The organism is Pseudoalteromonas sp. SiA1 (assembly GCF_018732205.1).
Taxonomy (GTDB): Bacteria; Pseudomonadota; Gammaproteobacteria; order Enterobacterales; family Alteromonadaceae; genus Pseudoalteromonas; species Pseudoalteromonas tetraodonis.
Genome location: NZ_CP076084.1, coordinates 57,672 through 115,342, shown reverse-complemented (window position 1 = coordinate 115,342; position 57,671 = coordinate 57,672). Strand labels below are relative to the sequence as shown.

Sequence of the window (57,671 nt, the reverse complement as noted above, 5' to 3'; positions counted from 1 at the left end):
AACTCAACGACGCCATTGCTTTTAATGCCGGCGCTTTTTATGAAGGTGAACGTTTTGCCGATAATGCCAATACAGTAACAAAACAGGGATATACCCGTGTTGATGTTGGCGCAACATACGCACTTAAGGTAAGTAATACAGATATTAACCTGCGTTTAAACATTGAAAACTTATTCGATAAAAACTACCTAGCCGGTGGTGGATTAAATAACGTGACGGTAGGTGAAGGCACAAACGTGCGTTTAGCAGCGCAATTTAGCTTTTAAATACAAACTTTAAAAACCCATAGCCCACCTCAATTTGAGGTGGGCTTTTTTTTGAACTGACTTTTGAACCCACTGAATAGCCTACTCATCTCATCTATTTTTTATCCTGTTTGTTACATGCTTTAATGGTGTTAATCATTACAAAGGCTCTCTGAATATGAAACAATTGCTCACAGCACTCCTATTTACCACCAGCATGACGGTAAGCGCCAACAACAGTGAATTCACTACAAAACAGCTACAACAAGTAGATGAGGTGCGCACCACCGCCCTTAAAAGTGATTTAAGCTATCAATTACTAGAATCACTCACCACTGAAATAGGCCCGCGCCTACCAGGCACCGAAAACGATAAGAAAGCCGTTGCTTGGGCAAAAGCAAAGTTTGATGAATTGGGCTTTGATAAAGTCTGGTTAGAAGAAGCAACCTTCCCTGAATGGCGTCGCTATAGCGAAAGCGGAAAAATACTCACTCCAAGCGAGCAACCTCTGCATTTAACAGCACTGGGTAACAGCATTAGTACACCCAAAGAGGGGATCAGTGCACCTGTCGTCTTATTCGAAACCCTTGACGAATTAAAAGCTGCACCGGCGAATAGCTTAAAAGGTAAAATTGCTTATATTAATTACCGTATGAACCGTGATATTGACGGCAATGGTTATGGCCCCGCGGTAAAAGCCCGTGCTACCGGAGCAATTGAAGCAGCTAAAAAAGGCGCCGTTGCCTATATGATGCGCTCAGTTAGCACTGGCCACCATCGCTTTGCACATACCGGCGGTAGCTATTATAAAGAAGGGGTAACTAAAATACCTAACGTGACTATTGCCAATCCTGATGCTGACCAAATAGCACGATTAGTCACATTAAACAAAGACGTGTCGGTTAATATTAATGTACAAACCGAAAACCTAGGCGAGGGCACTGGTTATAACGTCATTGGCCAATTTAATGGTACTGAAAACCCTGAGCAATATGTACTTATTGGTGGGCACTTAGATTCGTGGGATTTAGGTACTGGCGCTCTGGATGATGGCGCTGGCGTTGCCTTAACCATGGCAGCAGCAAAGCATATTAGTGATGTAAAACGTCCTAAGCGCAGTATTCGCGTTGTGCTTTTTGCAGCTGAAGAACTCGGCCTTTGGGGCGCAAAAGCGTATTTTGCAAAGCATAAAAATGAGCTTAATAACATTGTGGCTGCTGCAGAGTCTGACTTTGGTGCTGATGTAGTTTATGGCTTTGAATCAAATGTAAACGCAGCTTCACTGCCAGTAGTGCGCGCGATTGCCAAAGAGCTTGCGCCATTAAATATTGAATACATTGGCCAAAATGAAGCTAAAGGCGGCCCCGATCTCATCCCATTTAAAAATGCAGTTTCTGCGCCTATTTTTGAACTGGCACAAGATGGTACTGACTACTTTGATTACCACCATACAGCGGATGACACCCTTGATAAAGTAACCCCCGCTAAACTTCGTCAAAACACCGCTGCTTATGCTGTATTTGCGTTAATGGCCGCCGACGCTAAAACGACCATTAAGCCAAAAGCACGCACTAAAGAGTAACTGACATAATTACTTACAGTTTGCTGCTTTAACTAATACGCTCATTGTTTTAACTTAAAGAGAATTAAAACAGGGAGCGTATTTTCATGCTGCTTTTCAATACCAGTCAGTCTTTTCCTCATTTTACACAAGTACAGTGTTGCCCTAATTGCAAAAGTAACAGCTATCACTTAGTTAACCAAAGCCGCTTTTTGCGCTTTACTATTCTTCCTATATTTCCGATAAAGTTGAGCTATAAACGCGAGTGCTATCAATGTGGACATTGTGAGCCTACAAGCATTAAAAAGTTACCCCTGTTCGAAAAGCTAAGCCTACCCAAATACTGTATTGGGTTAGTTTTATTGCTGTGGGTATTGTTATTTTTTTACCAAAAACACCTTAATGCTGAGGCGCTAAAACAAAGTTATTTAACCAACCCCAAAGCCTACGATACCTATTTAGTAAAGGCCGATAAATTCACTCATGAACCGTGGACACTGACTAATTTAAAAGTAGCGCAAGTGCTGAGCTTTGATCAGCAATTTATAACGTTTCAGGTGAGTAATTACAGCTATAAGCGCAGCAGTGCTATAACCACAGCAATGCGTGCAAGTTTATTAGTGCAAAGAGATTACTTTTCGTCTAAAACCATCACCCTACCTCGTAATGAAATAAAACGCTTATACAAGGATGACATTATATTCGACGTGCTGCGCCCCTATGCAAATAGTTTATATGGGGGGTTTGTGATGTTTCCGCCACAGCCAAAACCTTTATATAAAGGAGTAAAGCTCGATAAAAATAATCAACAAGGAATTATGTACCACAAAGATGAGCAATACGATGAGGCGCTAGAAAGCTTTGCTCTTGCAGCGCAAACAGGTTCTCAATGGGGGCAACTAAATCTGGCGCAAATGTATCGCGACGGGCAAGGCACAGAGAAAAACGCCCCACAAGCTATTTATTGGTACAAAAAAGCCATTGCTCAAGGTAATAGCAAAGCTAAACACGAGCTTGAGCAATTATGTAAAAGTGCACAATGTGAATAATGTAAAGTAGCGCGATTACGCCGCGCTATTATGGGTTTTAAAGAGCTTAGTATAGGTTACATGCATAATAACAATAACCAAACCCGCAACCACACCAAGTAAGCCATCAAATACTAAAGGGGCTAGCATCTCACCTACCCCACCTAAAGTTGACTGGGCGTAATGTGTGATATCAATCTGCGTATGATGCAGTAACTCAACACCATGCACTAAAATTCCACCCCCCACTAAAAACATGGCGATTGTACCTGCAAAGGCTAAAAACTGCATAAGTCGGGGAGCTGCTGCAAGTAGGCCTTTACCCAGTAATTCTTTAAATTTATTCGCAGAGAGTTTTGATTGGTTAAGTAAATACAATCCTGCATCATCAAGTTTTACAATTCCAGCTACCAGCCCATAAACACCAATTGTCATGATGATGGCAATAACACTTAGCACCAGTGCTTGATTCATTAACGTAGCCCCAGCCACAGTCCCTAAGGTAATTACAATAATTTCAGCAGACAGAATAAAGTCAGTACGAATAGCACCTTTTACTTTTTGCCTTTCATATTCAACTAAATCTAACTTTTCATCATCATCTATCGTTTCCTCATGGTGAGGTAAAAAGCGAGCAAATACTTTTTCAGCGCCTTCAAAACATAAAAATAAACCACCCATCATCAAAAGTGGCGTAATTAGCCAAGGCAACCACACACTAATTAATAACGCAGCAGGGACTAATATCGCTTTATTTAAAAACGACCCTTTTGCCACCGCCCATACTACCGGCAGCTCTCTATCGGCAGTGACCCCTGTAACTTGCTGCGCATTGAGCGCCAAGTCATCTCCTAGTACGCCTGCCGTTTTTTTAGTCGCAACTTTACTCATGGTCGCAATATCATCAAGTAAGGTCGTTATATCATCAAGTAATGTTAAGAGGTTAGTGCCAGCCATGATATTCCCTAGCTAAAAATAAGAGCTTAAACATAACGTAAAGCCTTATTTTCACCAACGGTTAATTTAGCTTTGCTAAGCTCTTAATTAACCAAGCGACTAAATAAGTAAAACACAGCCTAATGAAACACTACGCCATTACTATTGCTTTAATAGCCCTGGTTGCATGCAATGAGCAACCCATTACAACAAACTACATGTGCGATAACACCGCTGCACAGCTAGATATTATTAGCAACAAACAGGCGACGCTCCGCTTTAATAAGCATGATTATTTATTAACTCATGAGGTGAGTGCCTCTGGTAGCAAATATATTAATACCAAGGTACTGTTTTGGAGTAAGGGCGAGCAAGCTATGCTAATAATTAACGGTAAAAAATATCAATGCACAAGCAATTAACCACTAACTAACAACATATTAAAAAACTTGCTACACTAACAAAAGTCTTAATACTGTTGATAAAGTTATGCATTCTATCGCTATAAAACATAAAATAATTTTAGCCTTTTCAGCTATTGGCCTGTTAATGCTCACCAGCTGCATATTTTTTTACTGGTCACTCCATCAAATCAGTACCACTAACTCGCGCATAGAAACGTTAGCGGTTCCGGTACAGCAAGCGAGTAAAGACCTGCGTTTATCGCTACTTTCAATTACTAAATTTAACGCCATTGCTTACAGCCAAACTAAACTTGATTTACTACTGCAAAATAAAAAGCAAGCACACGCAGAGCAAACACAGTTTTTTAATAAATTAGAGACGCTAAAAGCACAAGTTGCAAAGCAACAAAGTATGCAAACATTACTTGTTACTATTCATAATGACTTCACTAAACTAAACACTATAAGCAACGACATGCTTGCAGCAAAAGAGCAACGCTTTAAGGCGCAAAGTACCGCCGCAGCACTGACAGTTACCTTTAATGAACAGCTTCGCGATCTGAGTAACCAATTACTTGATATAGAGCTTATAAACGTAGCGGGCAACCAGCAATCGCTTTTAAATGCAGTTTTTGGCACAGCGACTCGAATTGATGATTTATTATTTACTCTAAACAATAATGTCAAAGGCATTGGGCAAGTAACCACCTCTGAAGATATCAATGCCCACCAACAGGACACTTCTTTTTTACTCGATAATATTCAATCTAATCTTAGTTATTTAGAGCAACAAGCCTCTCCTATTGCAAATAAGCTCAACGCCAATGAGTTAATAGCGGCGTTTAACGATTTAAGCAGCCTATTAAATAATCCTGATGGGCTGTATGCATTGCAGAACACTGTACTCAATAGCAAAGACAAGGTTGATCAGCGGTTTGAAAGTTTTCAACATGCCTTTATCATTATAGAAAATCAGCTAATTGAGCTTAATAAACTTGCAGACACGCGCTTTGACTCCCTGCAAGAGAGCGCTAAGTCAGCAATCAATACCGGCTCTAGCTTAGCTATTATTATTGCTTTTGTTTTAATTGTTTTGCTGGTTATTATTTCAGTGTTTACTACTAACGCCATGCTAAAACCACTTAAAAAGGTGAATAAAGAACTCGCACGTATAGCCTCAGGTGACTTTTCACAGCGTAGTAATCCTCTAAGTAAAGACGAATTTGGTACCCTACTGCATAATACCAATAAGCTTTGTGATGATTTAACTCACCTAATAAAAGGGATCAGTAACGACGCCTACGAACTCGATAATTCAGCCATTCAAACCAGTGAAAAAGGGCAACAAATGACCATCGTTGCTAAGCAACAGCTGGAACGCAGCGCACAAGCAACCTCATTAGCGCAACGTATGCTACAAAGCTCACAAGCCGTTTACGAACAAGCGCAGAGTACCTCAAATGAAATAACGAATGCCTCGCAGTTTGCAAATGATGTCAATGACATTGCAAACAACAATAGCCAAAGTATTGAATCTCTTTTAAGCCGCCTAGATAAAGCAGTTAGCAGCACCGAAGAGCTTGCACAATACACCAAACTGATTGGCGCTATTGTTGATACGATTAGCAGTATTGCAGAGCAAACCAATTTGCTAGCGCTTAATGCGGCCATTGAAGCAGCAAGAGCCGGTGAACATGGTCGAGGATTTGCCGTAGTGGCCGATGAAGTGCGTTCGCTCGCAGCACGAACACAAAGCTCCACTAGCGAAATAACCACCATGATCAACACACTACAACAACATACTCAGTCTACCCAAGCTGAAATAAATGATGGTCAACAACAAGCCAAACATTGTGTTGAAAACAGTACTGAACTAAATGCAGCCGTTGAGCGTATCAAAAGCACGTTAGTATCGGTCAATGCAATGAGCAAAGACATTGCCCATGCATCGCATGAACAACTTGCAAACAGCACTGATATCCAACAAATAATGGCTAAGGTAACCGATCATGCCACCTTAAATGCCGACAATGCGACGACCCTAGCAAGCGAAAGTGAAGATGTTAACCAACTTGCACACTCTTTAAAAGGTGCGGTAGAGCGCTTTAAGTTTTAAGTGCAAGTAATGACTTGGCTTGCATGAACTGGGTATAATACTTTTAACTTTTTGCTAAGTAACGGCCCACAATGAAATACAAAGATCTACGCGATTTTATCGATTTACTTGAAAAACGAGGCGAATTAAAACGCATCAGCCAAGAAATCGACCCGTATCTTGAGATGACCGAAATTGCCGATCGCACACTGCGTGCTAAAGGCCCCGCTTTATTATTTGAAAACCCGAAAGGGTATGACATGCCTGTTCTAGCTAACTTATTTGGTACACCTAAGCGTGTAGCAATGGGCATGGGCCAAGAAGATGTCAGTGAATTACGTGAAGTTGGTAAGTTATTGGCATTTTTAAAAGAGCCAGAGCCACCAAAAGGCATTAAAGAAGCCCTTGGACAAATTCCGGTATTTAAGCAAGTCCTTAATATGCCAGCCAAAGAAGTAAAAAAAGCGCCTTGCCAACAAGTTATTTTACAAGGTGACGATGTTGATTTAACCAAGCTTCCTATTCAGCATTGCTGGCCTGGTGATGCTGCGCCTTTAATTACTTGGGGTTTAACCGTTACCAAAGGGCCTTATAAAAAGCGTCAAAATTTAGGGATTTATCGTCAGCAGTTACTTGGCAAAAATAAAATTATTATGCGTTGGTTATCTCATCGTGGTGGCGCGCTTGATTTTCAAGAGTGGTGCAAAGAACACCCTGGTGAGCCGTATCCGGTATCAGTGGCATTAGGGGCTGATCCTGCCACAATTTTAGGGGCGGTTACACCGGTCCCCGATACATTAAGCGAATATGCTTTTGCCGGTTTATTGCGTGGCAGTAAAACGGAAGTGGTTAAGTCTATTTCGAATGATTTACAAGTACCGGCCAGCGCAGAAATCGTGCTTGAAGGGCATATTATGCCAGGTGAAATGGCACCTGAAGGCCCTTATGGCGACCATACGGGTTACTATAATGAAGTCGATGACTTTCCCGTTATGACAGTCACTCATATTACTCATCGTAAAGACCCTATTTATCACAGTACCTTTACGGGTCGTCCGCCTGATGAGCCAGCTATTTTAGGGGTGGCTTTAAACGAAGTATTTGTGCCAATTTTACAAAAACAGTTTCCAGAAATCGTTGATTTTTATTTACCGCCAGAGGGCTGCTCGTACCGTATGGCCGTGGTTACGATGAAAAAACAATACCCCGGGCACGCCAAGCGCGTAATGATGGGGGTTTGGTCATTCCTAAGACAGTTTATGTACACTAAATTTGTTATTGTCTGCGATGATGACATTAACGCCCGAGATTGGAACGATGTAATATGGGCTATTACCACCCGTATGGATCCTGCACGCGACACCACGTTAATTGAAAACACGCCAATAGACTATTTAGACTTTGCATCGCCTGTCTCTGGCCTTGGTTCAAAAATGGGCATGGATGCAACCAACAAATGGCCTGGCGAAACAACCCGTGAGTGGGGCGAACCTATTGTTATGGATCAAGCCACTAAAGATCGCGTTGATGAACTTTGGGATAGCCTAGGTATTCTTTAACGACTTTGGTCTAGGCTATAAACTCACCCTGCGGATATGCTACTATTGCTCAAATAAAGTGCGTATCCGCTAATTTAAGGTAAAACATGCAAACATTACACGCTGACGTTGTTTCTATCAGTCCACTAACAGAATTTGTTCATAAAGTTATTTTAAAGCCGCAGCAACCCGTCACATTTGAAGCTGGCCAATATTTACAATTGGTTTTAGGTGAAAAAGATAAACGTGCGTTTTCAATTGCAAGCCGTCCTTCACAAACGGATGCTTTAGAATTACATATTGGTGCTTCAGTTGCTGACTCATATGCTATGCAATCGCTAGAGCACCTTCGTAGTGCCCACAATAATAATCAAACAGTGACTATTGAAGCGGGCTTAGGTGTTTCTCAACTACGTTTGCAGTGCGAGCGCCCCATTATTTTACTTGCTGGCGGCACAGGCTTCTCTTACGCAAAATCAATGGCCGATCACCTTGCTGAAATAAATTGTCAGCGCCCAGTGCTATTTTATTGGGGTGTTAAAGAAGAGTCTGCGCTGTATGCACACAGCGAAATGAAAGCTTGGGCAGATAGTCATAAGCACTTCGAATTTATTCCTGTGGTAGAAAATCCTACTGACAGCTGGACTGGCCATACTGGTTATGTGCATAAAGCGGTAATGGACGATATCATCTCGCTTGAACCTTACGATATTTACATGGCAGGTCGTTTTGACATGATAGGCATAGTGCGCGATGACTTTATTAGCCACGGTGCCATTCGCGAAAACATGTACGCGGATGCATTTGCTTTTATAAAATAACAGAAAATGCATAAGGCACCTTAGGGTGCCTTAATTGTTTTTATTGCCCGCCATTACCGCTGCGATGATTGTTATTACCTATTAAACTCATCAACATAAACAATTTCCTAAAATCCAATCTATAAACCATACTTTGTATAGAACATTCAGCGGGAGAAACCTAAATGCTAAATACAAAAGTAAAAGATTTTATGCAACACAAGTTGCCTCATATCACCCCTAATACAGAAATGACGACCGCCATTGCAGAACTACAAAAATTTAAATTGCTTGGTGCCCCAGTATTTGACGATAACAAGTTGCTAGTAGGTTTTATTTCTGAGCAAGAGCTTCTTAAACCCCTAATGCAAAGCAGTTATTTTTGTGACGGTATGGTAAAAGTATCGCAGTTGATGCAAACAGAAGTTGTGACGGTCAGCGGTGATACCAATATCATGGAATTAGCAGAACAAATGCAACCCGGTAAGCCAAAGAATTACCCTGTGGTTGATGGTGACGTTGTAGTTGGCATGATCAGCCGTGCCGATATTTTAAAAGCACTTTATGATAATTACGTTAGCTGTCAAACTCACATATAAACAAAAATGCCACTGTAAACAGTGGCATTTTTTTATAGTACAGGTGATTAACGCTGTGCGACTTTGGTTTTGAGTGCCTGTTTATCTGCATCACTTAAATACGCAATCTCAAGTGCATTGGCTTGCGCTTTTTCCATATCAGCTTGCGATAAACCAGCTTGTGGCGCTGCAGTTGTGTATTCGTACTCAATTTCAATCCCTTCAACAGCCGGATCATCGGTATTAATGCTGGCCAAAATGCCATGATCTAAAAACTGTTTAAGCGGATGCTTAGTTAAATCATTCACTGTGCTGGTTTGAATATTACTGGTTAAGCACGATTCAATACCAATACGGTTATCACGTAAATAATCCATTAGCGTTGAGTCTTCAATCGCTTTAACGCCATGCCCTATTCTGCTTGCGCCAAGCTCGTTTAATGCTTGCCAAATACTTGCAGCACCCAATGCTTCGCCAGCATGCACAGTAACCGCTAAATATGCATCGCGTACTTGTTTAAAGTGATCAACAAACAGTTCACCAGGGTAACCAATTTCGTCACCCGCTAAATCAACCGCGACCAAATCATTTTTAAAAGCAAGTAAAGCATCCAGCTCGTGTTGACAGGTTTTAACACCATAAGTACGAGACAAAATACCAATTAAGTTTGCTTTAATATCAGCATCTTTTGTTGCACTCTTAATACCATCGACCACGGCTTCAACAACGCCCTGAGGATGTAAACCTTGGCTTTGTGCCATGTAGTAAGGGCTAAAACGTAGCTCTACGTAATCAAGGCCTTGCGCTTGTGCATCTTCAATGTTTTCTATTGCAATTCGTCTACAGGCATCGTAATCACCCAGTACCGTGACCCCCCAATCAAGCTTTTGTAAAAAAGCCATTAGGTTTGGCTCAGGATCAATAACTTGAACATGAGGAATAAGTGCCTCAACATTATCTGCTGGTAAAGCTATATTAAACTGACGACCAAGTTCTAGTATGGTTTGCGCGCGTACATTCCCATCTAAGTGACGGTGAATATCTAGCAAAGGTATTTTTCTATTAATCATAGTAGCTACTCGGTTGAGTTAAAATTGCGCGAATGATACGCAGGTACAGTAATATTTCAAGTGTAGAATATTTAAAATGGCGCTTGGAGGTCTTATGTCTGCCTTTTGTACAAAAATACGTGTTACTTATCTAAGCGAGATAAATAATACCAAAGCGTTTTAAATAGCTCATCAGCTTCAATAGGCTTGGTCATGTAGCTATCCATTCCAGAGGCAATCGCTTTTTGAGCGTCTTGTTCGTGAGCGTTGGCGGATAAACCAATAATAGGTAAATCAAAAAAACCTAACTCATTACGAATCACTTTTGTTGCTTGTAAACCATCCATATTAGGCATTTGAATATCCATTAATACTAGGTCGTAGTTTTTTTCGCTAAGCATCGCAATCGCTTCTAAGCCATCATTTGCGATATCAGCAATACCGTGTTTAGTTTCTAAAATAGCACTTACAACATGTTGGTTTAATGGGTTGTCTTCCACTATAAGTAATTGATATTTTTCTAAAGAAATATTACTCACATCAATTTTTGATAAAGCATCAGCACTGTATTTGGCTTTTGGCAGCGATGAATGAACTGGTAAGCTAAAAGTAAACGTAGATCCATGCCCCTCACTGCTTTTTAAATCAATAGCCCCTCCCATCAATTCGACCAATTTTTTACAAATACTCAAACCTAAACCAGTACCACCGTACTGACGTGACGTTGAGCTATCTGCTTGAGAAAAGGGTTTAAAAAGCTGTTTTTGAGCTGCAGAGCTAATGCCAATCCCGGTATCGTTAACACTAAAATATGTCATTTTTGATGATTGCCAAATCTTTAACGTAATACAGCCCTTTGCGGTAAATTTTACTGCATTATTTAATAAATTAAGCAGAATTTGCTTTAAACGAATAGGATCGGTATTGAGAATTAAATGCGCATCGCTGTCATACTCTAATTTTAAAGAAAGCGATTTACTCTCCACCTCAAATTGCATTAAACCGACGATGTCCTCGGCTAATTGCTTGAGGTTCACAGGCTCTTGCATTAACTCAAGTTTACCGGCTTCCATTTTAGAAAAGTCGAGTACATCGTTTAACACTCTTAATAATACACTTAGAGCACCATCAGCTTGCTCTATATAGCCTTTTGCTTGCTGCCAATCCTGTTGTTGTAGCGCTAGATAGTGCATACCCTTTATGCCATTTATTGGCGTGCGTATTTCATGACTCATGTTGGCTAAAAACTGACTTTTTATAGCACTGGCTTCATCGGCCTTTTGTTTTTCTTGGCGTAGCGTGAGTGTTTGCTTTGCCACTTGTTCGCGAATCCGAATATTGGTAGCCGTCACAGAGATCAAAAATATAATCAACAACCACACAAATAACATACCCACTATTTGCGCTAGCCAGTATATGAACCACGATGATTTTAAAACGGGTTGATGCAGCTCAACGCGCCACATTCGCTGACCAATTAACAACTGATATTTTTTTAGTAACACCATAGAATGATGCTCTGCAATATAAAGTGCCTGCTGTTTTTCAGCATTATTAATATCAAAAAAACTAATCGCAATACGCTCATTAGAGTCAAACGACAGCGACTTAGAAAGTTTAGCTAAGCTAACCACGGCAACAACAAATCCTTTAAAATCGCCTTCTGTTACCACATTTCCAAAAACGGGATACATAAAGAGTACACTTAATCCATCGTTATTCGGTATCAGTGCTGTCGGTTCACTGATCACCAATTCATTAAGTACTTTAGATTTAGTGAGTGCTGTGCGTACTTGCTCGTTTGAACCTAAATCAAACCCAACAATATCTTTCATTCCCCTAAGTGGGTTTATATATTTTACGGGGTAATAGAGCTCTCGATAGGGGGCTTTTTGCCATTGCCCATTCGCTGATTTTTGTTTGATAAACGGGTTTTCGCTATCAACTTGCTCAATCCATGATTGATACTCGGCACGAGAATCATCAGTAATCGCAGGAACCCATTTAAAAGCAAGTATTTCTTCACTGTAGCTTAATTGTTTAGCTGTAAACTGCGTAAACTCACTAAAACTAACGTCTTCACTATTTGCTAAAAAACCACTTAATAAAGATAGATGCGCAATGATCTCATCTAACTTTTGATTTATAGCGCTTTGAGTCGCAAGCACTTTCGTTTCTTGCTTTTGAGTGTCTTTTTGTTTTTTTACACTCGCTGCACCATAAAAACTAATACTAATAATCGCATAAATAAGTAATGCAGGAACAATAACTTGTAGTCGATGGCGCATTTCAGAATAGTGAAATACAGCTAATAGCAATGGGGTAAAAATTAATACGCCAATGCTGTCACCTATCCACCAAGTAGTAAAATTATCCAGCGCATTCGCAGCAGGGATGATCTGGTTAAATACTAATAAACTCGTGCCAGCAATAGCGCCTATAACACAGCAGACAGGACCTGCAATTACTAAGCTTTGAATACTTAATTTTAACGATGAAAGGTCTAGAGGGGCTTTTATTACTTTTGTAATTATTTGCGCGCCAAGCCATGCTTGCAAAAAAGCAGCGAAGCTGAGGCCCACTGCATGTAACAAAATTTGCCAGTTTAAAATATCTGTAACATGGTCTAAATGAATTAAATTAATCAGTAAAGAACCAGCAATAATGCCTAAGTAAGCGCGATGGCGCCATAATAAAAAACTGGCTAGTGCAATGCCTGCAGGTGGCCAAGAAGCCACGGCATAACCGTCAACTGCGAGTAATAAATTACTAAGATAACCAGTAAAAAAATAAGCGCATGCAAGACTAAAAGAGAGTGTAAACACATTTTTCATAGCCTTCGCTCCTGCGCTTTTAATTATTGATTTATAAAATATAATCCATTATTGATAGAGCACAAGCGCCTTATCTAATTGTGCGCTGTGTTTATAGCTTAGTATAGCTTGTTGTCGATACTGTGATTTGTTATCACTATTAAGCGCTTTGTCGAATACTCGTGCAGCTAAATCATAATCACCTTGGGCATTCGCTAAACACGCCAGCGCTAATAATAACGCGTTATTGTGCTCGTCTTTTTTCAACCGTTCTTGAATGCTTGATTGCAGCTTGTAAGCATTACTTGGCGCAGCTTCACGTAAAATGTCGGCAAGTTCAGTGTGGTGCTTAGCGTGTTTGAGCATTTTATTTAACTCGTTTTCAATACTCGCCAACTGCCCTGTTTTTGCCATTTGAGTTAAGTACGCAGTGTGCGCATGTGCTTGCAATTTCTTACCTAATTGCTGGTACTTACTGGTTAGCTCATCACTCGCTTGAGCAGCAAAATAAGCTAAAAACACCTGCTGCCACTGCTTATCGCTCAATGCATCTTTACGTAATAAGCGCGGTAAAAAGTCTTCTAATATTTTAAAGTGCTGCTGTTGCACCAACACTTCAGTGTACAGTTTAAGCTCAAGTACCGTGGCTTTTTTAGATTCAGCCGCCATCCGTATTTGCGGTTCAATAACACTGCTGTCGCCACTGGCTAACCATAGTTTAGCCACTTTTAGTTGCTGCTCAGGGCTTATTTCAAACAAGTATTCCAGCGCTTTATCGGGTTGATTATTTGCCAGTGCAGCTTTTGCTAGTAACGCCAAACGTATGTCTAAAAATTTAGCTGGCACACTGTTACTTGATAACGCGCTTTCCACTTGCGCGTAATCGTCATTAATCAAACTCCAAAGTGCTTGCTCTATAGCTGCATGCTTGCGCTCTTGGCTGCGAGCAAAAAATCCATGTTTGGTATTTCTGTAAATAGATAAACAGTAGCGTACGAGTTTGTAAGTTAAATACAAAGCTGCTGCGCTCAGTGCCGCCATAATACAAAACGAAACAATCGTACCTTCTATGGTGGTGTTATTAAATGAAATCAGTACATAGCCTTTTTCATCTAACACGAAAGGAGTGATCGCTAATACCAATACAATAGCGACAATAAAAATGATCAACCCTATCATTGTGCCCACTCCTTAACTTGCTGAGTACTTTGCAATGTCACCTCAGGGTTAAAGTTAAGCGGCTCTTTTTCAAGGTTTACTAAAGTTTGTAGTACCACTTTTGTGGCATTATCATCTTGCTTAAAGTATTCAGTAACTAAACGTTTTGTGTCGTTTAAGGCGCTAAAATAGATGCTGGCTTGCTTGCTCATTAGTGCATCTTGCGCCTGAGTAATATTGAGCTTTATGCGCTGATTAATCAGGTGGCGCTCTCTATCAGTTAATAGCGGCTCTATTAATACCCCTTCGTGATGGCGAATTGTAATAAAGCTATCAACTATTTTATTCCAGCTATTTCGGATATTTTGCTGCCAATCACTCATATTTTCAGAGAGCGCGTTTTCGTCAGTTACTGACGCTTCTTCTGGCAAATTAACCGCATTAAATACCAAGTTATCGATACGATCTCTAACACTATTTAACTGTAAGTAAATCGCCTCTGTCGCAACGGGTTTAATGCTATCGAGCGTTTGTATGTCTTGTATAATTGCTTGGCGCAATTCAAGCGTGCCTGGGTGGTCGCTTAAAAGTGAATCTAAACGTTTAAGCACTGCACTTGTGCCTTGATAATCTTGTTCAGCCCACAATTTAAATTCAGCCATGCGTTGTAAGCTGGTCACTTCTTGTGGGTTTAATGTGTTACCACTTTGCTGCACTTTTTGCAGTGCTGCTTTTAATGCTTGCTGATTTTTTACAGAGTTTTCATTAAGCGCCATAGCAGTTTGCTCTTCGCTCTTTTGTAACGCTTGCTGAAGACTGAGTTGCTCAGACTTAAGCGCTTGCAGCTCTTGCTGCAATATCTTATTTTGCTCTGATAATGCATTAACCGCTAAATTTTGCACTTTACCGGCATTGAGCTTTTGATAAAACTCATAACCCACGCCACTGGCAACAAGTAACGAAATCACCAACGCTAAACTCCCCACCTTACTCACTTTATGGGTATTATTTTGCGTTTGATTATTGGCTTTTGCAGTGTCGTTTTTAGCGGTATTAGACGTGTTATTGGCTATTGGTTGCGCTGCTGCTTTTTCTACTTTTGACGTCGCTGACTGTTCACTCATTTTGCTACCTTGCTGATTAATGCAGGCAAACATAGCGTGGTCGCTAGCCCCTGCCGCAGTATGTATATGTGTCGAATTTATTTTTTGCTGTTGTAAATAATCGCCAATACGCTCACTGGCAACATAAAATTCGCACTGTTGTAACCATGTTAGTTGCGCCGCGGTAAGGGTATTAAAAATGGCATCAACGGCGGCATTACTAGTAATGACTATACCGTGTACATTCTGGCTTTGCCAGTGGTCTATCCAGTCAGCGGATTGTTGCGCTACCGGCTCGCGCTGATACACCACACAATTATTTAAAAAAGCACCGCGTTGTTTTAAGGTTTTTGCTATCTCAGGCCGCCCACCAATGCCTTTAACCAACACGATATTACTGCCATCAACCTCAGCCAATGACTTAAGCGCCAGCAACCCCTCAGAATCATGTTGTTTTGGCAAAGCAGCACGTACACCAAATACTTCATAAATGGTGTCGGCAGTTTGTTGGCCAACACCATAAAACTGCGCTTTGGTGTTAATTGCAGGCTTAAGCGCACTCAGTGCATGTACTGCATCTTGCGAAACAAAAATAATTTTGTCGGCATTAACCAACGGGCTTAGCTCAACGCTGGTTGGGGTTAAATACGTTATTTTTAGAACAGGACATAAAGACGCTTGATAACCCGCTTGCTCAAGTTGCTGTGCAAGGGCTGCGCCTTTTCCTTCGGGCCGAGTTATCAAGATGTGTTTCATTATGCGTCTCGATATACGTCAGCAAGGATTTTATCTGCGCCTTGTGCTAAGAGTTTTTTAGCCAGCTCAACTCCTAATTTTTCCGCATCATCAACATGCCCACTAATTTCATCGCGTAAAATTTCGCTGCCATCAATCGCCCCAACTAAACCACGTAAATGCACTTGCTCACCATCAACCAATGCATAAGCACCAATCGGAACTTGGCAGCCCCCTTCTAAGTGGCGGTTCATTGCGCGCTCGGCATTAACACGAATACGAGTTTCACTGTGCTCCAGCGGAGCTAATAAGGCTTTAGTAACTTCATCATTTATACGGCATTCAATACCGACAGCACCTTGACCATTAGCAGGTAACGACACTTCTGGCTCAATAAAGTCACGAATACGTTCACCCATTTCTAAACGAATTAGCCCAGCCGCTGCGAGTATAATCGCATCGTATTGACCACTATCAAGCTTTGCTAAACGTGTATTTACATTGCCACGTAAGTCACGAATTTCTAAATCTGGACGCAACGCTCTGATTTGGCATTGGCGACGTAAACTTGAGGTGCCAACAATGGCGCCTTGCGGTAACGCATCAATATTGGCAAAATTATTTGAGACAAACGCGTCACGCGGGTCTTCACGCTCACAAATAACGTGTAACTCTAAATCATCTGGAAATTCGACTGGCACGTCTTTCATTGAATGCACTGCAATGTCTGCTCGCCCATCAAGCATGGCTTGTTCTAGTTCTTTTACAAATAAGCCTTTACCACCAATTTTAGCCAGTGGTGTATCTAAAATAATGTCACCTTGAGTCGACATAGGCACCAGCTCTACACGCACGTCATCGTGAAAATGCTCTAGCTGCGCTTTTACAAATTCAGCCTGCCACAGTGCCAATGCACTTTTACGAGTAGCAATGCGAACTAACTTTGTTTTTTCAGTCATAAAATATCCATCAATAATTACTGGGGTCTGTTGACCTTCCAGGATTAAAACCTGTTCTATCTGAGGGCGATTTAATCAGCTAAAATTCTAAATTCTTTTTGCGCAATGAGTAAACCTCGCTCATCAACCACATCAACGCGCCAATTCCCTAACTGGGAATCCATAATATTTTTAGTTGAGTAAGTTCGGTAGCGCGGAGAAGTAACTTTGAGCGACACTTCCGCCATCACTTCGCCTTCAAATAACCAAATATGCTTTACCTGCTGACCTTGTAAGTTTTTAAGCTCACTAAAAAATGACAATGATTCTTCAAATTGGCCTAAACGCACATCGGCGGCAAATACATTGGTTGGTTCACGATTACTCACACTGCGCGTCAATACGGCTCGGCTAATAGTAGCGGTATCTATTTTGGCACCAATGGCCACACTCGCAACTTGTGCTGATTCAGCAAATACTTTTTGCTCAGCCTGTTTTTCACTGGCCGTTTCGGTTTCAGGCGTTTGGTTATCTGTTGCAGCCATGGCTGCTTCTTCAGGCTCAGCAGTGAGCGTTGGCTCTACTTCTTGCTCAATAATACTTTGTTGAACTTCAGGCTCTGTTGTTACTTGTTCGGTAATAGGAGCTGGTTTTTGCTCATCTGGGGAAAGGATTTTAGGTGCTGCAATTGCGACACTGCTCAGCAGCTCCTCATCAGCATCTGTTGCGTTTTCACTCTCTGCTGATGCTGCAGTATCATCGCTTAACGACACAATTGCTATTTGTTGCTCAGTAGAATCGAACTGCTCATTAGGATGCGGCGCCCCTTGATCAGCATTCACAGCGCTAGACAGGCCGTAAATAACCGCTGCAGAGGTCATAATCACCAACATAGAAATACTCACAATCCGACGCCAATGCCACTCATAGCTCACGCTGGGTTCGCTAACCTGTGGTTCACGTTTTACATTTGCTGTTATTACTATTTTTTGACTCATTTTGACCCTCAGCGGCTCCTAAACTAACTTAAGCGAGAAATTAACCATTGGCGCACAGCTTGTAACTCTTGTGTACAAACCTGATGCCCCATAGGGTATTCTTGCCAACTCACATCCATGTTATGCGTTGATAATACTTCAAACGCACTTCTACCCGCGCTATGCGGTACAACGTCATCTTGGCTCCCATGAGCCATAAATATATTTAGCTGTGTTTGCTTTGCTTCATCAGCCAATTTATGTGGCACACACATATAGGTTGATAGTGCCATAACGCCAGCAAGCTTTTGCTCTAAACGCGGGGCTAAATGTAGCGATATGACGCCACCTTGTGAAAATCCCGCTAAAATAATTTTGTTCGCCGGTATGCCGTTAGCAATTTCTTGCGTTATTAATTGCTCAACTTTTGCTGCAGACTCCCTAACCCCTTGTTCATCTGCACGTTTGTCTAAATCCATCGATTTAATGTCATACCATGAGCGCATCTGCATACCGCCGTTAATAGTAACAGCCTGCATAGGCGCATGCGGAAATACAAAACGCACACCTAGTTCACTGGGTAAATCGAGCTGTGGCGCTACTGGGGCAAAACCATCACCTGAATCACCCAAACCATGTAACCAAATAACCGTGGCTTTATGCGTCCCCTGAGCTGGGTATTGAACAAACTCTAAACTCATAGCGATGATTGCCACTTAATTTCTTGACCCGCTTGACGTGTTGACGCTTCATTGATGAAACTCCAAAACTCTGCGCCTGAGCGGTTATCAATCCATTGACCATCACGCATTTCAAAATGGTGACCATTAAATTTTGTTGCCACCCACACTTGATGCAACGGTGCTTGCTTATTAATCACAATTTTACTGCGATCTGGAAAAATAATTTCTAAAATACCTTGAGCCGATTCATAATCTAAATCTGCTTCACAATCATCAACTTGTTCTTCAATTGTGAACATAAGAGCTTCTGCTAACTGGTGATATTCGTGATCAGTCATCGTTAATTTCCTTTGCAGGCAAGACGCCTAAATAATGGGTGCATGTTTGTACAGCTAGTGTAACAGGAATAAAATCATCCGCGAATAGCTGCATTTTTTAGATATTCTGTTACTCTGCGATTATAAAGCCAGCAACCGTATTAATCTAATGAAAGCGACATATACCTTACAATTAAAACAACTATTAATCAGCACCGTTTTGTTGTGTGCGTTAGCTGGCTGTGGTCAAAGCGGCCCGCTGTACTTACCAGAGCAGCCTACTGAACAAAATCAGCCAACAGACACCCCCAACAAGCAAACACCTATTGAGCAAAAACAGGAGCAGTAAATGGATTTTTTTAATTATAAAAACAACCAACTATTTGCTGAAGATGTCAGCGTAGCAACGATTGCACAGCACTATGGTACACCGTGTTATGTGTATTCAAGAGCGACGTTTGAACGCCATTATTTAGCGTTTGCCAATGCAGCTCAAGATCATAAAAGCCTAGTGTGCTACGCCGTTAAAGCAAATTCAAATATTGCAGTATTAAATATACTGGCGCGACTTGGTGCGGGTTTTGACATTGTTTCAAAAGGCGAGCTCGCGCGGGTCATCAAAGCGGGAGGCGCAGCCAATAAAGTGGTGTTTTCTGGGGTTGCTAAAACCGCTGACGAAATTGCTTATGCGTTAGAATTAGGTATTAAATGTTTTAACGTTGAATCAATCTCAGAGCTTGAGCGCATTTCAGAAGTAGCGTGTGAGCTTAATCTAGACGCGCCAATTTCTATTCGTGTTAATCCTGATATTGATGCTAAAACACACCCGTATATTTCTACTGGCCTAAAAGAAAACAAATTTGGCATTGGTATCGAAACCGCGTTAAGTGTGTACCAACATGCTGCGTCGTTACCTGGCTTAAATATAGTTGGGGTTGATTGTCACATTGGCTCACAGCTGACACAAACCAAACCGTTTTTAGAGGCGCTTGATAAACTACTGGCATTAATTGATGAGTTAAAAAATGCAGGTATTGAGTTAAGCCATTTAGATATTGGTGGAGGCCTTGGCGTAACCTACAACGACGAACAGCCTCCCCACCCGAGTGAGTATGCAGCACAAGTAACACAGCGCCTTACTAATTATCGCCACCTTGAACTGATTTTTGAACCAGGGCGAGCTATTGCCGCCAACGCTGGGATTTTAGTGACTCAGGTTGAGTTTATTAAGCAAAATCAAGACAAGTACTTTGCGATTGTTGATGCGGGTATGAACGACATGTTGCGCCCATCACTTTATCAAGCGTGGCAAAAAATTATTCCTGTATCGGTGCGTGATGACGAAACACCTACCCACAACTATGATGTAGTTGGGCCGGTGTGTGAAACCGGTGACTTTTTAGGTAAAGACCGCCCTCTAGCACTCAAACAAGGTGACTTATTAGTGCAGCGTAGCGCTGGAGCATACGGCTTTACAATGAGTTCAAATTATAACTCACGCCCACGGGTTGCCGAAATAATGGTAGATGGTGAGCAACATCATCTTATTCGCGAACGCGAAACCATCGAGAGCCTGTACCAAGGTGAGAAAATTTTACCATAAACGTTTTTGTTACCTAGCTGCTCTGTGGCATGATTAGCGCAGAGCAAAACCGAATTAGAGCGCTATGTTAGTTAATTTTTCCAAAATGCACGGCTTAGGTAACGACTTTGTTGTGATTGATAATATTACACAAAACGTTTTTTTATCCCGTGATCAAATCAAAAAGCTGGCCGATCGCCATTTCGGCATTGGGTTTGACCAATTACTGATGGTTGAAGCCCCTTACTCACCCGATCTCGATTTTCACTATCGGATTTTTAATGCCGACGGCCACGAAGTAGAACAATGTGGTAACGGCGCCCGTTGCTTTGCCCGCTTTGTGCGCATGAAAGGCTTAACCAATAAACATAAAATTAGCGTTTCAACTAAATCGGGTAACCTCACCCTGTATATTGAAAAAGACGGCCAAGTAACGGTTAACATGGGACACCCTAATTTTGAGCCGAGTAAAATCCCGCTTAAAGCAACCAAACGTGAGCTGACTTATATTATTCGTGCAGAAGAACATACCGTTTTTAGTGGTGCTGTTTCTATGGGTAACCCGCATTGCGTCATGGAAGTAGACGACATTGAAACGGCACAAGTGAGTACCCTTGGCCCGTTGCTTGAAAATCATGAACGTTTTCCACAGCGCGCAAATATTGGCTTTATGCAGGTTATTTCTCAAGAACACATTAAACTCAGAGTGTGGGAACGTGGTGTAAGCGAAACACTTGCTTGTGGTACCGGTGCGTGTGCCGCTATGGTGATTGGCTTTATTCAAAACAAGCTCACCAGCACAGTGCAAGTTGATTTACCAGGCGGTAGCTTACAAGTTCGCTGGAGTGGCGAAGGCCACCCAGTGCGTATGACAGGCCCCGCTGAACATGTATTTGATGGGCAAGTTGCACTATGAGTGAATTAACTAAACAGCAAGTAATAGATTACTTACAACAGCACCCTGATTTTTTAATAAATCAACCTGCGCTATTAGCGCAACTTGAGTTACAACAGCAAGTTCAGGGGGCGACTTCGTTAGTACATATTCAGCAACGTCAACTACGTGAACATAATACTCAGTTAAAACATCAAATCGAGACGATGACCAAGCATGCCACGCAAAATGAACTCGTGTACCGCTTGTTCAGTCAATGCCATCGTCAGCTTTGGAGCAATTATGACTTTAATACTTTGGCAAGTAACTTACGCAACATTATTTGCATGAGCCCGACTATTAATGAGTGCAAACTCGTAAGATACGACAGCACGTTTGAGGGCTTAGTAAAGCATAGATTGTCAGATAGTAATCATTATTTAGGGCGGGTAAATCAGCAAGAGCGCGACTTACTCTTTAATGATGATACCCAATCGACTGCCCTGTATTTAATTGGTGAACCCACTAACCCTTATGCTATTTTGGCTTTTGGCAGCCACGATGAGAACCACTTTGAGCCCTCACAAGATAACTTATTTGTGTTAGATTTTGTACGCTCATTACAAATACGGTTACTGGAACTGGCATGAGCGACGACACGCCAAATATTAGCGACTTAAGCGATAGCTGGCGTACACCCATTACATTATTTAGTGATTACTTAAAATTTGAACGCCAGTATTCAGCGCACACCGTCAATCAATATGTTAGCCAATTAGGTTTTGCCGCCTTGTATTTTAATAAGCTATGCGACAATTGGTTTGCCGTACAAAGTGAGCACATTCGCCGTTACAGCATGGCGCTGCGCGCTAAGCAACTGAGCGGCAGAACAATCAGCTTAAAGCTAAGCTGCATTCGAAGTTTATATAAGTTTTTAAAAGCAAAAAATATTACTGAGCAACCGCATTACCATAACCCCGCGCAAGGGATAAAAGGCCCTAAATTTGCCAAGCCTTTACCTAAAAATCTTGATGTTGACCAAATGGCACGTTTACTCGAAATCCCCGATGACGATCCACTTGCCATTCGAGATAAAGCCATGATGGAACTCATGTATTCATCAGGTCTGCGCATTAGCGAGTTAGTTGGTGCTAACATGCAGGATATAAACGCCCGTAATGGTGAAATACTGGTACGTGGTAAAGGTGCAAAAGAACGCCTAATACCGGTTGGCTCTAAGGCCCTTGAGGCATTAAAGAAATGGCTCGCGGTTCGGCCGCTATTTATGGGCGCAGACGAACACGCGGTATTTTTAAGTAGTAAAAAAAACCGTATCTCTGTGCGCCAAGTCCGTTTGCGAATGCAAGAATGGGGCATTAAACAAGGTATAAGCTCACAAGTGCATCCGCATAAATTACGCCACTCATTTGCGTCGCATATTTTAGAATCGTCTGGCGATTTACGAGCAGTACAGGAGCTATTAGGCCACAGTAGTTTATCTGCAACCCAAGTTTATACTCATTTAGATTTTCAGCACTTGGCTAAGGTGTACGACAACACCCATCCACGTGCTAAAAAACGAACCGATTAGGGTAATAACCATGATCCGATTTAATCGCGCAATTTCTCCTTTTTCTGTACTAAGCTTTGACTTAGACGACACCTTATACGACAACCGCCCAATCATAACCGCAGCCGTTCAGGCGCAAATTGATTATTTAAATGCGCTGCCAGGCTACAAAAAACAGGGGCCACAGTTTTGGCAACAATGCCGTGAGCGAGTTGTTCAACACCAACCTGAACTCATTGATAACGTCACTCAGTGGCGTAAACATACCCTACGCTTAGTTTTGTCTGAGCTTGGTTTTAAAGACGATGAAGTAGAGCATCATGCACACAGTGCTTATCAAGCATTTGCTGATGCGCGCAGTAATATTGAAGTGAGCGAAGACGTACTAACATTGCTCGATAAACTAAGCCAGCACTACAAATTAATTGCCATTACTAACGGTAATGTAGAGGTTGAGCGTTTTAATTTAAAAGATAAGTTTGAACTGGTGCTGCAAGCTGGCTTGCACGGTAAAGCTAAACCACATACGACCTTATTTGATCAAGCTGCAACACATTTGCGTATTAACAACAGTGAAATTTTACACATAGGTGACAGCCTTGATAGCGATGTGCAAGGTGCTAATAACGCTGGCTGCCAGTCTGTGTGGTTAAATAATCAAGCACAAGCCTATGCCTACAAAGGACTTGCTGATATTGAAATAACCAACATTCATGCGTTAACCCACTTAATTGGTAAATAAACTATGCTTGTTTTATTGGCTCAATTGAATATAAATCAATCATAAGATAGGTTAGGGGTAATTACTTAACAATATCTTATAATAACAAGGACAGCGTATGACGCTCACAAACTACTTAACAACGCTCGCGAATGAGCCTAAAAGCATTGCTTTTGCTGATACTATGGCCGTTATTGATGAGCATTATACTTTTACAGCGTGCAGTTTTAGTAACCATGGGTTATTGAGCTCTGCGAGTGAAAATAACGGTTCATGCAAAATTTTTGCGTTTGCTAAGCTCAATGGTCTTAGTAAGCAAAATACATTAGATTGTTTTGGGGCATTTTATCGCGAAGACGTACTAAACAACCCAGATGCAGACGATCACATGAATATTCGCACCTTTATGTTAGCGCCTGAAGCCACCCCATTTTTAGGTATTACCTTTGATGGTACGCCATTAACAGCAAAAAAATAACGCTCCAATCAGCGTTATTTAGCCACTATTAGCGGTTTTTCCATAAAGTAACGAGTGCCATTAAGTGGGTAATTATCAAGTTGATATTTAACTTGGTAACCCCGTTTTTCATAAAAAGGCTTGGCTTGAAAATCTAAGGTGTCAAGCTGAGCCTGAGCAGCGCCTTGTTCAATCGCCGCGTGTTCTAATGACATTAATAACGAATCGGCCAAACCACTGCCCCGCGCAGATTCATCGCACCATAGCCAGCTTATTAGCAACCAGTTACCAAACACATGACCGCTTATGCCTGCAACTAACTCACCTTGTTTATCGAGATATTTAAAGCCAAGAGGTTGACGCTGTGCGTCGAAGTGCTGAGCATTAAACTCAAGCATGTGCGCGCGCAGTGCTTGATTTAATTGCTCAGAATTATCGGGATGTAATAGGTACATTGGATGATTCCAAATAGACCTATATTAGCAAATACCTGATATTAAAACAGGTTGTTTTGCCCAAAGGGCACTTCGAGCATATTACTGGAAATTTTTTCTGGTTGACCACACATTTCATCATAAGCACTGGTGTGCCTTAGCATCATTTGTGCATAGGCGATATCTTCAAAGCGTTTTTGAATATGTAATGGGCTTAGTGCCTTCACAAATTCACCATTACTTTCTTGTACATAGTATTCAACATTATTAATGACAACAGACACTTGGTACAAGGCCATTTCCAGTGAATGAACAACCACTTTTTGTAATGGCTGATGCTTTTTTAGTTCTGAAAATTGAATACCCATAGTAACCTACCTACTGTTAAATTAACTGTCCAAGTAATCAATACGCAGCTTTGCTATAATCGCGATCAATATTTTTTAATTACACGGCATTATGGATACAAAAATTCGACTTGCTAAATACATTGCTCATGCCGGTATTTGCTCACGAAAACAAGCGTCGCGCTTGATTGATGAAGGCGTTGTCATCGTTAATAATCGCCCCGCTAATCATATTGATCATGTGGACGAAAACGACCGTGTTATCGTTAATGGTCACGCCATTAAAGGCCCAGCCGATTTAGTGTACTTTGCCTATCACAAACCGGTAGGGATTGACTGTAAACTCAATCATCACGACCCCAGCAGCCTTATTCATCACCTGCCTCAACTTACCCGTGTTTACCCTATTGGCCGCCTTGATAAAGATTCTCGTGGTTTAATTATCTTGACCAACGACGGAGACTTTTGTAATCAACTGATTCATCCAGACTTTCATCAACCTAAACGCTACTTAGTCACTGTGAATAAACCATTAGACGCGCATTTTTGTGAAAAAATGGCGGCAGGCGTCCCCGTTGATAAGCAAATAACACGACCTTGTGAAGTAGTTAAAATAGCGAGTAATCAATTTAGTATTGTTTTAAAACAAGGGCTCAACAGGCAAATACGTAAAATGGCGCATTACTGTGGCTACACAGTCATTGATTTATACCGCGTACAGATCAGTGAATTACTATTAGATAATTTAAACCTCCCAGAAAACCACTTTATAAAAATTAACAAAAACGATATTTTAAGCCAATAAGCTCACACTAATCCCCTTCCTTTAGCGTGATTAAAAAACAAAAAATAAACTTGCAAAAATAGATTACAGGCGTAGTCTTAAATAAAAGATTACACTTGTAGGCAATAAAATGATCGAATTATCAAAAGCAGAATTTGAAGTGCTGGATGCACTCTGGATTAACTACCCCGCCACAGCCAGCCAAATTATTGAGCGTTTAAGTGACGATAAACAATGGCACGAAAAAACCATTAAAACCTTATTGGGTCGTTTAGTAAAAAAAGGCGCGCTTAGCTTTGAAAAAGACGGCCGCCAATATATTTACACCCCCTGTATAAAGCGTGCTGATTATACTTTAAAAGAGAGTAAGAACTTCATAGAGCGCTTTTTTAGTGGTCGTATTGCCCCTTTGGTAAGTGGCTTCGCTAAATCGGAGCAACTCTCTCAGCAAGATATAAACGAGCTTAAAAAAGTCATTGATGACTGGGAAAAGAATCAAAAGTAAGGAGTTAGCATGGCGATTCAAATAGGATTTAATTGGCTCATTGAGCAGCAGCTATTATTAAGTCTGTTGTTTGCAGGGTTTGTTTTACTGGAGCGCTTTGGCTTAAAAACCCTTGGTTCACGCTTTGTGTATAAATTAGCTTGGTTAATACCTGTATCAGTTCTGTTGGCTAATTTACCTAGTGCAATTAAGCCACTGCAAAATAGCGGCATTAGTTACCATTTAATTACGCCTAATCAGGTACTTACAAACGGTTTAAGTGTTAGTTGGGCGCTACTGTATGTCATTATTACCACGGTCTTATTAATTGCCGCTGTTGTTACCCATACCCGATTTGTTAAAGGCCTACAGCTCACTGAATTAGCGAACTTTAAGCAGGTAATAACCGGAGTAAAAACTTATACCAGTGCTCAGGTGGCTACGCCCATGGTCATTGGTGTTTTTAATAGCAAACTGGTATTGCCGCACAATTATAATACTCAGTTTGATAATACTACTCTGGCGCTTATTCTAGAGCACGAAAACGTGCATATAAAGCGCAAAGACAACCTTATAAATGCGGTGCTATTACTGGCTACAATTTTATTGTGGTTTAACCCTCTGGCTTGGATGGCTTACGCAAGCTGTAGACGTTTGCAGGAGCTAACTTGTGATGAACGGGTACTAAGCAATAAAACCACACAGCAACAAATTTTATACAGCAAAGCCTTAATAAACTGCGCTGCCAATGCGCCAGCGGGTCTGATGGCTTATTCACACTACGGAGATAAAAAAACCATGTTACAACGACTTACTAATATCAAACATAACGGCGCACATTCGCGCCTAGCAAAAGGAAGCGTGTTACTTATCGCTGCGAGCTTGCTCAGTGGCTTAGCTGTAGCAAAGCAACCTGAAGCATCAGCTAAAAAAGAAACATCTATCGCTCCCGTAATGCGAATCGAACCGCTTTACCCAAAACAAGCGGCGGAACAAGGCATTAGCGGTTCGGTGGTATTAAAATACGACATAACCCCAGCAGGCAAAACAGCTAACATTAATGTTGTAAAAGCTGAACCAGAAGCAGTCTTTAACAAAGAAGCAAAAAGAGCACTTATGCAATGGCAATATACACCTTCATCAATGGGACAACAAAACGTACTAATACAACTTGATTTTGCACTCAACAGTACAGTTACAAAAAGTGATTTAATAGAGCGGGTTAACATATCGCATTAATGGGAATAGGTGTTTAAGACTATAAAGCAAGCACCCTTTTAGGCTGCTTGCTTTGTGGTTTTTGCTTATTCTCGTTATAAACTGACGGCGATCATGCCAATAGCGGTGCCTATTCCTACCAGCCAAGTGATCGAGCGAATAATATCGAGGTTTAAATAATAAAAAGTACAAAATAAAATACGCGCTACAATATGCGTCATCGCTAAAGTTTCGGTTACGGCATTAACATTGTTTGTGCCTAATACAGCAGCCAAAGCAACGGCAAAAACCGCTAACGATTCAAAACAGTTTTGATGAGCAGCCAGCGCCCGTGCTCCGAGTCCTGTAAGTTGTGTTTGTTGTTGCCGCGGATGTTTATTATCGTAACCACCGAGCTTATTCATTTCTATAATAGCTGGGATTCTCGCAACATAAGGCATGATCACTGCAATTAAGGCGCAAACCAATAAAATCGTCATTATAATTCTCGAGTTATTATTTATGACCCAAAATAACACAGCAAATAGAAAAAAGCCGCCAAATATAAATAACCTGGGCTCTGGCGGCTAGCAGTAACATCCCTCACACTATAGCCGATTTAAGCAGTGCGTCACTGTGGCAAATTGTCGCAGGTGATGAATATTCATTATGCCTTTTTGATGGTCGCTTTAATGCCAGAGTACTGCTAAATTAGCTCTCCACTTTTTTGTATGTTATTTAAGATGATTTGGATTTTACTCACTATTTTTGCCGCATTTATGCAGTCATGGCGTAATGCGCTGCAAAGCAAATTAAGCGCTCATGTCAGCGTTGCTGGCGTTACTCTAGCCCGCTTTATTGTCGCAAGCCCTATTGCAGGGCTGTATTTATATGCGCTTTATTATTACCAAGATGCGCCTCTCCCTTCATTTAATCCTTTATTTATTAGCTATATTATTGGAGCCAGCATAGTGCAAATTATTGCCACAGGGCTCATGGTGAAGTTGTTTAAAATGAACAATTTTGCAGTAGGCGCCGGCCTTGCTAAAAGCGAAGCGCTAATGGCGGCGATATTAGGGTTACTATTTTTTGGTTCGGCGCTTTCATTTTTAGGTTGGATTGGTGTATTTATTGGCGCACTCGCTGTATTGCTATTAAGCGGCATTGCGAATGTGAAACATTTTAGCTTAAAAACCGCCTTAACAGGGCTTGCTTGCGGTACTTCGTTTGCGTTGTCATCGTCATGGATCCGCGAAGCAAGTTTAAGCTCGGGTATAGCTTTTCCTTATGCACCAGCGTGGGTTTTGTTACTGATTATTAGCTTGCAAACACTGATGTTATGTATATACATTGCTTTAAAAGAGCGCCATACCTTTAAAATGATGTATCAATATAAGAAAATGACAAGTGCAGTGAGTGTATTTAGCTGCTTAGGTTCCGTAGGCTGGTTTAGTGCCATGAGCTTACAGCATGTCGCCTATGTAAAAACGCTCGGTCAAATAGAAGTATTTTTTACCATGTTAATCTCTATTTTATGGCTAAAGCAGCCGCTAAAGCGCCAAGACAGTGCGGGGCTAGTGCTGATTGCAGTGGCTGCCATATTGGTTATGCTGCCAAGTAGTTAAAACAAGCGCAGGTATAAATCTGCGCTTGTTTTTTAATCTAACAATTAATGACTAATTTTTAAGGTGATGACACCACAAATAATCATTAATACACCAGCAATACGGCCAAAAGTGGCTGCATCACCATAAAATAATATACCCACTAAAAACGTACCTGCTGCGCCAATACCCGTCCATACCGCATAAGAAGTCCCCATAGAGATTTGCTTTTGCGCTAACCAAAGCATAAAGCCACTTGCGACCATAAACGCGATTGCAATTGCAATGCCTTGCCAACGAGTTTCAGGGGTTTGAGAAATTTTTAAGCCTATTGGCCAACCAATTTCAAGTAACCCTGCAATTATTAAGTACATCCACGCCATTAAACATCTCTCTTTTTCAATATCACTTCATATAAATCACTGCGGCGGTCTTTTAAGTTACGCACGGTACCTTCACTGTGAAGTATTTTTAACTTGTCCATATCTAAGTCGCTAAATAATAGCATTTCGGTATTGGTGGTGGCCTCATTTAGTGTGGCATCGTGTGGAAATGAAAAGTCAGACGGTGTAAGAACAGCAGATTGCGAGTACTGTACATCTAAACTTTCTACTTCGGGTAAATTACCCACCGAACCTGCGATAACCACATAACATTCGTTTTCAATAGCGCGCGCTTGTGCACAGTGGCGAACACGTAAATAACTATTTTTGGTGTCGGTCCAAAATGGCACAAATAAAATATCAAGCCCTTGGGTTGCTAAAATACGCGACAACTCTGGAAACTCTACATCGTAACAAATTTGAATCCCTACGCGACCGGCATCGGTTTCAAATACCGCTATTTTATCACCGCCTTGAATCACCCAATCATTATGCTCATGCGGGGTGATATGAATTTTACGTTGCTCATCTATTTTGCCACTGCGGTGGCACAGGTAACTCACGTTATAGATTTTATCCCCCTCGGCAAGCGGCATAGAGCCGGTGATAATATTCGCGTTGTACTCAATTGCCATGCGCGACATCGCGTTTTTAAATGTCTCAGTGTATTCAGCTAAATAACGAATGGCTTCGGTTTGATTACTTTGCTCAGTTAACCCCATCAGTGGCGCGTTAAAGAACTCCGGAAATAAAATAAAGTCGCTTTTATAATCAGACACCGTATCAACAAAATATTCAACTTGCTTAAGCATTTCTTCAACCGACTCAACACAGCGCATTTGCCACTGCACAGCCCCTACACGTACAATTGATTTAGTCGACTCAATAACGGTATCGGTTGGCTCAAACATAATGTTATTCCACTCAAGTAACGTGGCATAACCTACTGATTCTTGATCCTCTGGAAGGTACTTTTTAAGTAAACGCTTTACCTGAAAATCGTTAGCTAATTGAAAGCTCAATATTGGATCGTATATCTCTTTTTGATCCACCTTGGCAATGTATTCCATTGGCGTCATATCGTTGCTGTGATTGTAATAACGCGGAATGCGGCCACCCGCTAAAATAGCGCGTAAGTTATATTGGCGACATAATTCTTTACGGGCATCATAAAGACGACGCCCTAATCGCATGCCTCGGTACTGCTCACTAATAGCAACATCTAAACCATATAGCGCGTCACCTGTGGTATCACTAAATACACGGTCATGGCCATCAGCAATATCTTCATAGGTGTGCGGGTTTGAAAAACGTGCATAATCTACTTGGACACTCAGCGCTAAACCCACCAGCACGCCATCATCAACAATACCAATTTGCCCTTCAGGGAACTGATCTATAAGTCTAAAAATTGTATGGCTTGGCCATGCGCCGCCTAAATCAGGGTACGCTTCGTCCATCAAGGTTTTAATTTGTGGGTATTGTTCTCTGCTTAAATTACAAATTTCAAGATGGGTTTTTTCTGCCGACATATACAACTCCTTTAGGCACGTAAAAATCAAAAAAGCTGAACAAATGCTCAGCTTAATTAGGTTTATGCGTTATGGTTCGCGCTAGGCGCTACTTTAAACTGCGATAAAAAAGGGTGGTTACACGCTCTTTTGGTAACCAGTTTGCATATTCAAGGCCAAGTTCTGATAATGGATCGGCTTTGAGGACTTGCTCTAAACTGGCATCGTTTTGCATAGCATTAAGCATAACATCTTTCGCTTTTTGTACCAGCTTACGATACGTCATTAGCCCTGAACGGTCGCTTATCGGGCCATGCCCTGGAATAACGGTTGTTTTTTCATCAATTTGTTTGATCACATCATCAACCGCCGCTAAAACACCATCAACACTACCGCCACTATCTACATCAACAAAAGGTAAGCTTCCAAAGTTAAAATATATATCGCCCATGTGCACTATGTTGTCGTTACTAAAAAAGATAACCGAGTCGCCATCTGTGTGTGCATTTGAGTAGTGCACAACATGCGCATGCTCATTGTTAAAGTGCAGTTTTAAATCATGGCCAAAACTAATACGCGGTAAGTAATCAGAACCCTCACCATGTTTTTCTTTTAAGCGTTTGTGCACATTGTCGTGAGCAATCACATGTGCGCCCGCTTTGGCAAAGTTCTCGTTACCACCAGTATGGTCACCATGATGATGGGTATTAATTACAAACTCGGCACTGCCTGGCTTTAAGTCGCTAATGGTTTTTTTTATATCGTCGGAAAGCTTGGCAAACTGATCGTCAATAATATAAATGCCATCATCCCCCACGCTTGCGGCAATGTTACCGCCTTGACCAAATAACACGTAAACATGTTCACTTAATTGTGTAGCCGTAACAGGGTTTTCATCCGCAAATGCATAATTGCTTAACAGTAAACTGGTGATTAATGCCGGTAGTAATTTTTTCATTTTTGTTTTCCTATAATTGCTTTATCTGGGTTATAAAACGTTATTACTACTTATTTAGCTCACTTTGCATCCAAGGCTAGTCGTTCATTGGTGCAATTTCAATTTGATGCATTAATGCTTGCGGTAATAATGGCGTGTGCTTGCCTTTTACATATTCATCAAAACCAGCTCGGTAAAATTCAGAAAGTGGGTGCCCTGATTGCCCACCCGGAATCGTTAAAATAGCATTCTTTAAGTGCCCAGGCTGAACAATAAAACGCTGTGATGCGCCAAAACTACGTTTTTGCACCGCTGGCATATAACTGTCACCAAACCCGGGCGCTGTTGGCATGTTAAGTAACTTACTTAGTATGGGCATTTGTTTAGCAAACGGGTGCTCAATCGCTAATTCGTTTACTTTTCCCCACTGCCAGTTTTGTATGTTACTACCAAACCTTGATGTTAACTGCGTGAGTGTTTGCTCAAATGCGCCCTGTAATTGCTGCTCCCAATTAGTAAACTGCGGATTAACCCAACTTGTTGGCTGAGCCTTTATTAACTGCCAAACAGCAGGCTCTAAATCACGTTTCACATATTTTAATGTGCCATCTTGCTGGTTGAGTGTTGTCTCAATACTGCTAAATAAAATATTAATCAGTTCATCACGATACGTCTTTACTAAGGTATACCCTATTGATTGCGGGCAAGCGCATTGCTGCCAGTTTTCGAGGGCATTTATATGATCTTTATAGCGCGTGGGCTGCTTTTTTAACTGCTCAAGCAATAAGGCATGCCAAGGCATTAAAAATCGTGCTTGGTTATCTAACTGCAACTGATAAAAATCACTTTCATTAAAGCGTTGTTTTTCAAATAACCTATCGCGAATTTGCGTTGCACGTGCTCCAAGCGCATAGCCGCCATTACCAAAACGGACGTTATCATCAGCAGATACCACTCGAGAATTACCTGTCCACAATCGCCCGTTTTCAGGATTTTTAATAAAAGGTCGATCGATTTCGTTTTGCTGCCAAAGCGCGGAGTAATCTTCTTCTTTTACGGCTAATTCACTAGGTGTTGTTCGCGCAGGTATGCCGCCCATATTTTTCCATGCTGCATTTCCTTGGTCATCGACCACCAGCAGGTTTTGCACAGGAATGCCTACGTCACTTGCAATATCAAGCGCATCATCAACACTCTGTGCTTGCTCAAGCTGTAATAGCTGCATATTAACGGCGTATGGTTGATGTGCAGCCCAGCTCAGTGCATAAGGCTTTTCATTAATGTATTTTACCGGACCGTATTCACTGAGCGTAAGAGAGTAACTTTCTACTTTGCCACTGGGTAATGCAATAGGCTCATCTACTTGCCACATTTTGCTATCGCTATTAAGCGCAATCCAATCGGCGGTATCTAAATACCCGTTGGTAAACCCCCATGCAACGTTGTTATTTGTGCCTACTACAATCGCCGGCGCTCCCGGAAGCGAGACACCCGTTACCTGCATGGGTTTATTATTTAATGAATAGTTTAATTGGGCTCGATACCAAATAACCGGCACAGCCATTGATAAATGCATATCATCAGAGAGCATCGCAGCCTGAGTGTTGGTTAAATTTGAGGTGACCGCCCAATTATTACTACCCACTTCTAAGTTAGCGGTAATGGGTTTAATCGCGGTGATTGGTTGCGATAAAAGCTCGGGGATTGGGTTATTCAAAAGAGCGAGCTGACTGCCATCCAATGCGGCTTGATATTGGCTAGGCTGAGTTAAAAAACTTACCATTTCAGCACCGTACTGCTGCTCTATTTGAATTAAAGCTTGGTCGCGCTCAAATGTAGATGACTGTAAATCAAGGTACATGCTAAAAATAACTAATAAACTGTCTTCACTTTGCCAAGGCTTTTGCTCGGCCCCTGTGATTAAATATTCAAAACTTGGGTACCCTACTTGTGCAAGGCCTTCATTTACACCTTGGGCATAACTGCGTAGCAGCTGTTTGTCGGCCTTCGGGAGGGTTTTTAAAATAGCTTGGCTGCGTTTACGTAATTGGTGAAAACGCATTTTTTTATCAAGCCCAAGCGCGGCTTCACCAAATAGTTCGCTTAGCTCACCGGCCGCATTACGACGTAATAAATCCATTTGAAAAAAGCGGTCTTGCCCATGCGCATACCCTAAGCCATAGGCAGCCTCATGACGAGTAGTTGCAGTAATAACGGCTTGGCCAAGCGTATCACGAGCGACTTTAACGGGCTGTGTTACCGCATCGCTTCGGCCTTTACCATCAAGGGCTGGCAAACTTAAGGTCAAAACGCCGTAAACAATTGCAGTACTGGCGAGTGCTAAAACCACAACAACCAATAGCAACCGTTTGATTACTTTAAACATAAACATACCCTTTAACTATTTCAATAAACTATTATTAGCATATATTCATAATCGTTCTATTAAAAACGCTACGAAAAGCGGGTAAAGGGTGAAATAAACATCAAAATCCACGATAATACACAGTTCATGTATTGTGCAGACCTAGTTGAGATAAAAATGACTGAAAAAACATTTATTAAAGGTAAAGACCGCGATTTAGAATCGTCTATCTCTACCATGCAAAACAAGCTAAAAGCGCTAAATATTAATATTGAAGAAGCGCTGTGGCTTAACCCTGTAGCAAACTGTTATTCAGTTCATATAAAAGATAGCGACTGCGGTGTGATGTTTACTAATGGTAAAGGTGCCACTGATAAAGCCTCTATTGCCTCTGCGCTAGGTGAATATTTTGAGCGTTTAAGCTGTAACTACTTTTTTGCTGATTTTTACTTAGGCGAAGAATTTGCCAATGATGACTTTACTCATTATCCAAACGAGAAATGGTTTAAAGTTGAAAACGATGAAATACCACAGGGTATTATGGATGAGAGCTTATGGGATTATTTTGACCCAGAGCGTGAATTAACCGCATCACACCTTTATGACTTTAACTCTGGCAATTTCGAACGTGGTATTTGTTCTGTACCGTACACTCGTCAGCGCGACAACCAAGACATTTACATTCCGGTGAATGTGATTGGTAATATTTTTGTTTCTAATGGTATGAGTGCCGGTAATACTAAATTTGAAGCCCGTGTTCAGGGATTATCTGAAGTATTTGAGCGCGCTATTAAAAACCGCATTATTGCCGAAGGTATCAGCTTGCCAATCGTGCCTGAAGAGGTGGTAAAACAATACCCTAAAATTCATGAAGCTTGTGAAGAGCTGCGTAGCCATGGCTTCCATTTACGCATTGCGGATGCATCACTAGGCGGTAAATACCCAGTAATGAGTGTCACGCTTATAAACCCTGTTGATGGGTCAGTATTTGCTTCTTTTGGTGCCCACCCTTCATTTGAAGTAGCGCTAGAGCGTACCGTTACTGAATTACTGCAAGGTCGTCGCCTAGATCAACTAGACGTATTCCAACCTGCTACATTTGATAACGACGAAGTCGCTACTCCTGAGAACATTGAACTGCACTTTATTGATTCAAGCGGTTTAATTTCACATGACTTTTTCCGCTCTGAAGCAGATTTTGAATTTGTACATTGGGACTTTAGTGGTTCAACTGAGCAAGAATACAACTTCTGTACTGATTTAATTCATAGCATGGGTCACGATATATATATTATGGATTACACCCACTTAAACGTGTATGCATGTCGTATTTTAGTTCCTGGTATGTCAGACATTTATCCAGTAGATGAGTTAATTTGGCGCAACAATAATGAAGGCGCTAAATTCCGTGAAGACTTCTTATCGCTTGATCAGTACGATAGCGAACAATGGATGGAAATTTACGACAACCTCGAAGAAGCAGGCCACAGCGATATTATTCGCGCAGCTGAATTCATTGGCTTAGCAACCGACGCCGATACACCTTGGCACACACTACGCATTGGTGAGCTTAAAGCACATTTATGCTTAGCGGCGGGTAATGAAGAAGCTATTGACTGGGTTGATTGGATTTTGCATACCGGCCAAGTAAACGACGAAGCGATGCGTCACTTTCGTTGCTTAAAAGCAATCCTTGAAATTAAATATGATGACGAGCGCGAATATGCAAGTTATCAAGATGCATTAGGTTTAATGTTTGGTAGCGACAATGTCACGCTTGCTATTGAAATTGCTGAAGGTCGTAAATTATTTAACGGCTTAACTTTCCCAGGCTTATCGCTTGAGGGTTTTAAAAAGCATGCAGCACTTCTTGATGGTTACCGCAAATTACACGTTGCAAAGCAACAGCATTGGGCGCGCGAAGTTAGCGACTCATAACCACACCTAAACTACTAATTATAAAAATAAAATGGCGCATTTTTAACTGCGCCATTTTTATTTCTTCGATAAATTGACTATAGTTAGCCTGTCTTGATTAACAACTTAATTACATTCTATGTCCCCGCAGCGCAAAAACAAACGCACCCGAATTAATAACGCTAAGCTGACTTTTTTATTATCGCTGGTGTTGATAATCACTATCAGCTTGGTGCTTGATCACGTCAATTATCACCGTGAGAAAGATGCTTATCGATTACGCACTCTGTCGCAGGTAAGTACCTATAGAGCACAACTTGAAGCTGTATTAGTGTCTAATATTCAACTCATTCGTGGCTTAGCTATTGCTGTTGCCGCTGAGCCAAACTTAGATCAAACTCGCTTTGAACAAATTGCAGCCCCACTTTTTGAAACCTCAAATGAGCTACGTAACATTGGCGCGGCGCCAGGCATGGTAATAAAAATGACCCATCCGCTTAAAGGTAACGAAAAAGCGATAGGTCTTAATTTTTTGGAAAATAAAGCACAGCGCGAAGATGCCATTAAAGCAAGAGACACGAATACGATCGTGATGGCAGGTCCACTTCAGCTTATCCAAGGCAGCGAAGCCTTGATTGCGCGCGTACCAGTATACTTGCCAGAAAATAACGCCTTTTGGGGATTGCTCTCAGTGGTACTCGATATAGAAAAAGTTTATGAAAACTCGGGGATTATTGAACTACAGCAAAATTATAATATAGCAATACAAGGACGTAATGGATTAGGTAAGCAAGGTGAGTTTTTTTTCGGTGGCCCCTCTATTACTGATCAAGACCCTCTAGAATTTACTTTAAACTTTCAAGGAGGTGTTTGGCAGCTTTATGTTATACCCAAGCAAGGCTGGCAACCAGTGAGTTCTTCGATCTGGCCTTTACGGTTCATTATTTTAACCGTGTTAGGCTTGCTCATTTCTGCCTTTTTGTTTTATCTAAAAATACTCAACCGTGAACAAGAAAGCGAAAGAATGCTTGAGGTGATGAGTAATTTAGCACAAGTCGGTGCATGGTCGTTTAACTTAGAAAAAAAACACGTGTTTTGGTCAGATATGACTAAAAAAATATTTGAATACCCATTAGATGAGCAACCAAAATGGTCAGAAAATTTAAACTATTTTAAAGAAGGTGAAAGTAGAGAAAAAATCGCTAAACTGGTTGAAAGAGCAATTAAGCATGGTGAAAGTTACGAAACTGAGCTTGAAGTGATCAATGCAAATGGTCAGCCTGTATGGGCACTTGTTCACGGTGAAGCTGAACATAAAAATGGCCGTTGTGTAAGAATATTTGGTTCATTACAAAATATTGATGCCCGTAAAAAAGTAGAATTAGAAAATCGCAAAATTGCTCGTTTTAACGAAACCTTGGCCTCCTTAACGGTGAGTGATGAAATATTAAATGGCAAACTAAGCCAATCTAAAGAATTAATCACGCAGTCTATTTGCCAAGCCCTTGAGGTAAACTGCGCCAGTATAAAATTGTTTAATCAACAAAGAACCCAGCTAATTCAATTTGCGAGTTTTAATCGTTCAGGTAGCGAAAATAATATTCCGTGGCTGCAAGAAACTATTCCTGACTTTTTTACCGCAATAGAACGAAAAGCGATATTTTGTGTTGATGATGCTCAACAACATCCCTACTTAGCCCCTATCAAAGAAAGCTACCTTCAACCGTTTTCAGTCAAGACGATGCTGTGTGTTCTTATTCCTGCAAGCAGTGGCTCTATTGGAATAGTTTGTGCTGAGCAAGATATAGTTAGAACATGGAGCCATAATGAAGAAAGCTTTTTAATTGCTGTAGGGGCTTTAATTGGCAGCCTTTACTCTAGCCAACAACGTATAGAAACAGAGGCACAACTAGTCAAGGCAAAAGAAGCCGCAGAACAAGCTGTGATTGCAAAAAGTGAGTTTTTAGCCAGTATGAGCCATGAAATTCGCACACCCATGAATGGGGTGTTGGGAATGCTTAATATTGTTAAAGCAACCCAATTAGATCAACAACAAAAGCATCATATTAAACTTGCGCAATCATCTGCAGAGTCATTATTAGGAATTATTAATGATATTTTAGACTTTTCTAAAATAGAGGCTGGCAAGTTAGACATTGAAAATATTCAATTTAATTTACCTCGCTTACTGGGTGAAGTGGTTGAGTCATTTGCATTAAAAGCCGAACAAAATAACACCACGTTAATTTTGGATGCAACACATATCACTAGCAGCGAATTTATTAGCGATCCGAATAGATTACGTCAAATTTTAAGTAACTTAATTGGTAATGCCGTTAAATTCACCCAAAACGGTGAAATATTGGTAACCGCTAAAATAACCCACACACTTGACGCCACAGTTTTAGAATGTGCAATCGCTGACTCAGGTATAGGAATCAGCGCAGAGAAACAGCCCCATTTATTTGACTCATTTACTCAAGCAGACACATCAACCACACGCCAATATGGTGGCACAGGCCTGGGTCTTGCTATTGTAAAGCAGCTTTGTGAGCTCATGAGTGGCGAAGTGAATGTGAGCAGTACACCAAATAAAGGCAGTACATTTTCCTTTTTTATAAAGATAATCCCTCAATTAGTTCAACAGCACGAAGCATATCAAGCAATTAAAAATAAGCGTATTTGGGTTATTGATGATTGCTTACTCAATACCACTATTGCCAAAAAACAATTAACTCGCTGGGGGGGCAAGGTCAGCACGATTTGCGATTACCTGTCTATAAGTGACTACATTAATAGCCATGAAGATACCCCACCAAACATTGTGCTCGTTGACAGTGCTTTATTTGAACCATTATACGAAGCTCAAGCACTCGCACTTAAGCAGTTTTTAATAAAAAGTAACAGCCATTTAATTATTATGGCTCCCATGAGTTATACAAATAAAAACGCGACCTTACCATTAACCGAAGAAACCCTCGTATTTAAACCACTCACCCCTTTTGATTTACAAAATGCGCTGACTGCAAAAAGCACTATCGAGCAAACACACGTTGATACACAACTAAAGTCGCTTGCTGCCACTGAGGTTATGACAGATACACTGGCGGCGCATGTTTTATTAGTAGAAGATAATAAAATTAACCAAGTTGTTACCGCTGCTTTTTTAAAACAGTTGAACGTGACATTTGAGATTGCTGAAAATGGTGCTGAGGCAGTTGAAAAGTTGAATCAAAACCCAGCTAACACTTATCAATTAATATTAATGGATTGCCAAATGCCTACGATGGATGGCTACCAAGCAACTATTGCCATCAGAGAAGGCAAAGCAGGTAAGGTAAATAAAAACATAACAATAATAGCGCTTACCGCAAACGCAATGCAGGGTGATAAAGACAAATGTTTAGCCACTGGTATGGATGATTATTTAACTAAACCCCTCAATGCCACAACTCTTCATTCTAAGCTCCAGCAATGGCTTACAAGCAAATAACAGTGTAAGCTAAAAATAGAATTTATTAGGTGAGATAAGGTATGCAATTGCAATTATCAATGGAGCAACAACGCGTTATTGGTTGTTTATTAGAAAAACAAAGCACAACACCTGAGCACTACCCTTTATCGTTAAATGCATTAACAAATGCCTGTAATCAAAAATCGAATCGCGCGCCAGTTGTTAATTATACAGAAGAGCAAGTTCAAACAACCGTTGATGAATTAATCAGTATGCGATTAGTCACTGTAAATGAAGGGCTGTCTGGGCGAGTTAATAAATACGATCATCGTTTTTGTAATACTGAGTTTAGTCACCTGCAATTTGATCAACAGCAAAGGGCGATTATTTGTTTATTATTATTGCGAGGCGCACAAACACCTGGCGAATTAAAAACACGCAGTAGCCGCCTTGCCGACTTTGCTCGTATTGATGATGTTGAAAAGTCACTTGAACAACTAATTCAAAGCAATCATGTTAAAAAGCTGCCGCGCGAATCAGGTAAACGGGATTGTCGATATATTCATTTATTTGCAGATCAATCATCTGTGAACGAGGCTTCACTTGAGGCACAAACACACACTGATGATATAAAAAACACTGAGCTAAATGACTTACTTGCAGAAATTGATGAGCTAAAAGTCCAGCTTAAACAAATAAAAGCTCACTTAGGGCTTTAATTCATAAATATGAAATCACATAATAGTTGCTCTATGTAGAGCGTAAAAATTATTTAACTAAAGGAGCGGGCCATGCGCGCCGAGATTATGGCTGAAATGAAAGTTCAGCCTTCGATTGATGTAAACGCTGAAATTAAACGCCGAGTGGATTTTATTAAAGCACGTTTAAAAGCGGCATATTCAACCTCACTTGTACTAGGGATCAGTGGTGGTGTAGATTCATCGACCTGTGGCCGTTTGTGTCAACTTGCTATTGATGAGCTAAACCAAGAACACCCTGACACTCATTATCAATTTATTGCTGTACGCCTACCTTATGGCGTTCAAGCTGATGAAAGTGAAGCGCAAATGGCGGTTGATTTCATTAAGCCGAGCACCCGCATGACAGTAAACATTAAACCCGCAACCGATGCTCTGCATGAGCAGACAATGGCAACTCTCGCGGGTACCGAACAAACACTCCCTTCGCAAGATAAAATCGATTTTATTAAAGGTAATGTCAAAGCACGTCAACGCATGATTGCGCAATATGAAATAGCCGGCTTTTGCCAAGGCTTAGTGGTCGGTACCGATCATAGTGCTGAAAATATTACGGGTTTTTACACTAAATTTGGTGATGGTGCATGCGATTTGGCTCCTTTATTTGGCCTATCAAAACGCCAAGTTCGCGCATTAGCAACCACATTGGGTGCGCCTGCGCTTTTAGTTGAGAAAGCACCAACAGCAGATTTAGAAAGTGATAGACCTGGACTAACAGACGAAGAAGCACTTGGCTTAAGTTATGAAGAAATTGATGACTTTTTAGAAGGTAAAGCAGTTTCAAGTCATGTAGAAGAAACGCTAATTGCAATTTACCAGCGCACGCAACATAAGCGCCAGCCTATTCCAACAATATACGATGCTTTTTAAATCAATATTATAAGCGTGATTTAACTGATCGAGCCGCTTGTATTTTACGTAAACATGACGTGAAAATAAGTGGCTTAAATTTTTAAAAGTTAACCTTAACGCTTGCCAACAGAGAGTTTTATATTTTATGACACCCCCTATTTTGATTACTGGTGCAGCACAACGTATAGGGCTTGCGCTGGCAAAGCACTTTATAGCCCAAGGGCAAGCGGTCATTATTACTTATCGGACCCGTCATGAGGCTGTTGATTCGTTGGAACAACAAGGAGTTACCTGTCTTTATGCTGACTTTAGTACTGATGAGGGCATTAATACTTTTATTACGTTGCTTAAATCACACACTGACTCACTCAGGGCGGTTATTCATAATGCATCAAGCTGGGACTGTGAAGCTAACAACCCCCACTTTGAGCAGCTGTTTGACAATATGATGCGCATTCATGCAAAAACACCGTACTTGGTAAACTTACACTGCGCAGATTTACTATTAAATTATCAGGCGTCGCATGCTAAACCCGCTGACATTATTCATTTGACTGATTATGTAGTGGAAACAGGCAGTCCAAAGCATCTTGCTTATGCGGCCAGTAAAGCCGCACTGGATAACTTAACTAAATCATTTAGTGCTAAATATGCACCTAACATAAAAGTAAATTCAGTCGCACCATCATTAATTATTTTTAACCAACATGATGATGAGCAGTATCGCGCTAAAACTTTAAAAAAATCATTAATGGGTATCGAACCTGGATGCCAAGAAATTATTAATAGTATAGACCTACTACTGAACAGCCATTACATCACAGGGCGTGCTTTACCTGTTGATGGTGGTCGCCATCTTAAGTAAGTCCTAATAAAACTGAGAAACTTATGCATAACGAATTAAAAGAAAGCTATCAAAAAATTATAACTGCTGTAGGTGAAGACGCTGAACGTGAAGGGTTACTTGATACCCCAAAACGCGCTGCAAAAGCGATGGAGTACCTTACTCAAGGATATCGTCAAACGCTTAACGAAATCACTAACAATGCGGTATTCACCTCTGACGCTGACGACATGGTATTGATACAAGACATCGAGCTTTACTCTATGTGTGAACATCATTTACTCCCTTTTATTGGCCGCTGTCATATTGCTTATATCCCTGATGGCAAAGTATTAGGCTTATCTAAGTTTGCGCGTATTGTTGATATGTTTTCGCGTCGTTTTCAAATTCAAGAACAGCTTACCCATCAAATTGCAAAAGCGGTTGAGGAAGTAACCGGTGCAAAAGGTGTGGGGGTAATTGTTGAAGCAAAACACATGTGTATGATGATGCGTGGTGTAGAAAAGCAAAACTCAAGCATGCGTACCTCGGTAATGCTAGGAAACTTTAGAGCCGATCCGAAAACACGTAATGAGTTTTTACAGCTGATCAAAGGATAATGTATGGCAAACGCAATTATTAATGTAACTAATTTACGACTACGCACATTTATTGGTTTTAATCCTGATGAGCGTGAAAAAAAACAAGATGTGGTCATTAACCTTGAAATTCACTACCCTGCTGATCAAGCTTGTGAAACAGATGAAGTAGACCAAGCACTTAACTACAAAGTGATTACTAAAGAGGTGATTAGCTTAGTGGAGCAAGGACACTTTTTATTGTTAGAAAAACTAGTTGCTGAAATTCTTGCTGTTTGCCACTCACACCCAAGTGTTAATTATGCTAAGGCTCGAGTAGATAAACCTCATGCGTTGCGCTTTGCCGATTCGGTTTCTTTAACCCTCGACTGGCACAAATAATCCAACGGCAAGGGCTATTACCGCTAAATAACGTAACCCCTTGCCGAGCGTTACCAGCACTAAAAATGTAGTAAAGCGAACTTTAAACACGCCGCCAATAACGGTTAGTGGGTCGCCAACGATGGGCAGCCAAGCAAACAACAGGCTATAAACACCATATTTATTAAACTGCTGTTGTGCTTTTTTAAGCCCTTTTTCAGACACTGGAAACCATTTTTTATCTTTAAAACGCAATGCCTGCGTCCCTAACCAATAGTTAACACAACTGCCTAGTACATTACCCAAGGTTGCTGCGAACCAAATTAGCCATAAGTTAGTATTGCCTTGCATGATCATGCCACCCATCAATACTTCAGAGGAGCTAGGTAATAACGTGGCAGATATAAATGCTGTAAAAAATAATGTTATATAGAGCATCTTTCCCTTATGGCTAAAAACTAAACCCAGCAATTAGCTGGGTTTGAACGACTTTTTAACTTAAAACCAATTCACCGAATAATAAAAACAGTTATTTTATCAAATTTAAGCTAAGGGGATAATTAAACTCTTTGCCATCGTTGGCTTTCACGCTTGCGATAACCACCATCACAAATGAAAAAATAGCCACCATAGGTAACAGTAGTAAACCAACCGCTGCAAAAATTAGTAAAAAACAAACAAAATAAGCTATAGCCATAGTAATTTGAAAATTAAGGGCTTTTTTGCCATGTATATCAACAATTGGCATTTCATCTTTTTTAATTAACCAGATAATAAGAGGGCCGAGTACCGACCCAAATGGCACAATAAACCCCGCTAATGCACTTAAATGACATAGCATTGCCCATGTGCGGTCATCTTTATTGACGACTTTAATCTCTTGATTTTGTTCCATTACACTCTCCCTTCTCGTTTTTATTTTGCGCTAAAATAATATTCACACTCATTAGCCACCTTAATGTAAATGCTTATTTATCCAATGCAAAGCATTTGTGTATATTTAAAAATAAAAAAGCGCAGCAAATAGCTGCGCTTATTGATATTGCCAGACCAGTTACTTATTCACACCCGCTAAATCAAGCATAAAAGCATAATTTAATGCAGTATCTTCTAAGCGTTTGAAGCGACCTGATGCACCTCCGTGCCCTGCTTCCATATCGATTTTAAACAGTAGCTTGTTATCATCTGTTTTGTAATCTCGCAGCTTAGCCACCCACTTTGCAGGCTCAAAATATTGTACCTGTGAATCATGTAAGCCAGTAGTAACTAACATATTTGGGTAATCTTGCTTACTGACCTGATCATAAGGTGAATACGATAACATATACTCATAGTATTCTTTCTCATTAGGGTTACCCCACTCACCGTATTCGTTGGTTGTAAGTGGAATACTTGCATCAAGCATCGTGGTCACTACATCAACAAATGGAACCGCAGCCACCATACCTTTATACAACTCAGGAGCTTGGTTTGCCACTGCGCCCATTAACAAGCCACCCGCACTGCCACCTTGAGCAAATATTTTATCTTTTGCACCATACTTTTGCTCAACCAATGCCTTGGTAACATCTACAAAGTCGTTAAAGGTGTTCTTTTTAGTCAGTAGTTTACCGTCCTCATACCAAGGGCGACCTAGCATTTGTGAACCGCGAATATGCGCAATGGCAAATACAAAACCCCGATCGAGCAAACTTAAGCGAGCGCTAGAAAAGGTAGGATCCATGGTCGCGCCATACGAGCCATAACCATATTGTAGCAGCGGATTAGTTCCCTCTTTTTTAAACATGTCTTTGCGATAGACTAGGCTTACCGGTACTTTAATACCATCTCGTGCAGTGACAAAAATTCGCTCTGATGCGTAGTTATCTGCACTAAAATCACCGAGTACTTTTTGTTGTTTAAGTAATGTTTTATTGCCAGTAGCTAAATTAACATCATACGATGAAGCGGGTGTTGTCATACTGGTATAATACACACGTAATGTATCGCTATTTAAATCATTGTTACCGTAGGTGCTAATTGTATAAGCACTGTCGTTAAAGCTAAGCGGTATCTCTTTACCCGTGGTTAAGTTACGAGCAATAATAGTCGACTGACCCATTTCACGCTGCTGATACACTAAGTAATCGTTAAATAAGTCGATGCCTTCTAATTTTATATTATCGCGAGCGGGGATCACCGTTTGCCAATTAGCTTTATCGCCAGCTTTATCAATATCTACTTTCATTAACTGAAAGTTGACTGCGTTTAAATTAGTGACAATGTAGTAAGTATTACCCAGCTTAGAAATTCCATACTCCAGATCCGCTTCACGTTCAATCAAGCGTTTTGGCATAGCTTTAACATCATCAGCACTTAAAACCGATACACCTGACGCAGTTGTACTGCTGTGCCAGATATAAATTTCTGAATCGTCTTTGCTTTTGCTAATACCCATGTAATAACTGGTATCTGTTTCTTCATAAACGAGTTCATCTTCAGCCTGTGGGGTACCGAGCGTATGACGATAAACTTGGTAACCTAGTAAAGTTTGTAAATCTTTTTTTATGTAATAAAGCGTTTTGTTGTCGTTTGCCCAAACAACACTGCCATTCGTACCTTTAAGCGTATCTTCGAGTAATTTACCAGTGCTTAAGTCTTTTATTTTTATATTATAAATACGACGACTTACGGTATCTTCACCATATGCCATTAAATTGCCGTTTGGACTTACATCTAAACCACTTACGGCATAATAATCATGTTCCTTAGCTAGCTCGTTTACATCTAAAATAACCTGCTGGTCAGTGCCTGCAAAATCACTACTACGTACATAAGTTGCGTATTCGTTATCACCGCGAGTTTGTGATGAATAATAATAGTCACCGTTTTTAACTGGCACTGAATCATCGTCTTTTTGAATTCGCCCTTTTAGCTCTTCAAATAACCTAGTTTGTAACGTTTTTGTATGCGCAAGCATTGCATCTGTATAAGCATTTTCAGCCTCAAGGTAACTAAGTACCTCAGGATCTTTTCGCTCATCATCACGCATCCAGTAATAATCATCGATGCGAGTGTCGCCATGGATTGTCATTTCATATGGCACTTTTTTAGCAACCGGCGGCATGACTTCGGTTTGAGCAGCTACATTTTCAACCTTTGCTGATTGCTCAACATCAGGGGCTTTATTACATCCCCCTAAAATAGCTAAGGATATAAAAGTAAGAACAAATGGGGTGTGTTTCATTGATTGGAATCTCTGTAGTTTTTATTTTTATTAAATATACCTAATATTTAATAGCACGGAGATTTAGTTTGTGAAGCTATGTAAAAAGAGAGCCTAGAAATTCTTTTTATATGTTTATGACTTCAGTTATCCTAACAATAACGAAGTAGCATTATATAGCCTCTTCATGCTGCTAATTAATAAGGATAAAAATGAACAACGACGTAATTAACATTTTAACAATGGCTAAAGTCATTCAAACAGCGGTTGCACCCGTTTTTTTAATTACTGGTATTGCAGCAACGCTCGGGGTTTTATCTAATCGCTTGGCGCGAATTACAGACAGAGCCAGACAGTTAGAGCGAAAATTAAAAGTTAGCACCGATGAAGAATTTAACTTGTCTCTGACTACAGAGCTTAGAGCACTCCTTAAGCGCTCTCGCTGCATACACATTGCATTTAGTTTAAGTGTATTAAGTGCACTATTAGTTTGCGCCGTGGTTATGCTGTTATTTTTATCTCACATACAGTCAATTAATTTAGGTGTCACTATTGGCAGCTGTTTTGTTGGTGCAATGGCATTACTGATATGTGCATTTATGTCATTACTCGGTGAGGTGTTTTTGGCAACGCGCAGTATGCGTCGAGGGATGATTTTCGCAGATATAGATATAAACGAATAATAAAAAACCCCGAGTCAATCGTGCTACTCGGGGTTTTACTTATTTAAAACAGATTACTGTGCAGTGTAAATAGTTTCTAACACTTCTATTTTAGCTTCTTTAATCAAACCAGATTCTTTTAGCTGCTTTGATGCAACTAAAATATCTTGACCATCATTTACAGCTAAAACAGCAATTTTAGTGCCTGGGAATAAAGATACGACCTTCAAACCTGCAGCCGAAGCAACATCGCTTGCACTCATACCATCTTTTAAAAGAATAGTAATATTACCTGATAGTGACGTTAGGTTATTAGTAAAAATATTACGAACTAATGTTCCTTTTGTGACCACATCAGACGATTTATCTACGCTTACTACTGTCATCTCACCTTTTTGCATAACGACATGCTCTTCTGAAGCAACACTCGAAGGCACTAAACGTAAGTTCTTTTCAATTTTGTAAGAACCAAAATCCGCTTTATCAAACTTTAATTTAGCTACTTGTTTCTTAGGAAGCTGAAGCTCTTTATCTGAGCTAGTGTTTGCTGTTGCCCCAAACGAAATACACGCAGCAGCACCCAATACGATTAATTGTTTAATTTTCATCTTTATAATCCTTACTCTTGACCTGCGTGACCAAATGCACGAAGAGATACACCTTCAAGTACACTTGCTGAGTTATTATTACTAATACCAGTAACACCTAGAGAATTATTTGAGCCTCGACTAAATGCAAAGCTATCTGCGCTTGTATCTAACAAACGAACAGTCCAAGTACCTTTCGTAGACTCTCCGTAGAAAGCATTTGAAAGCATCACAGCGTCTTTAAGTACATAACCTACACTCCAGCTATTCGTGAAGCTATATGCAGGGTAAAACAAAGCTTGTTTAGATGAAAGTAATACACTTCGAGTACCCGCTGGCGAAGTAACCTCAATAGCTAAATCATTACCAGCAGATGTTTGAGTACCATCAGCTAGGCCGAAGCCCATTTCAGGGTTGCTTACATCAAATTTAAATTGCATTGCCTCAATGTTTAATTCTTCTGTAACTACAATTTCTTGCGTTAAACCTGTAGCACTGTTATCAGGAATTTCTAATGCTAGTGCACTCTCAGAAACGGCTGAACCAACACCATTCCAATCCGTGATTACTTGCTCACCTAATGAAGCGTCATAAGACTTAGCCATTGCAACCGCTGCACCTGCATCTACACGCCCAAAGCCATATAAGTTATTAAAGCTATAACCAGCGGCATTTTCAACCCAACCATCATGTGCAACAAACTCACCATCTGCGGTAGTTAATTTTACAGGGGCATTTTCAGCGTCAATTAATGTACTTGTTGACGCTAATATATGACGCACATCACGCCAAGTTAGTTCAGGATTAGCCGAAAGAATAAGTGATACTACACCTGATGCATTTGGCGCAGCAGACGATGTACCGTTAAATGTAGATGTATAGTTACAACTTGCGTTATCTTCATTACCAGGATAGTTAAATGGGAACTGGCTTATGGCAAACTCTTCTCCATATCTCTGAGTAAAGCTTGCAACAGCACCACTATTAAAGCCTGAGTAACCGTTGATACATGTCATCTGATCCGTTGTTACCATTGCAGGTGCCCAACGACCATATTCACCAGCTGGCGCTGAAACCATTAAGTTAGCACCTGCTGTTGAGTAGCTAGTGTGCTTACCATTTGCATTTACAGCAGCAACACTTAGATAGTAAGGATGGCCTTGGCTTGGCTCAAACGCACCGTTATAACACGTTAAACCTAAGTCATTAGCTCCATTATCTTCACATAGTGAGCCTTCATCACCGCCATCAACAAAAGAGTTACCACTCGATTTCATATTAAGTGCCCCCTTACCATCTCGCAGGTTTAGGTTTGGGTATGACTCAATAGCTTCATCTAATTCTGAATATGCAATAAATGTTGGGAAAGTTATGCCATAACTACGGTTAAACGCAGAAATATTTTCTGTTGTGCTAATGCCGCTTCCAGGGAAACCATGCACCATTAACTCAGTTTGTGGGATTTTAGCACCACCAAGATAATTCATACCAATTAAACCAGCATCAGGAGCAACGCCACGGCCACCTTTACCATTCCAACCTTTTGCAGCAATCAAACCAGCAACACTTGTACCATGATCACCACTGTTTGACATACTAGTAGGATCTGTACGGTCAGTCGCATCAGCATTTAGGTTTAAAGAGCGGTTTGGTAATACATTATCGATTAAATCTTCATGGCGGATTTCCATACCCGAATCGATCACAACTGCCGTTGCACCTGCCCCAGTAACACCTTGAGCATAAGCATCAACAACATTCATATCTTCACCAGCTACAAGCTCTGTCGCTTCTGATTGAGCAAAGCTAGCGTTGACATCGGCTTGTGCTTCTTCTTCTGTATCGCCAAATAAACTAACGTACAAATCAATTAAGCCTTGTTTCATCTCATCACTAAGCGAGTAAGCTTTCTGACCTGTATTGTTTAGGTGCCACTGCTGATTTGCAAGAGGATCTCCAATAATTCCTGAGATATTAATTTTCGCAGAGGCCGTTTTACCGTTTGCAGTTACTGTGTAATCAATAACCGCATCTTCACCAGAAACAGGCACATATGTAAACGAAGTACCCTCTACTGTTAACATACCATGGCTAAACTTAAAGACACCATCTTGCGCGGTAATTGCCTCGCCATTTTCAGTAAAACTAAAAGTAAGTGCGTCACCATCATTATCACTTGCTTTAAAGTCTGCAGTAACTGGAACCCATTGTTTTAAATCAGTAACGACAACATCACTCGCTTTTGGTGCTACATCAGTAACAACTGGAACTGTATTGTTATTATCATTATCGCTTCCACCACACCCTGATAGCGAAATTACTATCGCTGCAGACAACGCTGACAGCTTAAAAATATTATTTTTCATAAATGCTCTTCATTGGTTATTTTTATGACACCTGAATGTACACAACCAAACAACAAGCAGCAACACTGCATTTACAAACATTCACAATAAACCGTAAAATAATATCAGCCCGATTAAAATCCCGTTAATAATATCAAAGTAATAATCTATGCTTTCCCTTGAACTAAAGCCTAAGCTAATATACAAAGATAATTAAAGAACCCTCAAAGGAGTAGAGTAAAGTGAAATTGAAGCAAGTATTTATCGGGGCATTACTATCTACATGCGCACTTAGTGTATCTGCAAATTCTGCATTTAAAGAGCCGAGTGATGCAATTGAGTATCGCCAAGCTGCATTTTCTATGATTTCAGTTCAAATAGGCGATATGGGTGCCATGCTTAAGGGTAAAATTCCTTTTGATGCAGAGCAATTCAAACAGCGTGCAAATAACGCGGCGGCATTATCTAAAATGCCTTGGGAGGCCTTTTACGCAGGCACTGAAAAAGGCGATACATCAGCACTTCCTGCGGTATGGTCTGAAAACGATACTTTTATGAAAAAAGCGACAGCGTTTCAGCAATATGCTGATGAACTTGCTGTAGCAGCTCAAACAGGTGACAAAGCGGTCATTGGTAAAGCATTTGGTGCATGGGCTAAAGGCTGTAAAGATTGCCATAAGCAATTCAAAGACTAATAAATTCTGTGTATTAAACAATAAAAATGGCGCTGTATTAGCGCCATTTTTTTAACTAAGCAGATAACTTAAAGGCTCACTTCCCCAAGTACTCATTAATAAAATCAGTAATAGTAACAATAAAAACCATGCAATCCATGGTGACTTTGTCTCAGGCTCTGAGCTTTGTGTTGGCAGTGCTTTATTGCCGGTGATCATTGCTTTTACTAAAGGCTTGCCTTTAATTTTGTAAGCAATAATAGCCACAACATGCAAAATAATCGCATAAAATAAAATATCAAAATTGATATGGTGCAGCCAGTTGGCAAAATCAATCGTATCACTCGATACATACTGCGCTAACGGGCCATCAGTTAAAATGCCATCACTGCTCATTAAACCACTAACCAGTTGCGTAATAATCAGTATAAAAAATAATAACACCATATAACTACCTGGTGCAGAATGGCCCACATCATTTATTTTTTTGCCACTAAAAGAAGCAAGCACCGACTTAGGAGAATGCAGTAATGCCGATATTCTTGCCGTTTTACTGCCTATAAGACCCCATATAATCCGCGTTGAGATAAGCGCTAAAGTAAAAAAGCCAACCACAAAATGTAGCTCTATCATGCCCTCTTCAGCACTAAAATAAAGCGCAGCAATACTCAATACTAATAACCAATGAAAGCTTCTTAAAAAGCCATCCCACACTTTTACCTTGAACATTGCACCTTCCCTAAAAAACAGTATCATCTAAAACGCTAACTATTTTAGCATCTTAATATTAAGGTATCCTAATGAGTCTTTCTACCAGTGCGCAGAGTAAAACACATGCAGTCCATTAAAAAACCGATACTAAAAGGCTTTTTAGATATGCTGCCATTATGTTTAGCCGTTATTCCTTGGGGGATTTTATGTGGCTCGTTGGCAATACAAAATGGCTTTACCCCTTTTGAAACTCAAGCCATGTCGCTACTGGTATTTGCAGGCTCGGCGCAGCTGGTTGCAATTGAGCTCATTGCTGGTAATACCCCTCTATTAACCATTTTATTTACCACGTTTATTATTAGCTCTCGCCATTTTTTATATGGCTTGGCGGTTCGTCACAAAGTGATTGAGCAACCCATGCGTTGGCGCCTTCCAGTCAGCTTTGTCTTAACTGATGAACTATTTGCTTTTTCGCATCACCCTCGCGCCTACCAGACTCAAACGCGCCTAATTTACGCGCTCAGCGCAGGCTTTAGCTTTTACATTGCTTGGAATATTTGGACACTTATCGGTATTGTAGCCGGCACTATGCTCCCTGATCTAACCAATTTAGGACTCGACTTTGCGATTGCTGCAACCTTTATTGCTTTGGTTATCCCAGGAGTTAAAAATTTAGCCACTCTTGTCACGGTCATTGTTGCAGGGATCTGTGCCACTTTATTAAAAAGCACAGGCTTTGAGCTGTGGTTGGTATGCTCAGCACTATTAGCAATGAGTGCAGGTTACACTGTAACTAGAATAGTAAAAAATAAGGACGCTAAATCATGATGACGACTATTTTACTTATGGCATGTATTACCTTTTTTACCCGTTATTTATTCTTACACCGCGCGCTACCATTTAAAGTAGGGCCTAAAATGCAGCAGTTTTTGAGCTTCAGTGCACCTGCGGTTCTAACAGCGATTTGGGTGCCGATTGTATTTATAAATGATGGTGGCATTAATCTAAATTGGCAAAACCCTTATTTAAGCGCAGCGATTGTAGCCATTATAGTTGCTTACAAAACACATAATATTTACCTAACCACACTTGCTGGTATGGGGTTATTTTTGATTTTAAATTAACAGTAACGCCATAGCAGTGTTCACTATTTCGACTTTGTTAATCACCAAGCAAAGGTTAGACTATGCCAAATAAACAAATAATAGCTTAATAATATGCACCCATTTCATCAACTAAGTGCTACTAGCCTGCAAGGCCAACCTATCGATTTTAAAGAGTTTGTAGGTAAAGTTGTGTTAATAGTAAATACCGCAAGTGAGTGTGGATTCACCTATCAATACGAGTCATTGCAAGCATTACACGAAAAGTATGCCAGCCAAGGTTTAGTCATTATAGGTTTCCCGTGTAACCAATTTGGCCAGCAAGAACCCGGAGACGCGAATCAAATAGCACAAGGTTGTTTAATAAATTACGGAGTTAGTTTTTTAATCGCAGAAAAAGTGAACGTTAATGGTCAGCATACACATTCGGTTTTTCGCTATTTAAAATCTGTATTGCCGGGGTTTTTGACACGAAAAATTAAGTGGAACTTCACAAAATTTTTGATTAATGCAGATGGCTCACCGATTAAGCGCTACGCGCCCTTTACTAAACCTGAAAAACTAGAAAAAGTAATTGAAAAAGCATTGCTCGCAGCTAAAGTTTGAGGCTTAAAAATTATAAAGAGGCATAAAGCCTCTTTATTACCAACCCACAGAGCTCTAAATACTAACTAAGTAGCAGTTAAAAGCTAATATGTCGGCACTGATTTGTACTAGCGACAACCTAATCAATATAATCGTTTAAGTCATCTTCACCTAGGTTTTTACGCAAGCGTTTTTGCTCAAGGTAATCCTCTAACTTTCTTTTCACCTTTTGCTTTTTCTTGTCGTGTTGATTACGCCCGACCATTTCGTATTCGTCTTCAACAAAATCATCATCTAGCGCATCGTAACTAAATGTCTTACCCACAACCCACTCCATAAAGTGTTTGAGACCAATTACGGATTCTTGTATCGCGATAATTGGTGAAATTAAAATGTTCAACGCAAATTCATTGTACAAATTTACGTCAAAATAAAGCCACATCGCTATCCTAAATAGTCTCTGTGTCAGTATTGTGAATAAATAGCGCTAAATTTGAATTGTGGAAAGTGAGAGTTTTTTATCGTATCGATAAATTTTATTTATTATCATTTAACTGTTGGTTATTTTGACCAAATTTTAGCTTTTTTAATAACTTTACTTTCAACTTCAAAGCACCTTAAAAATCACAAACCACTGTTTTTAAACACTAAAAACTATTGGCACCAAACTTGTTATAAGTTAATTATCATCATCAAAAAACAGAGAATAAACATGAAAGAATTATTATTAGTTAGCGCAATTATGTGCGCCCCCGTCGCCATGGCTCATAACGATAACAGCTCTTCAATTACATTTAGTAACGACGAATGTAAAGTTGAGTTTAAAAACGATGTACGTATAAAGCCAAGTGAATTAGAAATTTTTAAAGCCAACAATCAACGTATGACTTTTACCACTCAAGGTGAGTTGTCGATCAATGGCGAGCAAGTAGCATTAAATAGCGCTCAGCGCCAAGCACTGACCAACTACACAGATAATTTACGTGCGCAATTACCTGAAGTAGCCAACATTGCACTTGATGGCGTTAAAATTGCGGGCGTTGCATTAGAAGAAGTCGCCAATGCATTTAATATTGATGGCCTCGATAACATTGCTACCTTAATGGACGATATTCAACAAGAAGTAGAGGGTACCTTTTACCAACAAGGTACATTTGTCATGGGCCAGCAAAGCTTCACTCAGTTTGGTGAAAACTTTGAACAGCAGTTTGAACAACAAATAGAAACTGCCGTTGAGTCGGCCGTAATGCAATCAATGGGCAGTATTTTAGTAGCATTAGGCTCTGAGCTAATGGGTTCAGGTGGCGACATGCAAGCCTTTGAAGAGCGCATGGAAAATATGGGCGCACAAATAGAAGAAAAAGTAGAGCTCCATGCAAAAAAACTTGAACAGCGTGCAAATACACTGTGTGGTGACTTTGTTGAAATCGCACAACAAGAAACTCAACTTGCTGCGCAAGTGCCTGCATTAAAAGGCTATGAGTTATTTACTATAAAACAGCACTAACTGCTCAGCATTTTAATTAATCTCCCTTTGCGGCATTTGCTTTTAAGCTATGCCGCATTTTGCGTTTTTTACCCCCACCAGTCCCATTTAACTCAAATAATAGACTGTTGAGCGGATCTGCTCTTGCTGTGCAGAGGCATTTTGTGGCTTCATAGTAAAATACAAACCAAAGTATAATCTTCACTTCGCTCTAGATCACTTAGAATGCCGTCCGAGCTGATGATTGTAAGCCCAAATTGCAACATATTAAAACCACCTCTTTTTAAGTTTTAAATTCTTGAGGCGGTGCGATCCCCAGTTAGACGCGTTTTAAAACGCAACTAACTCCAAAGTGCCTAGTAACCTAGGCACTTTTTTTATAATTTAAAAGCCTAGCAACACTCTTTTTTATCGTTTCTTTAATGCTCTTCTCTGATAAATAATTAACCACCTATAAATAGCATGTTAAATCTTTTAACGAAGTAAAACCCACCCCATTAATACAAAATAATTTAATCTGAATAACTATTCAAAATAATCTATTTATAAACATATTAAAATTAAAAAAACTGCAAAAGCCCCGTATAAAAGTGATATAGCACACGACTATAATGAATAAATATACAAAATCAAAAAAAACGCCATTAAATAGCAAATCAAAAAAAACACTTTCAGATTAAAAAAACTAATACTTCACCAGCAATTTTTATCGCTTTATTTTTAACCAACCTACGGGCAAAATGCACACGTTTTCAACAGACACAACCTTGGAGCGAATACAATGAACCCAATTAATACATTAAACCAAACAGCCACAACTCACGTTGCAGTTAAACCAACTAATCGCAAAGCGAGAATGTTAGCTAAACTTAACCGTTACGGAAAAAAATTAGCACTTGGCGGTGCAATTCAATACAAATAATCACCCAACCATGATTTTTGTATTGTTGCAGCAAACACCCAACCACTAAATGAAGTTTCTTCTTTAGCTCCATCTGTTTGCTGCCAGCTCCCTCCTCATAGCTAAAAATCATCTTTAATTTTCATAATTTACAAAAAAAACCGCATTTACGCTCACTTTTTAAGCAAACGATCTTTTTGCTATTTACACAGGCAACTCACCTAAGTATTATCCTGCATCACGACGTGGAGAGATGGCAGAGTGGTCGAATGCACCGGTCTTGAAAACCGGCAGGGGTTTATAGCCCCTCTAGGGTTCAAATCCCTATCTCTCCACCACTTATTTGTATTAATTGGTTTTTTCCGATTGATAACACGCTGAATAATGCGTCGGAGAGGTGTCCGAGTGGCCGAAGGAGCTCCCCTGCTAAGGGAGTATAGAGTTTGTAGCTCTATCGAGGGTTCGAATCCCTCCCTCTCCACCATTACTGATTACAAGCCACTTAATTGTGGTTTTTTTGTGCCTAAATTTTAACTCCGTTAAGAAATAGGGAGGGTGAGCACTCTCGACAGGGTTCAATAAAATGTCTGGAACATTTTAGGCCGCTGCAAGCGTCGCGCAGCGATTAATTACAGGGATGTAAGTAAGTCTATCCCTCCCTCTTCACCATTACTGATTACAAGCCACTTAATTGTGGTTTTTTTGTGCCTAAAATTTAATAGCCTCTATTAATTCGCACTTTGTATAAGGCCGTCGCGAGCGCATGCTAATAAATTAAACAAATTGTATGGTGTCACAACTTAGTGCATTATAAATGGTACTTTAAACCAGCTTAGGTTTAACCATGGCAAAGCTAATATTACTACTATGTTGTTTGGGTGCCTGTGCTGCTAGCATGGCAAATGAAGTGACGGTTTATAAATGTACCATTAAAGGAGTGCCTACTTTTAGTCAAACTCCTTGCGCTGAAGACGCTCAAGTGATCACGCTTAGAAACGTCAACATCATGCAAACAAATACGCCACAATCTGAGAACACACCAGTTGCCGATACTTCTGTTGACGATTATCTAGCGGTGCAACAAATAGAGCGTGATATTGTGCAGCTTGAGCTTAAGATTAAACAATACCAACAAGAATACGCACAAAAAAAACAGCAAATCGATTACATGACCCAAGATAAAGCAAATCGCTTAGGAGCCAGCTCAATTGCGAATGCCATTACCACTGAAACGGCGGCACTTAAGCAGCGATTTGACCCACAAATCAAGCAAGCACAACAACAAATAGAAGCACTCACTCAAAAAAAACAGCAGCTTAGTCAGCAACCTTAAGTATGTGCTTCACAACATCAATAAATGTTTGTATCTCTGACTTTGTATTATATATGTGAGGTGAAACACGGATGCCGAGTTTACGCACATCAACACTTATTTTTGCAGTCTCTAATGCTGTTAATACACTTTGCTGATGCTCAGAAAACTGCAAAATAGCGGTGCCACTACATTGCTCTTTAGCGCTAGGTGACATTAAAAAAGCGCCCAATTGCTGCTGAATTAACTCAAGTAACATCAAGTTGTGCGATCTCACTTGTTCAACGCCAAATTCAACAATATATTCAATACTATGAGCGGCAATAATATAAGGAAGTACCGAGGGCGTACCGCCCCAAAACCTTAGTGTTTTAGCGTTATATTGAAAATGCGCAATATCAAACTCGAATGGGTTTTGATGTGAAAACCAGCCAACATCTTTTGGTTCACATTGTGTTATTTGCTTTGGATTTACCCATAAATAAGCAGCTCCTGGCCCTCCGCATAGCCACTTCACACTTGAACCGATCATAAAGTCAGCATTTAACGCCGTTAGATCGACAGGGATAACCCCTGCCGATTGCGCCACATCAATTATTGAGAGTGTATTCGTGACTTTACTCAGCGCCACAATATCGTTTATGGGAGCTTGTACACCCGTATTAGAATAAACATGGCTAACAAATACCCCATCAATCTCTGAAGTTAAATATCGCTGCCATACCTGTCTATCACTCAAGTCTTCATGCTCAGGGATGTAGCGTATTTTTGCACATTCAGGCAGTGCTTTTTGCATTACAAACCCCATACTGGGAAAATCAGCCTGCGCCATTAATACTGTACACTGTGGTTTATTAAATACGGGGTGTGACATAACCAATTTGGTTAAACCACTGGATAAATTAACCTGAGGACAAAATTGCTCACTAGGCGCATTAAACAACTGCCCTAATGCCTCAGTAAATCTTTCAATGGCGGGTAACCACTGTTGCCATGGCTCTTTTACACTTTCTTGCCAAGGAGTAAAAAAATGTTCAGTGGCATTTTCTAAGCTCGTTTTTAATGGGCGGCCAACAGAGTGGCTTAATAAATAACAACCCTGTGGCATACAAAAATCATTTTTAGCCAT

The 57,671-nt window shown here is 40.5% G+C and carries 58 protein-coding genes and 2 tRNA genes (1 of these 60 only partly in view); 36 read left to right on the top strand and 24 right to left on the bottom strand.

From position 1 onward, the window contains the following. The 3 genes from KK487_RS00580 to KK487_RS00570 form a co-directional block, all read left to right on the top strand. Window positions 1-266: the final stretch of a TonB-dependent siderophore receptor gene (locus KK487_RS00580; RefSeq protein WP_036957154.1), read on the top strand. It extends 1,810 nt beyond the left edge of the window; the window shows 266 of its 2,076 coding nt (coding positions 1,811-2,076); the start codon falls outside the window, past its left edge; it ends in the stop codon at window positions 264-266. Window positions 267-423: 157 nt separating this feature from the next. Then, window positions 424-1,827 (top strand): M20/M25/M40 family metallo-hydrolase, encoded by a 1,404-nt coding sequence (locus tag KK487_RS00575; RefSeq protein ID WP_138764494.1) that lies wholly within the window; start codon window positions 424-426, stop codon window positions 1,825-1,827. Window positions 1,828-1,913: 86 nt separating this feature from the next. After that, on the top strand, window positions 1,914-2,855 hold the full coding sequence (locus KK487_RS00570) for a tetratricopeptide repeat protein (protein ID WP_036957151.1): 942 nt from the start codon (window positions 1,914-1,916) through the stop codon (window positions 2,853-2,855). Between the two features lie 15 nt (window positions 2,856-2,870). Here the strand turns inward: KK487_RS00570 and KK487_RS00565 are convergent, their stop codons facing one another. Then, window positions 2,871-3,791 (bottom strand): DUF808 domain-containing protein, encoded by a 921-nt coding sequence (locus KK487_RS00565; RefSeq protein ID WP_036957149.1) that lies wholly within the window; start codon window positions 3,789-3,791, stop codon window positions 2,871-2,873. 122 nt (window positions 3,792-3,913) lie between these two features. Between KK487_RS00565 and KK487_RS00560 the strand changes: the two genes are divergently transcribed. The 5 genes from KK487_RS00560 to KK487_RS00540 all read left to right on the top strand — a co-directional run bounded on the left by KK487_RS00560 (window position 3,914) and on the right by KK487_RS00540 (window position 9,206). Further along, window positions 3,914-4,192, top strand: coding sequence for an MliC family protein (locus KK487_RS00560; protein WP_013463741.1), 279 nt, complete (start codon window positions 3,914-3,916; stop codon window positions 4,190-4,192). A 67-nt stretch (window positions 4,193-4,259) separates the two neighbouring features. Further along, complete coding sequence (locus KK487_RS00555; protein ID WP_036957146.1) at window positions 4,260-6,290, top strand: methyl-accepting chemotaxis protein; 2,031 nt, start codon at window positions 4,260-4,262, stop codon at window positions 6,288-6,290. 71 nt (window positions 6,291-6,361) lie between these two features. Beyond that, window positions 6,362-7,828: a 4-hydroxy-3-polyprenylbenzoate decarboxylase gene (gene ubiD / locus KK487_RS00550; protein ID WP_013463739.1), complete on the top strand. Its 1,467-nt coding sequence runs from the start codon at window positions 6,362-6,364 to the stop codon at window positions 7,826-7,828. Between the two features lie 86 nt (window positions 7,829-7,914). After that, window positions 7,915-8,628: an NAD(P)H-flavin reductase gene (gene fre, locus KK487_RS00545; RefSeq protein ID WP_013463738.1), complete on the top strand. Its 714-nt coding sequence runs from the start codon at window positions 7,915-7,917 to the stop codon at window positions 8,626-8,628. Between the two features lie 164 nt (window positions 8,629-8,792). Continuing rightward, the gene (locus KK487_RS00540) at window positions 8,793-9,206 is read left to right on the top strand and encodes a CBS domain-containing protein (RefSeq protein ID WP_013463737.1); all 414 of its coding nucleotides are present in this window, start codon (window positions 8,793-8,795) and stop codon (window positions 9,204-9,206) included. 47 nt (window positions 9,207-9,253) lie between these two features. Here KK487_RS00540 and add read toward each other — a convergent pair whose 3' ends face one another. From add to cyaY, 8 genes are all read right to left on the bottom strand, one after another. Beyond that, a complete protein-coding gene (gene add, locus KK487_RS00535) occupies window positions 9,254-10,255 on the bottom strand; it encodes an adenosine deaminase (protein ID WP_013463736.1) in 1,002 nt (333 codons plus the stop codon). Between the two features lie 122 nt (window positions 10,256-10,377). Continuing rightward, complete coding sequence (locus KK487_RS00530) at window positions 10,378-13,068, bottom strand: ATP-binding protein (protein WP_013463735.1); 2,691 nt, start codon at window positions 13,066-13,068, stop codon at window positions 10,378-10,380. A 48-nt stretch (window positions 13,069-13,116) separates the two neighbouring features. Then, window positions 13,117-14,226, bottom strand: a complete 1,110-nt coding sequence (locus KK487_RS00525; protein ID WP_013463734.1) for a heme biosynthesis HemY N-terminal domain-containing protein — start codon at window positions 14,224-14,226, stop codon at window positions 13,117-13,119. Then, window positions 14,223-16,064: a uroporphyrinogen-III C-methyltransferase gene (locus tag KK487_RS00520; protein WP_013463733.1), complete on the bottom strand. Its 1,842-nt coding sequence runs from the start codon at window positions 16,062-16,064 to the stop codon at window positions 14,223-14,225. The genes KK487_RS00525 and KK487_RS00520 overlap by 4 nt, the downstream gene beginning before the upstream one ends. Beyond that, complete coding sequence (gene hemC, locus KK487_RS00515) at window positions 16,064-17,002, bottom strand: hydroxymethylbilane synthase (RefSeq protein WP_013463732.1); 939 nt, start codon at window positions 17,000-17,002, stop codon at window positions 16,064-16,066. The genes KK487_RS00520 and hemC overlap by 1 nt, the downstream gene beginning before the upstream one ends. A 71-nt stretch (window positions 17,003-17,073) precedes the next feature. Then, window positions 17,074-17,979: a DUF2914 domain-containing protein gene (locus tag KK487_RS00510; RefSeq protein ID WP_013463731.1), complete on the bottom strand. Its 906-nt coding sequence runs from the start codon at window positions 17,977-17,979 to the stop codon at window positions 17,074-17,076. A gap of 23 nt (window positions 17,980-18,002) precedes the next feature. After that, entirely contained in the window at window positions 18,003-18,659 is a 657-nt protein-coding gene (locus KK487_RS00505; protein WP_041695561.1) for an alpha/beta hydrolase, read from the bottom strand. After that, a complete protein-coding gene (gene cyaY / locus KK487_RS00500) occupies window positions 18,656-18,979 on the bottom strand; it encodes an iron donor protein CyaY (protein WP_013463729.1) in 324 nt (107 codons plus the stop codon). The genes KK487_RS00505 and cyaY overlap by 4 nt, the downstream gene beginning before the upstream one ends. Window positions 18,980-19,127: 148 nt before the next feature. On the opposite strand from cyaY, the gene lptM reads away from it, so the two are divergent. The 7 genes from lptM to KK487_RS00465 all read left to right on the top strand — a co-directional run bounded on the left by lptM (window position 19,128) and on the right by KK487_RS00465 (window position 24,183). Beyond that, entirely contained in the window at window positions 19,128-19,307 is a 180-nt protein-coding gene (lptM, locus tag KK487_RS00495) for an LPS translocon maturation chaperone LptM (RefSeq protein ID WP_013463728.1), read from the top strand. Continuing rightward, window positions 19,308-20,561 carry a diaminopimelate decarboxylase gene (gene lysA / locus KK487_RS00490; RefSeq protein WP_013463727.1) on the top strand — a complete coding sequence of 418 codons (1,254 nt, stop codon included), beginning with the start codon at window positions 19,308-19,310 and terminating at the stop codon, window positions 20,559-20,561. A 64-nt stretch (window positions 20,562-20,625) separates the two neighbouring features. Further along, window positions 20,626-21,456, top strand: a complete 831-nt coding sequence (gene dapF, locus KK487_RS00485) for a diaminopimelate epimerase (RefSeq protein WP_013463726.1) — start codon at window positions 20,626-20,628, stop codon at window positions 21,454-21,456. Then, complete coding sequence (locus KK487_RS00480) at window positions 21,453-22,064, top strand: DUF484 family protein (RefSeq protein ID WP_013463725.1); 612 nt, start codon at window positions 21,453-21,455, stop codon at window positions 22,062-22,064. Before dapF ends, KK487_RS00480 begins: the two co-directional genes overlap by 4 nt. Continuing rightward, complete coding sequence (locus KK487_RS00475) at window positions 22,061-23,005, top strand: tyrosine recombinase XerC (RefSeq protein ID WP_013463724.1); 945 nt, start codon at window positions 22,061-22,063, stop codon at window positions 23,003-23,005. The genes KK487_RS00480 and KK487_RS00475 overlap by 4 nt, the downstream gene beginning before the upstream one ends. A 10-nt stretch (window positions 23,006-23,015) precedes the next feature. Beyond that, on the top strand, window positions 23,016-23,726 hold the full coding sequence (locus tag KK487_RS00470) for an HAD-IA family hydrolase (RefSeq protein ID WP_013463723.1): 711 nt from the start codon (window positions 23,016-23,018) through the stop codon (window positions 23,724-23,726). 97 nt (window positions 23,727-23,823) lie between these two features. Further along, window positions 23,824-24,183, top strand: coding sequence for a HopJ type III effector protein (locus KK487_RS00465; RefSeq protein WP_013463722.1), 360 nt, complete (start codon window positions 23,824-23,826; stop codon window positions 24,181-24,183). A 14-nt stretch (window positions 24,184-24,197) separates the two neighbouring features. On the opposite strand, the gene KK487_RS00460 is transcribed toward KK487_RS00465, so the two are convergent. Together KK487_RS00460 and KK487_RS00455 are read right to left on the bottom strand one after the other, a co-directional pair. Next, the gene (locus KK487_RS00460) at window positions 24,198-24,617 is read right to left on the bottom strand and encodes a GNAT family N-acetyltransferase (protein WP_013463721.1); all 420 of its coding nucleotides are present in this window, start codon (window positions 24,615-24,617) and stop codon (window positions 24,198-24,200) included. Between the two features lie 41 nt (window positions 24,618-24,658). Next, the gene (locus tag KK487_RS00455; RefSeq protein ID WP_013463720.1) at window positions 24,659-24,964 is read right to left on the bottom strand and encodes a DUF6482 family protein; all 306 of its coding nucleotides are present in this window, start codon (window positions 24,962-24,964) and stop codon (window positions 24,659-24,661) included. A gap of 91 nt (window positions 24,965-25,055) precedes the next feature. Here KK487_RS00455 and KK487_RS00450 point away from each other — a divergent pair, with 91 nt between their 5' ends. From KK487_RS00450 to KK487_RS00440, 3 genes are all read left to right on the top strand, one after another. Next, window positions 25,056-25,748, top strand: a complete 693-nt coding sequence (locus tag KK487_RS00450; protein ID WP_013463719.1) for a pseudouridine synthase — start codon at window positions 25,056-25,058, stop codon at window positions 25,746-25,748. A 109-nt stretch (window positions 25,749-25,857) separates the two neighbouring features. Next, window positions 25,858-26,232: a BlaI/MecI/CopY family transcriptional regulator gene (locus KK487_RS00445; protein ID WP_013463718.1), complete on the top strand. Its 375-nt coding sequence runs from the start codon at window positions 25,858-25,860 to the stop codon at window positions 26,230-26,232. Between the two features lie 9 nt (window positions 26,233-26,241). Next, window positions 26,242-27,450, top strand: a complete 1,209-nt coding sequence (locus KK487_RS00440) for a M56 family metallopeptidase (RefSeq protein WP_013463717.1) — start codon at window positions 26,242-26,244, stop codon at window positions 27,448-27,450. A 74-nt stretch (window positions 27,451-27,524) separates the two neighbouring features. On the opposite strand, the gene KK487_RS00435 is transcribed toward KK487_RS00440, so the two are convergent. Continuing rightward, a complete protein-coding gene (locus KK487_RS00435; protein ID WP_013463715.1) occupies window positions 27,525-27,908 on the bottom strand; it encodes an MAPEG family protein in 384 nt (127 codons plus the stop codon). A 243-nt stretch (window positions 27,909-28,151) separates the two neighbouring features. Here KK487_RS00435 and KK487_RS00430 point away from each other — a divergent pair, with 243 nt between their 5' ends. Further along, a complete protein-coding gene (locus KK487_RS00430) occupies window positions 28,152-29,033 on the top strand; it encodes a DMT family transporter (RefSeq protein WP_013463714.1) in 882 nt (293 codons plus the stop codon). A gap of 44 nt (window positions 29,034-29,077) precedes the next feature. Here KK487_RS00430 and KK487_RS00425 read toward each other — a convergent pair whose 3' ends face one another. From KK487_RS00425 to KK487_RS00410, 4 genes are all read right to left on the bottom strand, one after another. Beyond that, the gene (locus KK487_RS00425; protein WP_010392612.1) at window positions 29,078-29,395 is read right to left on the bottom strand and encodes a DMT family transporter; all 318 of its coding nucleotides are present in this window, start codon (window positions 29,393-29,395) and stop codon (window positions 29,078-29,080) included. Next, window positions 29,395-30,927, bottom strand: coding sequence for a bifunctional GNAT family N-acetyltransferase/carbon-nitrogen hydrolase family protein (locus KK487_RS00420; protein WP_013463712.1), 1,533 nt, complete (start codon window positions 30,925-30,927; stop codon window positions 29,395-29,397). Before KK487_RS00420 ends, KK487_RS00425 begins: the two co-directional genes overlap by 1 nt. A gap of 88 nt (window positions 30,928-31,015) precedes the next feature. Beyond that, window positions 31,016-31,864: an MBL fold metallo-hydrolase gene (locus KK487_RS00415; RefSeq protein WP_013463711.1), complete on the bottom strand. Its 849-nt coding sequence runs from the start codon at window positions 31,862-31,864 to the stop codon at window positions 31,016-31,018. Window positions 31,865-31,940: 76 nt separating this feature from the next. Beyond that, window positions 31,941-34,229 carry a penicillin acylase family protein gene (locus tag KK487_RS00410; RefSeq protein ID WP_036957135.1) on the bottom strand — a complete coding sequence of 763 codons (2,289 nt, stop codon included), beginning with the start codon at window positions 34,227-34,229 and terminating at the stop codon, window positions 31,941-31,943. Window positions 34,230-34,385: 156 nt separating this feature from the next. Here KK487_RS00410 and ycaO point away from each other — a divergent pair, with 156 nt between their 5' ends. From ycaO to folX, 7 genes are all read left to right on the top strand, one after another. Further along, entirely contained in the window at window positions 34,386-36,146 is a 1,761-nt protein-coding gene (gene ycaO, locus KK487_RS00405) for a 30S ribosomal protein S12 methylthiotransferase accessory factor YcaO (protein WP_013463710.1), read from the top strand. Between the two features lie 118 nt (window positions 36,147-36,264). Then, a complete protein-coding gene (locus tag KK487_RS00400; protein ID WP_013463709.1) occupies window positions 36,265-39,618 on the top strand; it encodes an ATP-binding protein in 3,354 nt (1,117 codons plus the stop codon). A 47-nt stretch (window positions 39,619-39,665) separates the two neighbouring features. Continuing rightward, entirely contained in the window at window positions 39,666-40,298 is a 633-nt protein-coding gene (locus KK487_RS00395) for a YceH family protein (RefSeq protein ID WP_028834876.1), read from the top strand. Between the two features lie 72 nt (window positions 40,299-40,370). Then, window positions 40,371-41,207 (top strand): NAD(+) synthase, encoded by an 837-nt coding sequence (nadE, locus tag KK487_RS00390; RefSeq protein WP_013463707.1) that lies wholly within the window; start codon window positions 40,371-40,373, stop codon window positions 41,205-41,207. Between the two features lie 127 nt (window positions 41,208-41,334). Continuing rightward, the gene (gene folM / locus KK487_RS00385; RefSeq protein WP_013463706.1) at window positions 41,335-42,054 is read left to right on the top strand and encodes a dihydromonapterin reductase; all 720 of its coding nucleotides are present in this window, start codon (window positions 41,335-41,337) and stop codon (window positions 42,052-42,054) included. Window positions 42,055-42,077: 23 nt separating this feature from the next. Then, a complete protein-coding gene (gene folE / locus KK487_RS00380; RefSeq protein WP_008108996.1) occupies window positions 42,078-42,632 on the top strand; it encodes a GTP cyclohydrolase I FolE in 555 nt (184 codons plus the stop codon). A 3-nt stretch (window positions 42,633-42,635) separates the two neighbouring features. Further along, window positions 42,636-42,992 carry a dihydroneopterin triphosphate 2'-epimerase gene (gene folX / locus KK487_RS00375; RefSeq protein WP_013463705.1) on the top strand — a complete coding sequence of 119 codons (357 nt, stop codon included), beginning with the start codon at window positions 42,636-42,638 and terminating at the stop codon, window positions 42,990-42,992. Here the strand turns inward: folX and KK487_RS00370 are convergent. From KK487_RS00370 to KK487_RS00360, 3 genes are all read right to left on the bottom strand, one after another. Then, window positions 42,969-43,409 (bottom strand): YqaA family protein, encoded by a 441-nt coding sequence (locus KK487_RS00370; protein ID WP_013463704.1) that lies wholly within the window; start codon window positions 43,407-43,409, stop codon window positions 42,969-42,971. The genes folX and KK487_RS00370 overlap by 24 nt on opposite strands. A gap of 91 nt (window positions 43,410-43,500) precedes the next feature. Beyond that, complete coding sequence (locus KK487_RS00365) at window positions 43,501-43,866, bottom strand: DUF4870 domain-containing protein (RefSeq protein WP_010392586.1); 366 nt, start codon at window positions 43,864-43,866, stop codon at window positions 43,501-43,503. A 159-nt stretch (window positions 43,867-44,025) separates the two neighbouring features. Then, on the bottom strand, window positions 44,026-46,197 hold the full coding sequence (locus KK487_RS00360) for a S9 family peptidase (RefSeq protein WP_013463703.1): 2,172 nt from the start codon (window positions 46,195-46,197) through the stop codon (window positions 44,026-44,028). Between the two features lie 191 nt (window positions 46,198-46,388). Between KK487_RS00360 and KK487_RS00355 the strand changes: the two genes are divergently transcribed. After that, a complete protein-coding gene (locus KK487_RS00355) occupies window positions 46,389-46,859 on the top strand; it encodes a DUF2721 domain-containing protein (protein WP_013463702.1) in 471 nt (156 codons plus the stop codon). A 53-nt stretch (window positions 46,860-46,912) separates the two neighbouring features. Here KK487_RS00355 and KK487_RS00350 read toward each other — a convergent pair whose 3' ends face one another. Continuing rightward, window positions 46,913-47,446 (bottom strand): serine protease external chaperone, encoded by a 534-nt coding sequence (locus KK487_RS00350; protein WP_013463701.1) that lies wholly within the window; start codon window positions 47,444-47,446, stop codon window positions 46,913-46,915. Between the two features lie 11 nt (window positions 47,447-47,457). Further along, window positions 47,458-49,791 carry a S8 family serine peptidase gene (locus KK487_RS00345; RefSeq protein ID WP_013463700.1) on the bottom strand — a complete coding sequence of 778 codons (2,334 nt, stop codon included), beginning with the start codon at window positions 49,789-49,791 and terminating at the stop codon, window positions 47,458-47,460. 221 nt (window positions 49,792-50,012) lie between these two features. On the opposite strand from KK487_RS00345, the gene KK487_RS00340 reads away from it, so the two are divergent. Continuing rightward, on the top strand, window positions 50,013-50,465 hold the full coding sequence (locus tag KK487_RS00340; RefSeq protein ID WP_013463699.1) for a c-type cytochrome: 453 nt from the start codon (window positions 50,013-50,015) through the stop codon (window positions 50,463-50,465). Between the two features lie 51 nt (window positions 50,466-50,516). Here the strand turns inward: KK487_RS00340 and KK487_RS00335 are convergent, their stop codons facing one another. Beyond that, complete coding sequence (locus tag KK487_RS00335) at window positions 50,517-51,173, bottom strand: cytochrome b/b6 domain-containing protein (protein WP_013463698.1); 657 nt, start codon at window positions 51,171-51,173, stop codon at window positions 50,517-50,519. 105 nt (window positions 51,174-51,278) lie between these two features. Between KK487_RS00335 and KK487_RS00330 the strand changes: the two genes are divergently transcribed. The 3 genes from KK487_RS00330 (at window position 51,279) to KK487_RS00320 (ending at window position 52,864) form a co-directional block, all read left to right on the top strand. Continuing rightward, a complete protein-coding gene (locus KK487_RS00330; protein WP_013463697.1) occupies window positions 51,279-51,983 on the top strand; it encodes an AzlC family ABC transporter permease in 705 nt (234 codons plus the stop codon). Continuing rightward, a complete protein-coding gene (locus KK487_RS00325) occupies window positions 51,980-52,279 on the top strand; it encodes an AzlD domain-containing protein (RefSeq protein WP_016900234.1) in 300 nt (99 codons plus the stop codon). The genes KK487_RS00330 and KK487_RS00325 overlap by 4 nt, the downstream gene beginning before the upstream one ends. A 93-nt stretch (window positions 52,280-52,372) precedes the next feature. After that, complete coding sequence (locus tag KK487_RS00320; protein ID WP_013463695.1) at window positions 52,373-52,864, top strand: glutathione peroxidase; 492 nt, start codon at window positions 52,373-52,375, stop codon at window positions 52,862-52,864. 118 nt (window positions 52,865-52,982) lie between these two features. On the opposite strand, the gene KK487_RS00315 is transcribed toward KK487_RS00320, so the two are convergent. Beyond that, on the bottom strand, window positions 52,983-53,168 hold the full coding sequence (locus KK487_RS00315) for a PA3496 family putative envelope integrity protein (RefSeq protein ID WP_008108975.1): 186 nt from the start codon (window positions 53,166-53,168) through the stop codon (window positions 52,983-52,985). A 387-nt stretch (window positions 53,169-53,555) separates the two neighbouring features. Between KK487_RS00315 and KK487_RS00310 the strand changes: the two genes are divergently transcribed. From KK487_RS00310 to KK487_RS00290, 5 genes are all read left to right on the top strand, one after another. Next, the gene (locus KK487_RS00310; protein WP_013463693.1) at window positions 53,556-54,350 is read left to right on the top strand and encodes a YggN family protein; all 795 of its coding nucleotides are present in this window, start codon (window positions 53,556-53,558) and stop codon (window positions 54,348-54,350) included. 760 nt (window positions 54,351-55,110) lie between these two features. After that, window positions 55,111-55,251: a hypothetical protein gene (locus KK487_RS00305; protein ID WP_008113257.1), complete on the top strand. Its 141-nt coding sequence runs from the start codon at window positions 55,111-55,113 to the stop codon at window positions 55,249-55,251. A 226-nt stretch (window positions 55,252-55,477) separates the two neighbouring features. Beyond that, window positions 55,478-55,568, top strand: a tRNA-Ser gene (locus KK487_RS00300). Between the two features lie 53 nt (window positions 55,569-55,621). Beyond that, a tRNA-Ser gene (locus KK487_RS00295) sits at window positions 55,622-55,714 on the top strand. Window positions 55,715-56,074: 360 nt separating this feature from the next. Beyond that, a complete protein-coding gene (locus KK487_RS00290) occupies window positions 56,075-56,563 on the top strand; it encodes a DUF4124 domain-containing protein (protein ID WP_013463692.1) in 489 nt (162 codons plus the stop codon). On the opposite strand, the gene KK487_RS00285 is transcribed toward KK487_RS00290, so the two are convergent. Further along, the gene (locus tag KK487_RS00285; RefSeq protein ID WP_013463691.1) at window positions 56,547-57,671 is read right to left on the bottom strand and encodes an aminotransferase class V-fold PLP-dependent enzyme; all 1,125 of its coding nucleotides are present in this window, start codon (window positions 57,669-57,671) and stop codon (window positions 56,547-56,549) included. The genes KK487_RS00290 and KK487_RS00285 overlap by 17 nt on opposite strands.

What these genes read in the sequence shown, in the direction of transcription:
- KK487_RS00335 (WP_013463698.1), bottom strand. Translation starts at nt 51,173, where the DNA reads ATGTTCAAGGTAAAAGTGTGGGATGGCTTTTTAAGAAGCTTTCATTGG.
- KK487_RS00475 (WP_013463724.1), top strand. Translation starts at nt 22,061, where the DNA reads ATGAGCGACGACACGCCAAATATTAGCGACTTAAGCGATAGCTGGCGT.
- KK487_RS00410 (WP_036957135.1), bottom strand. Translation starts at nt 34,229, where the DNA reads ATGTTTAAAGTAATCAAACGGTTGCTATTGGTTGTTGTGGTTTTAGCA.
- KK487_RS00530 (WP_013463735.1), bottom strand. Translation starts at nt 13,068, where the DNA reads ATGAAAAATGTGTTTACACTCTCTTTTAGTCTTGCATGCGCTTATTTT.
- KK487_RS00425 (WP_010392612.1), bottom strand. Translation starts at nt 29,395, where the DNA reads ATGGCGTGGATGTACTTAATAATTGCAGGGTTACTTGAAATTGGTTGG.
- KK487_RS00350 (WP_013463701.1), bottom strand. Translation starts at nt 47,446, where the DNA reads ATGAAAATTAAACAATTAATCGTATTGGGTGCTGCTGCGTGTATTTCG.
- KK487_RS00285 (WP_013463691.1), bottom strand. Translation starts at nt 57,671, where the DNA reads ATGGCTAAAAATGATTTTTGTATGCCACAGGGTTGTTATTTATTAAGC.
- hemC (WP_013463732.1), bottom strand. Translation starts at nt 17,002, where the DNA reads ATGACTGAAAAAACAAAGTTAGTTCGCATTGCTACTCGTAAAAGTGCA.
- KK487_RS00445 (WP_013463718.1), top strand. Translation starts at nt 25,858, where the DNA reads ATGATCGAATTATCAAAAGCAGAATTTGAAGTGCTGGATGCACTCTGG.
- KK487_RS00460 (WP_013463721.1), bottom strand. Translation starts at nt 24,617, where the DNA reads ATGTACCTATTACATCCCGATAATTCTGAGCAATTAAATCAAGCACTG.
- KK487_RS00450 (WP_013463719.1), top strand. Translation starts at nt 25,056, where the DNA reads ATGGATACAAAAATTCGACTTGCTAAATACATTGCTCATGCCGGTATT.
- KK487_RS00575 (WP_138764494.1), top strand. Translation starts at nt 424, where the DNA reads ATGAAACAATTGCTCACAGCACTCCTATTTACCACCAGCATGACGGTA.
- KK487_RS00470 (WP_013463723.1), top strand. Translation starts at nt 23,016, where the DNA reads ATGATCCGATTTAATCGCGCAATTTCTCCTTTTTCTGTACTAAGCTTT.
- KK487_RS00430 (WP_013463714.1), top strand. Translation starts at nt 28,152, where the DNA reads ATGATTTGGATTTTACTCACTATTTTTGCCGCATTTATGCAGTCATGG.
- KK487_RS00415 (WP_013463711.1), bottom strand. Translation starts at nt 31,864, where the DNA reads ATGAAAAAATTACTACCGGCATTAATCACCAGTTTACTGTTAAGCAAT.
- KK487_RS00400 (WP_013463709.1), top strand. Translation starts at nt 36,265, where the DNA reads ATGTCCCCGCAGCGCAAAAACAAACGCACCCGAATTAATAACGCTAAG.
- folX (WP_013463705.1), top strand. Translation starts at nt 42,636, where the DNA reads ATGGCAAACGCAATTATTAATGTAACTAATTTACGACTACGCACATTT.
- KK487_RS00325 (WP_016900234.1), top strand. Translation starts at nt 51,980, where the DNA reads ATGATGACGACTATTTTACTTATGGCATGTATTACCTTTTTTACCCGT.
- KK487_RS00290 (WP_013463692.1), top strand. Translation starts at nt 56,075, where the DNA reads ATGGCAAAGCTAATATTACTACTATGTTGTTTGGGTGCCTGTGCTGCT.
- KK487_RS00360 (WP_013463703.1), bottom strand. Translation starts at nt 46,197, where the DNA reads ATGAAACACACCCCATTTGTTCTTACTTTTATATCCTTAGCTATTTTA.
- folM (WP_013463706.1), top strand. Translation starts at nt 41,335, where the DNA reads ATGACACCCCCTATTTTGATTACTGGTGCAGCACAACGTATAGGGCTT.
- KK487_RS00455 (WP_013463720.1), bottom strand. Translation starts at nt 24,964, where the DNA reads ATGGGTATTCAATTTTCAGAACTAAAAAAGCATCAGCCATTACAAAAA.
- KK487_RS00505 (WP_041695561.1), bottom strand. Translation starts at nt 18,659, where the DNA reads ATGAGTTTAGAGTTTGTTCAATACCCAGCTCAGGGGACGCATAAAGCC.
- KK487_RS00560 (WP_013463741.1), top strand. Translation starts at nt 3,914, where the DNA reads ATGAAACACTACGCCATTACTATTGCTTTAATAGCCCTGGTTGCATGC.
- KK487_RS00355 (WP_013463702.1), top strand. Translation starts at nt 46,389, where the DNA reads ATGAACAACGACGTAATTAACATTTTAACAATGGCTAAAGTCATTCAA.
- KK487_RS00555 (WP_036957146.1), top strand. Translation starts at nt 4,260, where the DNA reads ATGCATTCTATCGCTATAAAACATAAAATAATTTTAGCCTTTTCAGCT.
- KK487_RS00330 (WP_013463697.1), top strand. Translation starts at nt 51,279, where the DNA reads ATGCAGTCCATTAAAAAACCGATACTAAAAGGCTTTTTAGATATGCTG.
- KK487_RS00465 (WP_013463722.1), top strand. Translation starts at nt 23,824, where the DNA reads ATGACGCTCACAAACTACTTAACAACGCTCGCGAATGAGCCTAAAAGC.
- folE (WP_008108996.1), top strand. Translation starts at nt 42,078, where the DNA reads ATGCATAACGAATTAAAAGAAAGCTATCAAAAAATTATAACTGCTGTA.
- lptM (WP_013463728.1), top strand. Translation starts at nt 19,128, where the DNA reads ATGAAAGCGACATATACCTTACAATTAAAACAACTATTAATCAGCACC.
- fre (WP_013463738.1), top strand. Translation starts at nt 7,915, where the DNA reads ATGCAAACATTACACGCTGACGTTGTTTCTATCAGTCCACTAACAGAA.
- add (WP_013463736.1), bottom strand. Translation starts at nt 10,255, where the DNA reads ATGATTAATAGAAAAATACCTTTGCTAGATATTCACCGTCACTTAGAT.
- dapF (WP_013463726.1), top strand. Translation starts at nt 20,626, where the DNA reads ATGTTAGTTAATTTTTCCAAAATGCACGGCTTAGGTAACGACTTTGTT.
- ubiD (WP_013463739.1), top strand. Translation starts at nt 6,362, where the DNA reads ATGAAATACAAAGATCTACGCGATTTTATCGATTTACTTGAAAAACGA.
- ycaO (WP_013463710.1), top strand. Translation starts at nt 34,386, where the DNA reads ATGACTGAAAAAACATTTATTAAAGGTAAAGACCGCGATTTAGAATCG.
- KK487_RS00570 (WP_036957151.1), top strand. Translation starts at nt 1,914, where the DNA reads ATGCTGCTTTTCAATACCAGTCAGTCTTTTCCTCATTTTACACAAGTA.
- KK487_RS00510 (WP_013463731.1), bottom strand. Translation starts at nt 17,979, where the DNA reads ATGAGTCAAAAAATAGTAATAACAGCAAATGTAAAACGTGAACCACAG.
- KK487_RS00365 (WP_010392586.1), bottom strand. Translation starts at nt 43,866, where the DNA reads ATGGAACAAAATCAAGAGATTAAAGTCGTCAATAAAGATGACCGCACA.
- lysA (WP_013463727.1), top strand. Translation starts at nt 19,308, where the DNA reads ATGGATTTTTTTAATTATAAAAACAACCAACTATTTGCTGAAGATGTC.
- KK487_RS00310 (WP_013463693.1), top strand. Translation starts at nt 53,556, where the DNA reads ATGAAAGAATTATTATTAGTTAGCGCAATTATGTGCGCCCCCGTCGCC.
- KK487_RS00440 (WP_013463717.1), top strand. Translation starts at nt 26,242, where the DNA reads ATGGCGATTCAAATAGGATTTAATTGGCTCATTGAGCAGCAGCTATTA.
- KK487_RS00435 (WP_013463715.1), bottom strand. Translation starts at nt 27,908, where the DNA reads ATGACGATTTTATTGGTTTGCGCCTTAATTGCAGTGATCATGCCTTAT.
- KK487_RS00345 (WP_013463700.1), bottom strand. Translation starts at nt 49,791, where the DNA reads ATGAAAAATAATATTTTTAAGCTGTCAGCGTTGTCTGCAGCGATAGTA.
- KK487_RS00540 (WP_013463737.1), top strand. Translation starts at nt 8,793, where the DNA reads ATGCTAAATACAAAAGTAAAAGATTTTATGCAACACAAGTTGCCTCAT.
- cyaY (WP_013463729.1), bottom strand. Translation starts at nt 18,979, where the DNA reads ATGACTGATCACGAATATCACCAGTTAGCAGAAGCTCTTATGTTCACA.
- KK487_RS00520 (WP_013463733.1), bottom strand. Translation starts at nt 16,064, where the DNA reads ATGAAACACATCTTGATAACTCGGCCCGAAGGAAAAGGCGCAGCCCTT.
- KK487_RS00320 (WP_013463695.1), top strand. Translation starts at nt 52,373, where the DNA reads ATGCACCCATTTCATCAACTAAGTGCTACTAGCCTGCAAGGCCAACCT.
- KK487_RS00420 (WP_013463712.1), bottom strand. Translation starts at nt 30,927, where the DNA reads ATGTCGGCAGAAAAAACCCATCTTGAAATTTGTAATTTAAGCAGAGAA.
- nadE (WP_013463707.1), top strand. Translation starts at nt 40,371, where the DNA reads ATGCGCGCCGAGATTATGGCTGAAATGAAAGTTCAGCCTTCGATTGAT.
- KK487_RS00370 (WP_013463704.1), bottom strand. Translation starts at nt 43,409, where the DNA reads ATGCTCTATATAACATTATTTTTTACAGCATTTATATCTGCCACGTTA.
- KK487_RS00305 (WP_008113257.1), top strand. Translation starts at nt 55,111, where the DNA reads ATGAACCCAATTAATACATTAAACCAAACAGCCACAACTCACGTTGCA.
- KK487_RS00525 (WP_013463734.1), bottom strand. Translation starts at nt 14,226, where the DNA reads ATGATAGGGTTGATCATTTTTATTGTCGCTATTGTATTGGTATTAGCG.
- KK487_RS00565 (WP_036957149.1), bottom strand. Translation starts at nt 3,791, where the DNA reads ATGGCTGGCACTAACCTCTTAACATTACTTGATGATATAACGACCTTA.
- KK487_RS00480 (WP_013463725.1), top strand. Translation starts at nt 21,453, where the DNA reads ATGAGTGAATTAACTAAACAGCAAGTAATAGATTACTTACAACAGCAC.